We start from the raw sequence: 55,961 nt of genomic DNA, 5'->3' as shown, positions 1-55,961 counted from the left end.
CGGCATCATGATAGCCGACTACTACCTGCTGCGCCACCAGCAGCTTGATGTACCCGACCTGTACCGCCAGCAGGGCCGCTACACCTACCAGAAAGGCGTTAACTACCAAGCAATGCTGGCGCTGGCGCTGGGAATCCTGCCCAATATCCCGGGCTTTCTGCAGGCCGTGGGCGCGCTGCCCGCCGGTACCGTATGGCCCTGGCTGGCTGGTATCTATTACTACGCCTGGTTTGTGGGCTTTCTGCTGGCGGGCGGCCTGTATGTGCTGCTGATGCGGCCACAGTTCCGTTCCGCGCCAGCATCTTCGGTGGCGGCTGAGCTGGTGTGAAGATAGGAGTGATTATGCCACGGCAGTCAAAATAGCACCACGAATGCCGCTTGAGCCGGCTGGTTCGGGTCCGGTTGCCGACCTTTGCCGCATGCACACCCTTGAAGAGCTGCGGTCTGGTAAGCTGGCCGGCGCCACTCGCCTCGACCTTTCCGGCGGCCTCACCGAGTTTCCGGCCGAAATATTCGACCTGGCCGACTCGCTGGAAATCCTCAACCTGTCGGGCAACGCGCTGACTGTATTGCCTGACGACTTTGGCCGGCTGCGCAAGCTGCGCATCCTGTTTTGCTCCGATAATCAGTTCACGGAAGTACCGGCGGTGCTGGGGCAATGCCCGCAGCTGAGCATGGTTGGTTTCAAAGCCAACCAGATTCGCACGCTGCCGGGCGCGGCGCTGCCGCTCGCCCTGCGCTGGCTCATCCTCACCGATAACCAGCTGGAAGAACTGCCCGACGAGCTGGGCCACTGCGTGCACCTGCAGAAGCTGATGCTGGCCGGCAACCGCCTCACGCACTTGCCCGCGTCCATGGCCGCCTGCACCCGGCTGGAGCTGCTGCGCATTGCTGCTAACCGTTTCACCGAATTGCCCGCGTGGCTATTGCAGCTGCCGCGCCTGTCGTGGCTGGCCTACGCCGGCAACCCCTTCGGCGACGAAATAGAAGCCGCCGTGCTGGCCCGCCACCCCATCGGCTCTATCGACTGGGCGGAGCTGGAACTGCAGCAGCAACTGGGCGAAGGCGCGTCGGGCGTGATTTCCCGGGCCCGCTGGCACCGTGGCGCAGCACAGCCGGCCCGGGAGGTGGCCGTGAAGCTGTTCAAAGGGTCCATGACGAGCGACGGACTGCCGCACAGCGAAATGTCGGCCTGCATCAGCGCCGGCCGGCATCCTAATTTGATTGCCGTGGAAGGCAAAATCAAGGGCCATCCGGCTGGGGCCGAAGGGCTGGTGCTGGAGCTGATTGACCCCGAATTCGGCAACCTGGCCGGGCCGCCCAGCTTCGCTACCTGCACCCGCGACGTGTACGCACCCGGCACCACGTTCAGCCTGAAAGGCGTTCTGCGCATCGCCCACGGCATAGCCTCGGCCGTCGCGCACCTGCACGCCCAGGGCATTCTGCACGGCGACCTGTACGCCCACAACATCCTCTACACACCCGCAGGCGAGAGTCTGCTCGGCGACTTTGGGGCGGCCTGCTTTTTTACATCCGAAACCCTTGAGGGCGCCGCGCTGCAAAGGCTGGAAACCCGCGCCTTCGGCTGCCTGCTGGAAGAGTTGCTGGCCCACTGCGAAGCGCCAGCCGGGGCGGAAGCAGTGGTTGCGGCTATGCAAAACTTGCAGCAGCAATGCGTGCAGCCCGAGACAGCCGCACGGCCACTGCTGGCGGAAGTAGCGGCGCGGCTCGAAGTTATGCAGCGCCAGGCGGAGTAGAAACGTGCCGCCGCGCTCCGGGCACCGTGCCCGCGCCTACGATAAGGCCTGCGGGGCGGGAGAGGAGCCGGCGGGGCGCGAACGGTCCTCGGGCAGGGGCACGAATTCGGCGTTGTCGTTGGGGGGCAGGGCAATACGGCCCGCCTGCCAGTCGGCTTTGGCCTGCTCGATTCGCTCCCGCCGCGACGACACGAAGTTCCACCAGATAAACCGTTCCCCCAGCGGCTCACCGCCCAGCAGCATCAGCGTGGACGGCTCGTGTGCCACAATCACCGGGTCTTGGCCGGCCGTGAATACCAGCAGCTGGCCCGCCGGATACACGCGCCCGGCCACTTCCACGCTGCCTTTGGCTACGTAGGCGCCGCGCTCCGGATAGCCCTTCGGCAGGCCAAACCGGGCGCCGGCCTGCAACACCACGTGCAGGTAGAACAGGGGCGAATGGGTTTTTACGTCGTTGCGCAGCCCGAAAGCGTCGCCGGCAATCAGACGCATCCACACGCCCGCGTCGGTGAAGATGGGCAGCTGCTCGGGTTGGTAGTTGGCGAAGCTGGGCGCGCTTTCCTCGGCGGCTTCGGGCAGGGCCACCCAGGTTTGCAGCATCTCCAGCTGCCCGCCCACCAACGCATTCGGGTCCTCGAACCGCTCGGAATGCGCAATGCCACTGCCGGCCGTCATCCAGTTCACCTCACCCGGCCTGATAATCTGCTCCACGCCCAGACTGTCGCGGTGCGTGACCTGGCCGCCGAACAGGTAGCTGACCGTGCTGAGGCCAATGTGCGGGTGGGGCAGCACGTCCATGCTGGCGGTCTGCGCGGGCGCCACGTGCACCGGGCCGGCGTGGTCCATGAAGATGAACGGGCCCAGCATGCGGCGCAGCCGGTAGGGCAGAATCCGGCGCACTTCGAAGCCGGGACTAAGCGCGGCCTGGCGCGCTTCAATGACCATGTCGAGCATAAGACGAGGAGAAGAAGGGGTGGGTGTTGTCAAGCGTAAGGTAGCAACTGTAGCGGGCAGAAGCGCGGCCGTAGCCGGGTTGGCGGGCGTACTGACGAAGTTTTTGAGGGTCTGAGGTGGATGCGCGGGCGCCGGCTGCGTATGCTGGTGCTAGTTTGCCGTTCCGAAATCTACTCTTCTCCCCACATGCCCACTTCTTCTGCCCAGCCTTCCTCTTCTGATTTTACCGGTTTCGTGCGGGTGCGCGGCGCCCGGGAGCACAACCTCAAAAACGTCGATGTAGAAATTCCGCGCGATGCGCTGGTGGTGTTTACCGGCGTGTCGGGCTCCGGCAAGTCGTCGTTGGCGTTCGGCACGCTCTACGCCGAGGCCCAGCGCCGCTACCTGGAGTCGGTGTCGCCGTACGCGCGGCGGCTGTTTCACCAGATGGCCGTGCCCGAAGTGGACAGCATAGAAGGCTTGCCGCCGGCCGTAGCGTTGCAGCAGCAGCGCGGCACGCCCACCACCCGCTCGTCGGTGGGCTCGGTTACCACGCTGTCGAACCTGCTGCGCATGCTCTACTCGCGGGCCGGCGACTACCCGGCGGGCCAGCCCATTGTGTACGCCGAGGGCTTTTCGCCGAACACGCCCGAAGGTGCCTGCCCCACCTGCCACGGCCTGGGCCGCACCTACGAAGTCACGGAGCAAAGCATGGTGCCCGACCCCACGCTTACCATCCGGGAGCGGGCCATTGCGGCGTGGCCGCAGGCCTGGGGCGGCCAGAACCAGCGCGACATCCTCGTGACTATGGGCTTTGATGTGGACCGGCCCTGGCAGGAGCTACCCCAGAAAGACCGGGACTGGATTCTGTTCACGGAGGAGCAGCCCGTGGTGCCGGTGTACCCCGGCTACTCGCCCCAGGAAACCCAGCGCGCCCTTAAGCGCAAGGAGCCACCGAATTACATGGGCACCTTCACGGGCGTGAAGCGGCACGTGCTGCACACCTTCGCCACCACGCAAAGCCCGCTCATGAAAAAGCGTGCCTTGCAGTACATGATCAGCACTGAGTGCCCCACTTGCCACGGCAAGCGCCTGCGCCCTGAGTCGTTGGCCGTCACGTTTGCGGGCCTCGACATTGCCGATATGGCGCGGCTGCCGCTCAAGCGGGTAGCTGAGCTGTTGCGCCCCTTCGCCGACGGTACCGCCAAAGGCCTCCAACAGCACGACGCCGAGCACCCCGAGCAGGCCGAAGTAGCCCGCCGCATTGCCGCCGACCTGGTGGCGCGGCTGGCCGTGCTGCTGGACCTGGGGCTGGGATATCTGGCCCTAGAACGTAGCACGCCCACCTTATCGCCGGGCGAGCTGCAGCGGCTGCGGCTGGCCACGCAGCTGTATTCCAATCTGTTTGGGGTAGTATATGTGCTCGATGAACCGTCTGCCGGCCTGCATCCTTCCGACACTGAAGCCCTGCTGCAGGCGCTGGCGAGCCTCAAGAAAGCGGGCAACTCGCTGTTCGTAGTCGAGCACAACCTGGACGTGGTGCGGCAGGCCGACTGGCTGGTAGACGTGGGCCCGGCCGCCGGCGAGCAGGGCGGCGAAATCCTCTACAGCGGCGCCCCGGCCGGCTTGGCGAAAGTGGAAGCCTCCCAGACGCGGCGCTACCTGTTCAACGATACCAGCAAGCCCACTTCCCGCACGCCGCGCACGCCCACGGGCTGGCTGAAGCTGGCCGGCGTCACGCGCAACAACCTCGAAAACCTGGAAGTAGCGTTTCCGCTGGGCGTGCTCACCACCGTCACGGGCATATCGGGCTCCGGCAAGTCCAGCGTTGTGAGTCAGGTGCTGGTAGAGCTGGTAGCCGAGCATCTGGGCCAGGCCGTGGAAGCCGAAGAGGAGCCGGACGCTGACCCCTTGACGCAGGTCGCCCCAACTGAAACCGGTGGCCGAATTGTGGCCGGCATGGAAAATATCAAGCGGCTGGTGCGCGTGGATCAGAAGCCCATCGGGCGGACGCCGCGCTCCAACATGGCCACCTACACCGGCCTGTTTGACCACGTGCGCAAGCTGTTTGCCGCCACGCCCGCCGCCCGCCAGCGCCGCTATGATGCTGGTCGGTTTTCCTTCAACGTGGCCAAGGGCCGCTGCGAAAACTGCCAGGGCGAAGGGTTCGTGATGGTGGAGCTGCTGTTTCTGCCCAGCGTGTACGCGCCGTGCCCGGTCTGCCACGGCACCCGCTACAACGCCAAAACCCTGGAAGTCACCTACCAGGACAAGAACATTGCTGAGGTGCTGAGCCTGACCGTGGACGCGGCCTGGGAGTTCTTTGCCGAAGAGCCGGCCGTGCACCGGGCCCTGACGGTGCTGCGCGAAGTAGGGCTGGGCTACCTGCGCCTGGGCCAGCCCGCCACCGAGCTGAGCGGCGGCGAGGCCCAGCGCATCAAGCTGGCCACCGAGCTGCAGCGCATCGGCCGCGGGAACTCGCTTTACGTCCTCGACGAGCCCACCACCGGCCTGCATCCGTCCGATGTCGAGAAGCTGATGACGCAGCTGGAAGGCCTAGTGGAGGCCGGCAACACGGTCATCGTAGTAGAGCACGACATGCGTGTGGTAGCCGGCTCCGACTGGGTGCTGGACATGGGTCCCGGCGCCGGCGACGAAGGCGGCCAGGTAGTGGCGCAGGGGCCGCCTGCGGAAATAGCGAAAGTCAAAGCCAGCAAAACTGCCCCCTACTTGGCTCGGTTTCGGGGCTGAGGTACTGCGCTATGCGTGTTCCGGATAGGCCAGCTACCCGCCTTCGTGCGGTGAAACCGGCCATATTGTGCGTCCTTTGTTTGCTACACCTGTTTGATTCTGCTGCCTATGCCGGCTGATGCCCTCTCGCTTAGAACCGTCGATGTCACGCGCTACGTGACGCCCCTGCGCGAAGGCGGCTCCCTGCCCGCGCTGGTAGAAGCCGACGATGATTTCCTGTACGTGGTGAAGTTCCGGGGCGCCGGCCAGGGGCCCAAGGCCCTGATTGCCGAGCTGATTGTCGGCGAGCTGGCCCGGACTCTAAGGCTGCGCGTGCCGGAGCTGGTGTTCATTCAGCTCAACGAAGCCTTCGGCCGCACCGAGCCCGATGAGGAAATCCAGGATTTGCTGCGCGCCAGTACCGGCCTCAACTTGGCCCTGCATTACTTAGCCCGCGCCAGCACCTTCGACCCGCTCGTGACGACGGTAGAGGCGCGGCTGGCGTCGCAGGTGGTGTGGCTTGATGCCTTCACGCTGAACGTAGACCGCACTGCCCGCAACACTAACATGCTGCTCTGGCACAAAGAGTTGTGGCTGATCGACCACGGCGCCGCCCTCTACGTGCACCATACGGCCCCCGACTGGGCCGAGCAGCAGCGGCGGCCGTTTCCGCAGATAAAAGACCACGTACTGTTGCCCCAGGCTTCCGAGCTGGCCGACGTTGATGCTGACGCCCGCGCCTTACTTACGCCGGACGTTATTCAGGCCATTGTGGCGCTGGTGCCCGATGAGTGGCTACTGGAGCCCGACCGCACGCCTACCGAGCAGCGCGAGGCCTACGTGCGGTTCCTGACCAGCCGCTTAGCCGCCTCCGAAACCTTTGTTCAGGAAGCTAATACCGCCCGCCATGCACTTGTTTGAGTATGCCGTGCTGCGGGTAGTGCCGCGCGTGGAGCGGGAAGAATTCTGCAATGTGGGGGTAGTGCTCTACTGCCGCGACCAGGGGTTTCTGCAGTGCCGTTTCGGCCTCGATGAAGCCCGCCTGCGCGCCTTAGGTGGCCCCGACCTGGACCTGGAAGAGCTGCACGCGCGCCTGCAGGCCTTCGAGAGAATCTGCCAGGGCCGGCGTCAGGGCGGCCCCATTGGGCAGCTGGGCACGGCCGAGCGGTTCCGCTGGCTCACCGCCACCCGCAGCACCGTGGTCCAAACCTCCGCCGTCCACCCCGGCCTCTGCACCGATGCCGCCGAAACGCTGGCGCGTTTGTTCAGCCAACTCGTAGCGTAGACAGTAAGCCACTAGTATAAAAACGAACAGGGCTCCGGTACTACCGGAGCCCTGTTCGTTGAGCGGCGCTTGTGTGGCGTCCACTGCTTATTGCTTCATCACGCGCTGCGTCTTGTCGAGGCCCTGGCCTTTGACGCGCAGCACATAGATGCCGGGCGCGAGGTGCGAGGTGTAGCGGTTGAGCTGGGCTTGCAGCAGCGGGCCTGAGCCCTGCAGGCGCAGCATAGTCGCGCCTTGTGGCAGGCTTATTTCCAGCGAAACCGGGCCGGTGCTGGCCGCCAGCGCCGGCAGGCTGAAGGCGCGGGCGCCACCCTCCGGATTGGGGTACATGTAAAGCCGGGCCGAGGCTGCATTAGACGGGGCCAGACCCGCGAAGTTGATGCCGATAAGCACCGGGTCGTGGTCGGAGGAGCGGAAGGGGCTGGCCACGTCGGTGGCGGCGCCGGCTATATCGTACTGCAGAAACAGCGGCTCGCCGGAGTTGATGTTCCATTTATGCACGTCGATAAACCCGACCATGTTAGGCGTCACGATGCAGTGGTCGAGGGAGCCGGTGAGACCCTTGAACACGTAGGAGGCGCTGGTGGGCGGTGTTACGGTTACGAGGCCGGCGGCCCGCAGAATATCAATCGGGTCTTCTTCGTAGTTGGCGTTGTAGTCGCCGATGCACACGACGCGGCGCGTGCCGGCCGGCATCACCTTCTGGTTGATGAACTGCACCAAAGCGCGGGCCTGCTCGCGGCGGCGCTGGTTGGAGCCACCCTGCCCGTCGTTCTGGTCGGCGTTGAGGCCCGAGCCGCTGCCTTTCGACTTAAAGTGGTTCACAACCAGCCCCAGCGTGTCGCGGCGGGCCGAGCGGCGGGTAGTGAACAGCTGCGCCAGCGGAGGACGCTCAAACACGCCTGGCGTCAGGTCGAGCAGGGGCGAGCCGAGCGGCGCCACCGCAGCCGGCTTGTAGAGAATAGCGCACCGGATAACGTCGGTGTTGTTGGGCTGTTTGGTGCTGCCTCCGTCGTTGATGAACGCATACGTGCCCGCGCCCATCGCCTGGTTCAGGCCGTTCACGAGGTCCTGCAAGGCAGAAGTGGCGTCGTTGCCGTCGTTTTCCATCTCGCTGAGCCCAATAATGTCGGCGTTCATCCGCACCAGGCCCGCAATGATTTTGCTGCGCTGGCGGGCGAAGTCCTCCGCCGTTTTGGCGCCACGGGGAGTAGGGAAGCCGCCGCCCGCGCCGTCGCCGTTGAAGTAGTTGAGCACGTTGAAGCTGGCAATCTTCAGGTCGAGGCGCCCGAAGGTGGGCACCGCAGGACGCTTCACCTCAAAGGAAGGCGCATCCGGGCCGGACAGGGGCTGGATGCGCCACTTGTTGTAGGCGTAGCCCATGATGCCGCGCAGCCTGGGAATGGTGCTGCCCACGCGCACCGTGCGCAGCGAAGGGTCGATAAACGGAACGGGGGAGGGGTTGGAAGCCGCGCTGCCGTCATCGAGCAGCACCGACCGTTCGAGGTTGGCGGTTTGGTAGGCATTCACGGCGGCCACGTTGCTGGTGCCGGTGCTGGTGGTGCCGGTGGCGGGGTTGTCGTTGGGGTCGATGAACTGGGTGGGCTGGTAGAGTGTGCCGCCGGTGGTCAGGATCAGCTCCCCGCGCTGCTTGAGGCTGTAGACGTCGGCCACGGTGAGGGGCACCGGAAACTGCACCCGCATGCCCTCCAACCGCTCCAGGTCGGTGGAAGAATACTGGCCGGCGGGCAGCATGGCAAAGTCGGGGAGCTGGTTTCTGGGCCAGAGCACCTCCACTTTCGGGTCGGTGAGCACGGCCTGCCCGAACGAAGGCGCGGCCGCCGACTCCAGCACCGTGCCCGTGATGCGCACGTTGTCGCCGACGCTGACTTTGGCATCGGGCTGCACTACAAACAAGGCGTCGGAAGTGGCGGGGTTGCCGTCGGAGGCGGCAGTGCCTTCCTGCACGTAGAAACCACCGGGGCTGAGGCTCGGGTACACGGCCGTCACGATGGCCTCAATGGTATAGGTGCCGGCTGCGGCCGTGGCGCCGCGGCCCTGAATAGTCCCGATGCGGGTAGTGGCTGCTGCGGAGGCATCGGCCGGGGCCTGCGCCTGCACGGCGGAGGCCGCCGCGCCTTGCAAGAAGCTGACAAGCAGAAGGGAGGCGCAGCAGGAAGTAGTATTAGAAGCCATGTACGGCGAAGGCAAAGAACAGGGAGGTAGGAATGAATTATAAAAGTACTATTCGCCGCTGTAATAATTACATGAGGCCGTGGCAGTTTTATCTGAACCACCCGAAAAGCGAGGCAAATAAGCTCCACTGCCCGCCCAGTGCCGCCGCTGCAGATATATAGTGGGACAGAAGCCAGAATGCCGATTAAAAGGCGGAACTTGCTGGAACCAACCCGGCAACCGGAATCGGGCCCGCTCAGGCCGAAATTCCGGCCACCTGCCCCGCCCCTCGGTATCTGCCGCCCTGCTGGGGCGGAATTGAACTTAACCGCGCCACCGTCTCTTCAGGGAAGTGCTGGCCGCCCTCTGCCGGCGGCTGTTGCTGCCCGCCTGCATTGCGCATGCCCAGTACCGCACGGCGCCCCGGCTTTGCGCCTTCTCCCGGTTCCTTCCCCATGTCTTCCTTCTACCAGCCATCTGCTGAGCTGCTGCATGCCTTCGGCTTTGTGCGCTTTGCCTCGCCGCCCGGCCAGGCGCGCTACAGCCGCCCCAGCGCCTGCGGCCAGGAAACCATTGTGCTCTACGACGACGGCGAGCTGAGCCTGCTCGAAAACGTTAGCAGCCAACTGCTTTACAGCTTCCAGGGGCGGCTGGCTTCTGAGGCCGAGCTCCGGGTGCTGCTGCGCCAGGTCAACTGGCCGGCCGAAGTGCTGCTTTCCTCTTAACCCTCTTTTCCTTCCGACCATGACAGATTCTTACCTGCGGAGCCTCGGCTTTACCCCTGCCGACCAGGCCCCGCACGCTGCACGCCCTTCTTTCTCAGATGCCTGGCGCTACCGGCACGAGCACATGGCCCAGGACGGGACGCCGCTCTTTATCGAGCATGCGCTGGGCATTGATGGCTGCCGGCTGAGCGCCGTGGAAGCGCCGCTGGCCGCTGCCGACGTATTTGCCTCGGTGCCGCTACTGGATAAAGCGGCGCTGCAGACAGCAGTGGACTCGTTTTTTGCGGCCCACGGGGGGATGGGCAGCGCGACGCCGGTGTTTGTGCCGCATTCCTACCTGCCATACCGCCGGCAGCGCTAGTTCTCATCAACGGTATCCTTTATTCAGCTATCCATCCCATGGACAAAGACCTGCAACTCAGCCTGGCCAACAACGCAAAAGAATGGCTGGCGCTTTCGCTGTCTATTTCTTCGGCGGAAAAACTCTCCTTCGACAAAATTCACGACGGATTCTTCTCCACCTACGGCGCGCATTTTATGGCGCACGTCTACCGCGACACGTTTGAGCGGGTGCTGAACAACACGCCCGAAACAGAGCGCAACAAGCTTATTCTGGCCTTCCGCGACTCAATGGACAAGGCCATCGACGACCATTACGCCACCGGCCAGGAGTAGGAGCGCCGCCGGCCGCCCGCCCGTAGTCCGCTGGCGCCGGATGGCGAGAGGTGGCGGGGCCGGCGGGCACTCAGAATACCTTAGGCAAACGGCCTGCGTGTTACCTTAGCAAAACGCCGGGGTGGTCCGGTGGGGCTGGCGGCAGAAAATGCCAGCGCAATGACTTGCTATGGATATTCTGAAGCGCCATAACGTAACGATTTCCGGATCGGGAGACCGGGCTATGGTATTTGTGCACGGCTTTGGCTGCGACCAGCGCATGTGGCGGCTGGTGGCCCCGGCCTTCGAGGGCGACTACACAGTGGTGCTGCTGGATCTGGTGGGTGCCGGCAAATCGGACCTGACGGCTTACGACCCGGTGCGCTACAACAGCCTGCAGGCCCACGCCGACGATGTGCTGGCCGTGCTGCAGGCCCTGAATCTGCGCGGGGTGGTGCTGGTTGGGCATTCCGTAAGCGCCATGATTGGCCTGCTGGCCGCCAACCGGCAGCCCGAGCGGGTGGCCCGGCTGGTGCTGGTGGCGCCCTCGCCGCGCTACCTCAATGCGCCGGGCTACACCGGCGGCTTCGAGCCGGCCGATATTGACGAACTGCTCGAAGCCATGGACAACAACTACCTGGGCTGGTCGGGGACGATGGCACCCGTGATAATGGGCAACCCCGAGCGCCCCGAGCTGGCCGAAGAGCTGACCAACAGCTTCTGCGCTACCGACCCGACCATTGCGCGCCATTTTGCCCGGGTCACGTTCCTGTCGGACAACCGGGCCGACCTGCCGAAGCTGCGCACGCCGGCGCTGCTGCTGCAGTGCGCCCAGGATGTGCTGGCGCCGCTGGACGTGGGGCGCTACCTGCACGAGCAGCTGGCCGGCAGCGAGCTGGTGGTGGTAGACACCTCGGGGCACTGCCCGCACCTGAGCGCGCCGCAGGCTGTTATCGGAGCTATTAATCATTTTGTGGCTCCGCTGCGTACCACCCCATTATGAGCGAAGCGCACGAGGAGCCTCTACCGGAACTGGACCTGCGCCTGACGCAGGACAATCTGGAGCTGTTATACGACCGGGCACCCTGCGGCTACTGCTCGTGCCTGCCCGATGGCACGCTGGTAAAACTCAATCAGACGCTGCTGGACTGGCTGGGCTACCCGCGCCAGGAGCTGGTGGCGTACCGCTGTTTGCAGGAGCTGTTTACGATGGGCGGGCGCCTGCACTACGAAACCTATGCCGCGCCGCTGCTGCTGCTCCAGGACCAGGTGCGGGAGCTGAGCTACACCATGCGCTGCCAGAACGGCGCCACGCTGCCCGTGCTGATGAGCGCCGCGCTGGTGCGCGATGCCGACGGGCAGCCGCTGGTGATGCACGTGACCCTCTACGACATTACGGAGCGCCGCAAATACGAGCAGGAGCTGCTGCGCACCAAGGCTCTGGCTGAGGAGCAGCGTGAGCAACTGGCGCGCGCCAACGAGCAGCTGCTCAGCAAAAACGAGCAGCTCACCCGCATCAATTCCGACCTGGACAACTTCGTGTACACGGCTTCGCACGACCTCAAGCAGCCCATCGACAATATGGCGGGCCTGTTTGGGGAGCTGAAGCAGGCCGCCACCTTCCACGACCCGGACGCAGTGCACATGGTCACGATGTTTGACGAGGCGCTGCGGCAGATTCTGAGCACCATCCGGGGCCTGACGGAGGTGGTGCAGCAACAGCGGCAGCGGCAGCAGCAGCCGGAAGAAGAGGTGGCGCTGCTGCCGTTCGTGGAGGAAATTATCCGGGTGCTGCAGCCGATGTACAAGCCTCATGCCACGCCGTTCGTGCTCGATTTCAGTGCCGTGCCCACGCTGCGCATGGCCCGCTCCAGCCTCTACAGCATGCTGTCGAACCTGCTCAGCAACGCGCTGAAGTATGCCCAGCCGGGCCGGCCGCCCCGCATTCGGGTGAGTACGGCGCTGCAGGAAGGCCAGGTGGTGCTGAGCGTGCAGGACAACGGCCGCGGCCTCGATTTGAGCCGGCACGGCGGGGAGCTGTTTCAGCTGTTCCGGCGGTTTCACCCCGACGTGGTGGGTTCGGGCATGGGGCTGTATCTGGTGAATCGGCTGGTGCACCAGGCGGGGGGGCGCATGGAGGTAAGCAGTGTGGTCGGTGAGGGCACCACGTTCCGGATTTACCTGCCCCAGTAGCCACGGCGGCGCTTAGACGACCGGGCGCGGCGCCGGAACGTAGAAGGGCCGGCGGCCCGCCTTGCGCGCGTTGGCGACCTTTCTACGTCTCACTTTATCTGGCAGCGCTGCTATGTCGTCGTCGTCTTTTCTGGGGGAGTTTCTGCGTAATCCGGCCGTGGTGGGCTCGCTGGTGCCCAGCTCCGAAGAGCTGACCAGCGCCGTAATGGCGCCCATCGATTTTGCGCGGGCTTCCTGCATTGTAGAGTACGGGCCGGGCACGGGCGTCTTTACGGAGGTCCTGATGCAGCGCCGGCGGCCCGGCACTACGCTGGTACTGATAGAGGTGAACCGCAGCTTCTGCCAGTTGCTGCAGCAGCGCTACGCCGGCCACGCCGGGGTGCACATTCTGCACGGCTCGGCCGACAAAACCGCCGACAACCTGCGGCAGATTGAGACGGGCACGAAGGCGGCCACCGAGACGCTGCCGGAACTGCTGGCAGCGGCCACGACGCTGCTGGAAACGCGCCTGGACCCGTTTGTGAAGGCGCAGCAGCTGGCCCAGCCGGAGCTGGTGCTGCAATACGAGGCGGTGCGGCGGATTGTGAAGACGGCGGCGCGGCGGCTGCCGGAGTATCGGGGGGCGACGGTGCCGGGCAAGCCGGTACTGGTGTACGACCGGCGCGAGGCGGGCGTGGTGGCTCCGATGCTGGGCAACCGCAGCGGCCGGGGCCTGACGCTGCGCTACTACACGGCGGCTTCGGCGGCGGCGCTGCCGGAAAACGGGCAGGGGCTGGCGGTGAAGAACAAGGCGGAGGTGCATCTGCCGGACTATAGCAAGCTGGGCCCCGAGGATGCGCCGTATTTGCTGGTGGTGCAGGAGCAGCTGGATGGGGAAGGGCGCTGGGTAGTGCGGTAGCGCGGTTTTAGCGGTAATGAAAAAGGCCCCGGCGCGGTTGCGTCGGGGCCTTTTTTGGTGGGGGTGGCTATGCCTCCATGTTAGAGTTCGTCACGAGTTACGCTACGTTAAACTCGCGCTATATGGGCTGCACGGACGGTAGCGGTGCCGTAGAGGCGCAGAATGTTGGGCTTGCCCTCGAAGGCGCACCACATCAGGGTAATGCGGTTTACCTCCAGCAGGTGAGCGGCGGTTTCGTTGCCGCTACCGGTCAGGTTCAGCCAGGCCACGCGGTTGGCATCGAGCACGCGCAGGGTATCCTGGCCCTTGGGCGAGATGTTGACGCGCCCATCCGCAGCGGCCGTGCCCACGAAAAACACGTGCTGCTGCTCGATGAAGGTCTGTATTTCGGCGCTGATGGCGGGGTATTGCTTGCCCATTGGGAAGAGAAGTTAGCTGGGTAAGCAAGTAGGGTTGCTGAGTATTGATATAAAGTTGCTCTTCAATGATGGACTGAGATGCATAACCTCCGCTATATTATACAATATATTAATAATATAGCGGAGGTTATGTGTACATGTGGTATTATTTAAGATAGTTGTGAATATTTAAGCAGTAAACTGCATATTGCAGCCTTTGTTGTTCTTTATTTCATTGATTATTAGCAAATTATTTTTGTTTTTTTAATATTTTATTTTGTATTGTTGAAAAAATCATTGATAATATGGATTGCATCTGAAAACCCTTTAAAATCTTCTATATCATAACGCTCTTTGCAGATGTAGTTACAAAAAGCCCTTTTGTTAAAGTCACTAGCTATAGTTACTTGACCGTAATCTCCTGTTTTTTCTATTTTAGAATAAAATCTTCTGTCTGATGAGTCAAATAATGATTCGGGTAACAAGTTTTCTATTCCCTTTTTTGCTATCTTGTTATGATCGTTTTTTAGTAATGTTCTTATCCAAAGATTTTCTTCGTTTGAATTAGGTTTATTTGTGTCTGAGTCATATAGCAAGAGTACTCTTCGATTTTTTAAAAACTCAGGATTAGCTCGTAAAAATTCTCCCGCATTGTTGAGGCTTTTATCACCTGTGAAGAATTGTTGACCATTGCGTGTGCCACCAATCCACTCAATGTCAATGCTAGATAGGAGGTCGTCTCTCTTAAATAATTTAAGAGCGGTTTGTAAGTAATCAACATCTGTATCACCCTCTGTTAGTATGAGTGGTTTCGTTTCTTTATCTAAAGCCAATCGTATTTTTTTGCGCTCAATATCTTCATAAGTTTTTGTGTTTTGGTAATAATCAAATGAGCTTCTAAATTCACTAAATCTTTCGGCAGTTATAGGATTGCCTTCAGGCATATCTAGTAACATATACCCATTCGTATTGAATTTACTCTCAATTCCTAATACAAACAGGGGGGGCATGTGATGTTACTATAAATTGAACTTTAGGAAATATTTTAATTAAATTTGGGAGAACATTATACTGAAGATCTGCATGTATATGGGAGTCAATTTCATCTATCAATACAATGCCTTTTATATTGCTTAATGCTGTGCTCTTGGTATTGTCAGCTCTGTCAGCGTACCTAATTATAGTCATGAACATATTAAATAATAAAGCTTGGCCAGTAGATAAGTGATCTAAACTTGGTATTATAACTTCATTATTTTCTACTACACATATTCGTGAAAGGCCATTTGCTCTGGGTAATAGAGCGAGTCTGATATTAGATTTATTGAGAATTTGTTTTAAAAGGCTTTCTATATTAGATATGGCTCCTCTTCTTTGTATCAGTTCGCCTTGCTGACCTCTGAGTATAAAATTTATTTGTTGATTTACGTATTGTAAATCAAAATCAGCTCTTGAATCAAGAAATAAGTGTAATAGCCAACTTTGATTCTTAGATGCGGTTTCTGTGATTATAATAGGTTTGTGCTTTAATTTTTTTCTAAAATTCTTTCCTGTGTCAAAATCATTGATGTCTTCGACTACATCTGGGTTATACCAGTGAGGCCTCTCGGATCTGTTGTAAGGAAAGAAACAAATGCTATTATTTGTAAATATTTTTTCTGTTTTCTCTTCGATCTGTCCCTCTAATTCTTTAGAGCCATCAGACCAAGGTAGTGTTTTATTTAATATCAGCTGGCATTTTTCATTCCAATCAGGTGGTGCGCTACCAACTTGTTCTCTGTATATGATATTGTACTCAGAGTTAATTTCATTAATGTCTTTAAATTGCAATATTGAAAGTGAGTATTGAGATCCTAGCTTTGTGTTAGTGCCGCCTACCACTCTTAGGTAAGGTGAGTTAACACCTTGTCCTGGAACAATATCTTGAAATGCCGTTTTTGCTAGTTCTACTAATGCATCTGCTATGTATGAAAGTAAAACCGTTTTTCCTGAACCATTGCCGCCTACTATAACGATAGGTTTTGGATTGCCACGTTCATCAAAAGGTAATTCTATTTCTAGTTTTGAGATAGGGCCAGTATTTTCTAGCCAAATATTTTTTAGATACATGCTGCCTGAGGGTTAGTAGTTTAAAAACTAAATTTAGTGAAATTCTACTCTCGTTTAAGCACCTCCCGAATTCCACTCAGGCCGCCGGCAATGCTTTCCAGCTTATCCAGCATCTGCAGGAGCTGGCCGGCGCCGGAGTTGCGGAGGTTGTTAGGGGTATTCCCTGCCGTGGGGCAGCCGTATCGGAGGCTCAAGGAAAGCCGCCATGTGGTTGCCTGGGACATGGGCTAGGCATTCAGATACTGCCCAACTCCATAGATGGTGATGCCAGCGCCGATTCCTGCAAACACCCAGGTTAGCAGGGCTGAGCTATCGGAAACGATAATAAAGCATGTTGGGTCGCCAGGATCGAACCGAAGTTGAACAGCTTCGCCCTCGGTGAAGCTGGATGGATTGGTGCCTGTATCGTAGCGGGCAGTTATCCATTTCTGTTCTGGTGTGAGGAAGCGGATAACAGGATGATAGACGTCTCCTTCACGCTCTACCCGAATTACCACGCCTTCAGCAGTAACGCCATGTTTCTGAAGTCTGGCTCTTTGTTGGAGCTTGGCCAGGGCGAAAAACAGGAATCCCACGCCCAATGCCATTGTTTTGAGGAACTCCGTGTCAGTAGAATCGAGGTTGAACATATCTATTCGCCTAATGCTGCACTCCCCTGGCAAAGTTCTCCGGCTTCACCGGGGTCTGTAAGAGCGGGAAGGAAGTATGAAGGTATGGATTCCATCAGCAGCTTCCCTTACGGGAGCGGCCGGCGCTAGTGGAGTAGCGGCCTGATGACCAGGCCGGGCGTTGCGGCGGTGGCGTTGGCCGGGTGGTCTGGCGGGGGCTGGGTGAGGGGTATTGCTGGTTTGGGGTTTGGGCGGGAGGCGTGTGCGACGACCGGTCGGACGCCTGCGGCGTCGGACCGGGGACACATGGGGCTGGGTACCGATATTTGCGGCTATATGGCAACACTTGGTAATTCTGCGGTTCCTGGTTCTTCTCCTGCTTCGGCTGCGCCGGTGGCTGCTTTGCCGCCGGGCATCGGGCTGCTGCGGCTGAAATTCCGGCTGCTCGCGGCCCTCTCGACGGAGCTGGCGTTTGGGGCGGCGTGGCGGCTGTTTACGACCCCGCGCCGGCTGGCACCGAAGCAGTGGGAAGCCGAGGCGCTGGCCGGGGCCCGGCAGTTCTGGGTGGCGACGCCGCGCAGTCGGGTGGCGGCGTATGAGTGGAATCCGGAGGGCGCCCACACGGTGCTGCTGGTGCACGGCTGGGAGCACCGGGCCAGTTTCTGGGGCTATATGGCGCGGGGGCTGGCGGCGGCGGGGTTCCGGGTGGTGGCGCTGGACGGGCCGGCGCACGGGGCTTCGCCGGGCGAGCGGACCACGCTGCCGGGGTTCGGGGCGGCGGTGCAGGCGGTGGCCGATGCGGTGGGGCCGGTGCACGGGGTGGTGGCGCACTCGTTTGGGGGCGCAGCCACGGCGGGTATTCCGGTGCGGTTCAATCGGGAGGCCGATGGAACGCTGCCGCGGCTGGTGCTGCTGGCGGTGCCGGCCAGCACGACGGCGGTGGCGCAGCGCTTCGCGGAGCTGCTGCACCTGCCGGCGGCGGTGGTGGCGCGCATGAACCGCTACGTGCAGGAGCAGCACGGCCGCGACGCGGAAAGCTTCAGTTTGATTCATACGGGCCGCACGCTGCCGGTGGGCCGGGCGCTGCTCTTCCACGACCACGACGACGCGAGCATTCCGTTCGGGGAAGCCGAGGACATTGCGGCGAGCTGGCCGGGGCTGGAGTTCCGGCCGACGAGCGGGCTGGGGCACAACCGCATTCTGCGCGACGCGGGCGTGATTGGGGAGGTGGCGGCGTTTCTGGTGTAGGCGGCGGGCCGTTTACCGGCTGACTTCGAGCCAGCCTTTGTAGGTGCGGCCGGTTGGGGCGTGGCGCAGCAGGTAGTAGTAGGTGCCGGGCGCGGCGTTCTGGCCCCAGTCGTTGTGGTAGGAGCTGGTGGAGTAGACGCTGCGGCCCCAGCGGGAATAGATGGTCAGGGCCCAGCCGCTGCCCTGCAGGCCGGTAATGGCGAACCGCTCGTTTTGGGTGTCGCCGTTGGGGGTGATGATGTTGGGGATGGTGAGGCAGGCTTCGGTGCTGACGCGGCGCGTGGCGGTCTGGGTGCCGCAGCTGCCGGAAACAGTAAGCGAGTAGGTGCCGGCTTCGCGCACCAGCAGGGCGGTGCCGGTAGAGCCATCAGACCAGCGGTAGCTAAGGCCGGGAACGGTGGCGGCGGGGGCCAGCAGGCGGAGGGTGGCGCCTTCGCACATCGTGGTGTCGGGGCCGAGGGTGAAGGCGGGAACGGCTTCGGCGGCGCGTACGCGCAGGGTGGCCAGGCGGCTGCAGCCGCTGGCGAAAAAGGCGGTGAGGGAGTAGGTGCCGGGCTGTTGGGGGCTGATGGTGGGCGTGGTAGCGCCGGTGCTCCAGAGGTAGCGGGTGGCGCTGGGCGCGGCGGCGCTCAGGCTGAGGGGGCGGCCGGGGCACAGCAGCGAATCGCCGAGAATGGCCACCGTGGGCGCGAAATCCCGCACGGTGTAGCGGGCCGTGCTGGTGAAGCCGCCGCCGAAGCTGGCCGTGACGGTGTAGGTGCCGGGCTGGGTGGCTGTGATGGTGGGAGTAGTGGCGCCGGTACTCCAGGCGTAGCCGGTAGCGGCGGGCGTGGCGGCGGCCGTGAGCAGCACCTGCCCGCCATTGCACAGCAGCGAGTCGCCGAGGATGCGCACGGTGGGGGGGCCGCTGAGCCGCACGAGCCAGAAGTCGCTGCTGCCATTGGGGCCGACTACGGGATGGGTTTTGTCGCCGGAAACATCAGAGTAGGAAGTGCCGCCGAGGATGAAGCCGCCATCCGAGGTCTGGCGCAGGCTGTTGAGGGCGTCGGCGTTGTTGCCGCCGTAGGCCAGGTCCCAGCGTTTGGTGCCGGTGGCATCGAGCTGCACCAGCCAGTAGTCGCCGTTGGGGCTGCGGTTGGGCTGGGTCCGGTCGCCGGAGAGGCCGGAGTAGGAAATGCCGCCGAGGGCATAGCCGCCATCGGTGGTCTGGCGCAGGCTGCGCAGGTCGTCGGCGCTGATGCCGCCCAGCGTCCGGTTCCACTGCGGCGCGCCGGCGGCGCTGAGCTTCACCACCCAGTAGTCGTGCTGGCCCCGGCTGGGCTCCGACTTCTCACCGGAGACATCGGAAAAGGACAGGCCGCCCACGATGTAGCCGCCATCCGACGTCTGCTGCAGGCTACGGAGCTTGTCGTCGTCGGTGCCGCCGAGGGTCCGGTCCCAGAGCTTACGGCCGCCGGCATCGAGCTTCACCACCCAGAAGTCGGCGGAGCGAAACGGCGTGAGGGGGCCGCGGTTGGGCTCCGATTTGTCGCCGGTCGCGCCCGATTCGGAGAAGCCCCCCACGATGAAGCCGCCGTCGGTGGTTTGCTGCAGGCAGGTCAGCTCCTCGTTTTCCTGGCCGCCCAGCACTTGGTCCCATTGCTTGAGGCCGTTGGCATCGAGCTTCACGAGCCAATAGTCGGCGGTGGGGTAGGCGCCCGGCAGGCCGCGGTTGGGCTGGGTTTTGTCGCCGCTGATGCCGGAGGTGGAAGAGCCCCCCAGGATGTAGCCGCCGTCGGCGGTCTGCTGCAGGGCACTGAAGTAGTCGAGGCCAGTGCCGCCGAAGGTGTAATCCCACTGTTTGGTGCCGTTGGCCGAGAGCTTGATCAGCCAGTAGTCACTGGTCTGGGTGGGGCCCTGGTTGGGCTGGGTTTTGTCGCCGGAAGCTACGGACAACGACCAGCCGCCGAGGATGTAGCCGCCATCAGCAGTTTGCTCCAGTGCCAGCAGCTGGTCGGTGTTGCTGCCGCCGAAGGTATAGTCCCACTGCTTGGTGCCGGCTGCATCCAGCTTCACCACCCAATAGTCGGCGAAACCGCGGCTGGGCTGGGTTTTGTTGCCGCTGCCGGGGGAAGTGGAGAGGCCGCCGACGATGTAGCCGCCGTCGGTGGTCTGGCGCACGACGGCCAGGTCTTCATAGGCGGTGCCGCCGAGGGTAAGGTCCCAGAGCTTGGCCGGAATCTGCGCCTGGGCGGCTAGCGTGGAGAGGAGGAAGCCAAGGAATAGCCAGGCCCGCAACCCGGGCAGATAAGACCGTAACACCAGCGTGATAGTGAGGAGGATAAGGACGAAGCGGAAAAGCCGCCGCCAAAATTACGGCAGATAACGCAGGTTTCAGCGGCGGCGCTACACCGTTTCGTGGCCGGCGGCGGAAAGCTGGCGCAGCACCTCGCGCAGGCCTTCGGGCTCCTGCACAAGGCGGTGGATGTGGTGGAGGTAGTCGGCCTCGGCGCGGAGCTGACGCTTGAGCTGGCGGATTTCCTGCTCGCGCTTTTTGCCGGTGCTGCCGAAGAAGCCGTTGGCCCCGAATTTCAGCTCGTTGAGCTGCTGCTTGAGCTCCGTTTGCTGCTGGTGCAGGGCCTGGGTGTAGCGGGTCAGCACGGTGTCGTCGGCCTGGTCGGAGGGGGCGGCTTCGGAGAGGAGCTGGAGCAGGGTGTAGAGGTCGTTGGCTTCGTAGGCTTCGGTGATGCGCTGCATCAGGGCCGTTTTGTGCTGCTGAGCGGCCGGGTCGCGCTCCAGGTCGGGGTGGTGGGTGCGGGCCAGCTGGCGGTAGAGCGTTTTGGTGTTCGAGAGCAGGGCCTGCTGCTGTTCGCGGGCGTGCTGCTCGGCGGCGGCCTGGGCCTTTTCGGCTTTGGACTTGCGGCGGCTTTGGGCGTGGGCGGCGGCCCGCTCGTGCGGCGGCAGGCTGTCCGCCACGGGCGGCGAATCCGGGGTGGTGGGTTCGTCGTCCTCATCGACGCGGCGGCGCGGCGCGTATTTGCGCAGCATGTCGGCCGCATCTTCCCCGAATCGGTCCTGCAGCGCCCGCGCATTCCCCACGAGCAGTGCCGTAATCTGCTGTTCTTCGAGGCGGCTGAAGTAGCGCAGGAGCAGGGCCTCTTCCAGCGGCGCGAACAGGGCGCGGCGGGCCTGCACCACGGTTTCGGCGGCCGGGCCCACCTGCTGCCAGTAGCGCCGCCGGGCATCAGCCTGCTCGGCCTGGGTTTCGCGCAGGCGCTGCCGCAGGCCTTCCACCTGCTCCACGGCCGCCCGAAACGCCTGCTGCGCGGGCGTACCCGGCGCTTCGGCCGGGGCCGGAATGGGCAGGGAGTTGGCGGTGGGCAGGTCGGTAGCGGGGTTGTGCAGGTTCATGGGCGCAAAGGTAATTGGGGATTTAAGGTGAACCGTGATGAGGTGATGGGGAGATGAGGTGAATGGGCTGCCTGTTGTTATTCCGAGCGTAGCCGTAGCCAGGGGATATTCTGGTGTGGCAATCACCACCAAAACCTCAGCACACGAGATTCCCTGGCTACGGCTTCGCCCCCTGGCTTAATGCGCCACATGCTCGGAATGACGCACTTTTTACCTCTCACCTCTCACCCCATCACGGTTCACCTAAATCACCCAAACAGCTCATACGCCACCCGAAACGTGTTGCAGTGGGCGTCTACAATGTCGCGGAGCTGCTCGGAGTAGCCGCCGCCCATGCTCACGGCCACCGGCAGGCCAGCTGCGCGGCACAGGCTCAGTACGTACTCGTCGCGCTGGCGGCAGCCGGCTTGAGTGAGGGCCAGCTTGCCCAATTTGTCGGTGACCAGCACATCTACGCCGGCCTGGTAGAAGATAAAATCAGGTTGCACTTCGGACAAAAGCCGGGGCAGAGCTTCCATCAGAATCCGCAGATAAGTGGTGTCGTCGGTGCCCAGGTCCAGCGCAATATCCAGGTCCGACTGCTCTTTGCGCAGCGGGTAGTTGGCGCCGGCGTGCATGGAGAAGGTAAAAACGCGCGGCTCGTCCCGGAAAATGCGGGCCGTGCCGTCGCCCTGGTGCACATCCAGGTCTACCACCAGCACCTGCCGGGCTTGGCCGTGGTGGAGCAGGTAGGCGGCAGCCACGGCTATATCATTGAGCACGCAAAACCCTTCGCCCCGGTCCCGGAACGCATGGTGCGTGCCGCCGGCCAGGCTCAGACCAATACCATCCCGCAGCGCCCGGAGCGCCGACTGCACCGTGCCGGCCACGCTGCTCAGGGAGCGGCGCACCAGCTCCGGGCTTTGCGGCAGGCCCAGGCGGCGCACTTCGGCGGCTGAGAGCTGCAGGTCACGTACCCGGTGCCAGTAGTCGGGGGAGTGTACGCGCAGGATGTCTTCCTCGGCGGCCAGGCCCGGGTCGTAGAAGTCGTGGGCCGGGGCAATGCCCTGCCACAGCAGCTGCTCCCGGATCAGCTCATACTTGGCAATCGGGAAGCGGTGGCCGCTGGGCAGGCTAATGCTGTAGCGTTCGGAAGTGGCAAGGCAGGGCATAGGTTGTGCACATACGCGTGGAAGAGCCGCCGGATGGTGCTACCGGAAATTCCTGGCGAGCCAAGCGCGCAGTAAGTGGTTTCGTTGGTACGCTATTAGGGCGGATGTGAATTTCAGGGGGTAGGTTTATTTTATTTTTATCGGATCAGCTTTCTATTGAATTGATAGTAGTGTTGAAAAAAAATATTTCATTGATTTTTTAAAATAATTTGGTGGCGTAAAAAACTTCTGTCATATTTGTCACACCAAACACAATAACCCATGCTGCGCTACACCACTATTACCTTTATGCAAGTCGATTCGAAGCTGGGGGCTTCGGGTCCGGTTCGGTACAGCTAAAGTAGCAGCAGATTCCCTCTGATACTTCCGCAACCCGAACCCAGAAGGTTCGGGTTGTTTGTTTAACAGCCTTTTACATCCTTCGGCCATGCATCTGCCCGCAGATTGCTTTATGCTTCCCCTCCAGAATAAACGGCGCATCCGCCGCGAGTGGGATTGGTATGGCCGGGACTTTTTGTCGGAAGATTCACGCAGGTAAATTCCTCGTGTTGTATTCGTGAAAAGGCCTGGCTTCCTTCCAGAAGTCGGGCCTTTTTTACGCCCGTTGCTTGACTGAATTTTCTATTTAGTCTATGCGGAATGCTGATGCCTTTACTTTGCTGTTTTAATTAATTTAAAAGCTGCTGTTAATTATAAGATAAGCTGAAGTGTAAAGTAAAGCAGCGTCATTTCAACCATTAAATTTCCCGCCTATGCGTTTCAATCTACCCTTCCGCAAAGCCCAGCCCGCTACTACTACCAACCACGAAGGAGCGGCTGCCTTCGCCCTCACGCCTGCCCTGGAACTATACGCAGCAGTGGCCACTGCGGCCCTGTGTGAGCAATACTACGAGTCGGCGGAAACGCGGCTGGTGCGCCTGCGCGAGCTGGTGGCGCAGTGCGACCCGCAGTTTGTGGCCCGGCTGGCCGTGTATGCCCGGGAGCGGATGTATTTGCGCTCCGTGCCGCTGGTGCTGGCCGTGGAGCTGGCCCGCCTGCACCGCGGCGACAACATGGTGAGCCGCCTGGTAGCTCGTATTGTGCAGCGCCCCGACGAAATAACGGAGCTGCTGGCCTTTTACGCGCAGGCCAACCAGCGGGCGGGAATCAAAACGCTCAACCGCCTCTCCAAGCAGCTGCAAAAAGGCCTGGCTCTCAGCTTCAACCGGTTCGATGGCTACCAGCTGGCCAAATACGACCGGGCCGGGGCCGTGCGCCTGCGCGACGCGCTGTTTCTGGTGCACCCCGCGGCCAAAAGTCCGGAGCAGCAGGCCCTGTTCAACCAACTGGTGGCCGGCACTTTGCCCACGCCCTACACCTGGGAAACTGAGCTGTCGGCGCTGGGGCAGGTGCCCTACGCCACCCCAGCCGCGCGGGCCGCTGCCTTCCGCCAGAAATGGACCGAGCTGATTAGCAGCGGCAAGCTGGGCTACATGGCCTTGCTGCGCAACCTGCGCAATATCTTAGAGGCCGACGTGTCGGCAGAGACGATGGTGGAAGTGTGCGCCGCCCTGGCCGACCGGTTTGCGGTGGCGCGCAGCAAGCAGCTGCCGTTCCGCTTCCTGGCGGCCTACCGCGAGGTGAGGGCGCTGGAAGGCGGGCACGTGTCGGCGGTGCTGGCGGCTCTGGAAGATGCCATAGCGCACAGCGCGGCCAACCTGCGCGGCTTCGGCCCCGAAACCCGCGTGGTTATTGCCTGCGACGTGTCGGGCTCGATGCAGCAGCCGGTGTCATCGCGCAGCAAAGTGCTGCTCTACGATGTGGGCCTGGTGCTGGGTATGTTGCTGCAAAGCCGCTGCCAGCACGTGACGGCCGGCATGTTCGGCAACACATGGAAGCGCCTGAGCCTGCCCCGCGGCCCGGTGCTGCGCAACGTGGACGAGTTCTACCGCCGCGAAGGCGAGGTAGGCTACAGCACCAACGGCTACCTCGTGCTGGAGGACTTGCGCCGCCGCGGCGAAGTAGTAGACAAGGTGCTGCTGTTCACGGACTGCCAGCTGTGGAACTCGAACTTCAACGGCACCTCAGTGGCGAAGGAGTGGGCCGAGTACCGCCGAACGGTAGCGCCCCAGGCCCGCCTCTACCTCTTCGATTTGGCCGGCCACGGCACCACGCCCGTGGAAGTGCGCGCCGAACACGGCGTAGCCCTGATTGCCGGCTGGTCCGATAAGGTGTTTGACGTGCTGGCGGCCCTGGAAAACGGCGGCTCCGCCCTCACCGAAATAGACACCATTGACTTGTAAGTACGCCGCCCCGGAAGTGGCTTGAACGCCAGAAAAGCTGCCGCCACTTCCGGGCTACGGCCGGATAATCCAGTTGCCAGACACAATAAGCATGGTTTCAACAGCGTAAACAGATTTGGGAAGGCGGCTGACCACTTAACGGCAGCCGCCGGCCGGAACGGCGCGGCGCCGGGGCAGTATAGCTCCGGCCCACCGTTCCAAACCGGCTGAGCCACCGTTCGGGTGTCGTAGGCGGGCGTTACTTCGTGGTTGGTTTTCAGGCGTGGCTGTGGCCGCGCTACGGGTTCGAGTCCCGCGCCTGTGCTGCGGTATGGGCAGGAAAACATACGTCGGCCGCTTGTTGCCCCGAACCGGTGGTTTCAGCCGGATAATTTCACCCTGCCGGGTGCCGTCGGAAAGCATTCCTTCGGGTCAATCGTTCGAATCGATTCAGTCGGGCCTGCGGGCCTGGTTGTAGCTCAGTTGGTAGAGCAGAAAGGCTTCGGCCGCCGCTTTCCACCAGTTGCCCCGGCAGTTTTCTTGCGTAGTGCCCTTGTACGGGTGCCGTAGCCAGGCCATACGTCGCACTTTTAATGCCCGGGTCGCAGGTTCGAATCCTGCCGGTGGCTGCCTGCGGGCGGCGGCTGTAGCTCAGCCAGGTAGAGCAGGATATGGAGGCCGGGCGCTTGTTGCCCCGTACACACTAGGCACCTGGCCGGTGCCGTAGCGAAGCCATACTTCGTTCAGGTCGATGGGGTCGTGGGTTCGAGTCCTACCTGCCGCAGGGCAGTAGCTCAGTGGGTAGAGCACCTGTAGGCTTCGCGGCTTGTTGCCCGGCCAGGTTCTTTTTGGAGCGCAGAAAGTGGCGTAAGCACGCGCTGCGTTCAGTCTCTTCGCCGGATGCCGTAGGCCCGCGTTCCTTCGGCCTGTCCCGTCGTTGGCCCTTGGGGCCAGCCTGCGCGGGCCGCCTGTTGCTCCGGAGTGCAGAGAAATGTATCCATTTTATCAACCCAACTGCCGCGGCTTAGCTCCGGCACTTACATCTTTCCTTTTCCATGCAAGACCGAGCCCCTGTCACCGTCGCAATTCACTAACTGACAAGTAAGAATACCATTTTTATGGCCTCACAACTACGGGGCAACGACCTTCGCCAACTTGGATTTCCGGAGGGTCGTGCCATTGGCTTGGCGCTGGCTCAGCTGCAGCGCAGGCACCTTAAAAAACTCTCACAAACCGACCAGCTCACGCTGCTCAAAGAACTGCTGAGCAACCCCGCCAGCTTCCTCACGCACCTCGACTGGAGCCACACTGCCGCCGCGCTGCTGCCCGCGCCCAGCCGGCACATTGCCCTGGCCGCCCGCAAGGACTACGCCGTGTTTGGCCCCGAATACATCGAGCAAGGCGCCATCCATCAGATGGAAACGGCCATGAAACTGCCCGTCACGATGGCCGGCGCCCTCATGCCCGATGCGCACCAGGGCTACGGCCTGCCCATCGGGGGCGTGCTGGCCACCGACAATGCCGTGATTCCCTACGCCGTGGGCGTGGACATCGGCTGCCGGATGGCGCTGTCGGTGTTTGCGCTGCCGCCCAAGCATCTGGAGCAGCGGGTGCAGGAGCTGCGCAAGCTGCTGCTCGAGCACACCCGCTTCGGCAACAAGCAAGGCTTTGTGCGCGGCCAGAAGCTAGACCACGCCGTGCTGGAACGCGACGAATTCCGCGACATCGGGTTTCTGCGCAACAAGCAGGCCACGGCTGCCGAGCAGATTGGCACTTCCGGCGGCGGCAACCACTTCGTGGAGTGGGGCGTCGTCGACATCACCGACCCAACCAACGAGCTGGGCGTGCCGGTAGGCCAGTATCTGGGCCTGCTTTCGCACTCCGGCTCGCGGGGGCTGGGTGCCAGCGTGGCCAACCACTACACCAGGCTCGCCAAAGACGTGTGCCAGTTGCCCGCCGAAGCGCAGCACCTGGCCTGGCTTTCACTGGAAAGTGAAGCGGGGCAGGAGTATTGGGCCGCCATGAACCTGGCCGGTGACTATGCCTCAGCCTGCCACCACCAGATTCATCTGCGGCTGGCCAAAGCCCTCGGGGAGCGGCCGCTGGCGAAAGTGGAAAACCACCACAACTTCGCCTGGAAAGAAACCCTGGCCGACGGCCGCGAGGCTATTGTGCACCGCAAGGGCGCTACGCCGGCCGGCCAGGGCGTGCTGGGCGTTATTCCCGGCTCGATGACGGCCCCCGGCTTTATTGTGCGGGGCCGGGGCGAAGCAGCTTCGTTGTCGTCGGCTTCGCACGGGGCGGGCCGCGCCATGTCCCGGACCCGCGCCAAGCAGGAGCTGGGCGAAGCCGACGTGCGCCGCTACCTGCAGCAGCACGGCATCGAGTTGATTGGCGGTGGCGTAGATGAAGCGCCGCAGGCGTACAAGGACATCCGGGCCGTAATGGCCAGCCAGACCGGGCTGGTGGATGTGCTCGGCTCCTTCACGCCCCGCATCGTGCGCATGGAAGGCGGCGCCTGATCTTTCCTGCCGAAAAACAAAAAAGGCCCGAACGTGAGTTCGGGCCTTTTTTGCGGAAGACTCTAGCGGCGCCGGTGGCGCAGCTCGCTTAAAATACGGGAGTGGCTGCTTGGCGAAGAAGCCATTTTTTGCCTTTGGCCGGGGCCGTGCGGGAATTGCCGGCTATGCCTGAAGAAGCAGTGAGCAGGCCGCCGGCCAGCAGCAGAATGGCTACCGCAGTAGCCGATAGTGAGGAAGTGTGGGCATGAGGTTCCATACGAATGTGGGTTCGTGGTAAGAGAAAAACTCAATGGAACCTGAAGCAGGTGTGAGCCGCAGGTGTAAGCGTGAAAGCGGAGCGGTGCTGGCACGAGCCCGGCCGTGCCTGTGTTGCGGCAGCGCACTGCCGGGCTCGTGCTGTACTTACGCAAGATTATTGGCTATTGGATGCAGTGCTCGTCCCGCTTGAGGGCTGGATGGGTGGATATTGGCTGAAAATCAAGGGGATATTTTACGCACAACGCCCGCCTCCGAACTGGCGGAGGCGGGCAGAGGGCAACACGGTGGCAGAACGGTAGCTAGCGGCGCTTGCGCTGGTCGCGAAGCTTTTTCAGGCCGAAGCCTACGCCGGCAGCCAGCAGCAGCGAAGCGCCGCCATCAATGGGCACAGCGGTGGGTTGTTGCGGATCGGGCTGGGGGCCGCCGGAGCCGGGGCCCTGCGCAACAGCCAGCGTGAACCCGCCGGCCAGCAAAAAAACGCCGGTAGCGGCAACGGTTAGTCGGAGGGCGGAAGCAATGGAATTCATAGACACAAAGTGCTGAGAGCGTGTTTGGAAATTTGCGAAAACGCCGTTTCTGTCATGCTGAGCTTGTCGAAGCATCTCTACCGCTTGGTTGAAAAGCCTCATACGAAGCGGTAGAGATGCTTCGGCAAGCTCAGCATGACGTTCTTTTATAATTCCCAAACACGCTCTGAAATAAGCTGAAAACAGGAGAAAGGTTACCCGCCGCCGGTTCCCGGATGCCCGTAAGGCACCCGGGCCGACAGGCGTGGCCGTTATTCAAGTACGAGACGCTTGCTGATGCTGCCTTCGCTCGTTTGCAGGCGCAAAGTATACACACCCTGCGAAACACCAGTCAGAGACACATTCCGGACTGCGGCGCTGCCGGCGGGCAGCGTAGTCCGCAGCACCGTCTGGCCCAGCGAGTTCAGCAGCTGCACTTCCGTAGCCTGGCGGGTAAGTGCCGCTGGCAGGCTGATGGAAACCGCACCGCGCGCAGGGTTGGGGAACACCGATACCTGCTGGCTCAGGGCCGCCGAAGCATTGCCCAGAATCCGTTGCTGCGTCAGCAGGAGCGAGAAGCGCCCGGTGGCGGTGCCGGCCGCGAGCTGGAAGGTATACTCCGGCTGAGTGGCCAAGTCTACTATGGTGTTGGTTTGCGCGTCGCGCAGGTAGGCAAACGTGCCGGCCGGCAGATTCTGCAGCTCCACGGCCCGCAGCGTGTGGCTGCCCGCCTGCGTGGCCGCTACGTGCAGTGCAATGGTGCGGTCGGCGGCAGAAAGGACTGGCAGCGCGTTGATGGAAAGATGCGTGGCGGCATTCAGCTCAGAAGCCAGCACCGGCGTGCTGCCGGCCTGCAGCTTGTAGGCATCCATTGCTGGATCGAAGCCGGCCGTAGCGTTCTGGTCGAAGTACACCACGGTTTCGTCGGCCGCACCGGCACCCGCCCGCAGGTCGAGGCGCACGAGGGGCGCGTTGAGGGCCGTGCCGCGCTGGAATACGGGGCTGGCATACGAAGTCAGGCGGGCGGCGTTAGCGAAAGCCACCTGGCCGTTGCCACTGCCCGGCGTGCTTACCCGGGTAAAGAAGCCCTGCCCCGAGCCGATTACGGCAGTGCCGCCGTTGGTGCCGGCGCCATTCGCCACGTAGCTGGAATACGTTCCGGCATACGGGCCGGTGGAGCGGTACACGTACACGGCGGCGTCTACGTTGGTACGGCCCACCAAATCCCAGTTAATGGGCGAAGGGTAGGGGTTGCCGAGCAGTTGCCAGCCCGATTCGGTCTGGGTGCCGCGCGACAGGCCGCTGGCCGTGATGGGCCCGTTGTTGAGCTCACCCACAAAATTCACGGTCTGCGAAGCCGGAATGTTTACGGTGTAGCCGCAGCCAACCGTCAGGGCGTCGGTGGTAGAGCCGGGCGAGAAGAAGCCTTTGTCGAAGTCCTGCGGAGCGGGGTTGCCGCTGGTGTTTACGCGGGCTTGGTCGTAGCCGAATACGGTGGGGAACGGCGTAACGGTGCCGGGCACCGGGGCCGTGTTGTAGGCCGGGTTGACGACCGGCGAATAGCCGCTGGTAGCCAGGTCAGCTACGGTGGAGCCAGCTACCGGCGCCGAGTAGTGGCGGTAGCCGCTGCCCCCGTTGAGGCCACCATCAATGTAGCGCTGTACAGCCGTGTTGCCGGTTACTACGCCGCCGTTGTTTACCACGTGGGCGGTGCCGGCGGCGTTGGAAAGCAGCGTCAGGTTGCCATTGGAAGCGAGGTTGCCGTTGAGCAGCAGCACGCGCTGCACCTGCACCGGGCTGGTCGCCGTCAGGCCGGCCGGGCCAGCCGTCAGGTTGTTGATGAAGGTAGTGCCGGTGCCGCCAATGGTTTGAGCTGCCGCGCCGGTGAAGGCCAGCGTGCCGGTGCCGCTACCCAGCGTGGTGCCGCCGTTGTTGGTGAAGTTGCCGCTCACGGTGAGCGTGCCACCGTTGGCCGTGGTCAGGGTAGCGCCCGAAGCCAGCGTCACGTTGTTGGCCTGCTGGCCGTTGCTCACCACCGGGTCGTTGGCTACGTCCGGAATGGTCACGTTGTCGGTGGCCGTAGGTACCTGGGCAGGGCTCCAGTTGCCGGCCGTGCCCCAGTCGGTGCTTACGGCGCCGGTCCAGGTCAGGCCCGCCGGAATAACCGGACCGGGCGTGAGGAAGGCCGCCAGACCGGTCAGGTTCGAGCCCGAGCCGATGCGGCCTACCAGGCTGGCGCTGCCCGCCGTCAGGTCTACGGTATAGAGGTTGTCAGTGGTGGTGCCCGCAGCTGCAGCCGACAGGAAGGCGGCGTTGCCGGGTGTAGCCACGTTGGTCAGGTCACTGTAGATGTCGAAGTCGGAGCCCAACGCCGTGTTCAGGGTCACGCTCAGGCTGCCCTGGTCTACGTAGGTGCCGGCATTGGCATTGGTGGAGCGCAACAGCACGCTACGGGTCTGGTCGATGCCGTAGAGCATGGTGCCGGTGTTGGCGTTGTTGTCGTTGTTGGTGTAGGCCGCGCCGGTCAGCACGGGCGCACCGCTGGGGTTGCTCAGGTTTGTGTCAATGGTCACGGCGCCCGTCACGGGGCTCACGCGCAGGTTGGCCTGGTTCGTGCCCGACGTCACGCGGATAAGGTCCACCGTGGGGTTGAAGTCGAAGCCGATATTGGCTGTCGTGGCGCCCAGGGCCATGGCGGTCAGGCTGCCCGTGGCAGTCAGCGCGCCGGTGGTCAGGTTCACTGTGTAGAGCTGGCCTTGCTGGGTTGCGGCGTTATAGCCCAGGGCGTACAGCTCGCCCGTGGCCGGGCGGAAATCAGCACCGGCCAGCACCTGCGAGCCGTCGGCCGGCAGTCCGGTGATGTTGACTGCCGTGCGGATAACCGAGGGGTTGCCTGAGTCGAACGATACCAGATTGCCGCCGGCCACGCCGTAGAGCAGGCGGCCGCTCAGGGCAGCCGACGCATCGGCGCCGCTCAGCAGCGCCGACACGTCGCGCACCGGAACGCCCAGCCCAATAGCACCAGTCAGCGTCGGATTGCCCGAGCCCAGGTCCATCGAATACAGGTTGCTGGTGGCCTGGCCGCCGGGGTTGGCGGTTAGGAAAGCCCGGTTTACGGAGGTGCTGCGGTCAAAGTAAATATCCAGGTCAACCAAGGCATTGCTGCTGCTCAGCGTGAGGCCCGTATTGTTGCCTACCGTGTTGAGCGTGCCCGAATTAGGCGGATTCTGGATGGCCAGAATGCTCAGCGCCTCATCAATGTCATACAGGGTAGTGCTGGTGCTGCCGGGGTAGCTGTTGGTGTAGCCCACCGCCCCGATGCGGGGCGTGGCCGCAGCATTCGGGTCGGTGGCGGCATACGTGAGCAGCCCGTCGGTGGCCGCCAGGGCCCCGTTGTTGGGGTTGAGGCGGTAGTCGGCCCGGTTGGTGCTTACCACCCGGATGCGGTCCACCGTGGGGTTGAAATCGAAGCCAATGTTGTCGGTGGGGCCGCCCAGCTCCAGCCGGATGGCGGCAGCTATGGCCGTGGCTACCCCCGTGGCGGGCTCGATGACGTACAGCTGGGAGTTGGCACCGGCCGTGGTGGCATCATAGCCCAGGCCGATGAGCTGCCCGGTGTTGGGCCGGAAGTCGGTGCCAACCAGCGTTTGCCCGGCCGCAATGCCCGAAATGGCCACCGAGGTGTTGATGAAGCCCGGCGTACCTGAGTAGAAGCTGATCAGGCTATTGCCGGTCGTTACGCCATAAAGCAGCTGCCCGCTGGGTGCCGGAGCCGTACGGTTGATGCGCACCGCAATATCGGTGATGCCCACGCCCGTACCGTTGATGACCCCGGCAAGTGTGGTGGTGCCGTTGGCAAGGTTGAGGCGGTAGAGTAAGGAAACAAAGTTGCCGCCTCCATCTATTTGGTTTACATTTAGATACGCCTGCTGGTCGTTAACACCGGTCTGGAATATATCCAGGTCGGTGCTGGCGCCGGGCGCGTTGATGGGCGTGGCATTGCCGCCCGCCTGCGGATTGAGGGTCGCAACGGTCGCCAGGGAGCCGCCGTTGGGGTTGTCGGAGCGTAGCAGCAGGCTGCGCTGCTCGTCGATGTAGTAGAGCGTAGTGGTAGCCGTCCCGATAAACGAGTTGGTGTAGCCGGCCGCACCCACGGCAGGATTTTGCCCGGCGTTGGCATCAGTAGCCACAAAAGCCAGGTCGGTATCGGTGGCTGCCAGCGCGCCGTTGTTGGGGTTGAGGCGGTAGTTGCGCTCATTGGTGCCGGTCACCCGAATGCGGTCCACGGTGGGGTTGAAGTCGAAGGCAATGCGCTCCGAGCTGCCACCCAGCTCCAGCCGAATAGCGGCCGCCCCCACGGGAGTGGCTACGGCCGTAGTCTGATTGATGACATAAAGGCGGGTATTGGCGCCGGCAGTGCTGGCATCGTAGCCCATGGCAAACAGCTCGCCGGTAGCCGGCCGGAAATCCAGGCCTACCAGCGTCTGCCCGGCCGTAACACCGGTAATGGCTACCCGGGTCTGCGAGTTGAAAGGACTGGCCAGGTTCACCGAAGTCAGGTCGGAGCCGGAAAGCCCGAATACCACCTGTGCATTGGCCTGGGTAGTAGCTACGCCGAGCAGCAGCGTGCTGCCTACCGCCAAGCCCAGCAGGCGGCGGTTGAAAGGCGGGAACGGGGAACGTACGGGTTTTTTCATTGCGTGGAATGAAATGGAGAAAATAGGTAGAAGGAGTCGGAAATTGTATTATGTCGTTTCGCGACAGGCACTCATTTTATATCCCTACGCATTGTTCCTGTTCCACGGATTGGGCAAATGCATTAAAAATATATTAAAAATTATATTTGTGTATAATTCTGACAACCGGGTAACCTGCTCCGTTTCGCTGCGTTGAGGGCAGATTTCGTGAATTTTGGGACCGGAGCCGCTATGCAAGACCCTTGCTATATAGAGCAGGTGGGCTGCGGGAATAGCACCCAAGAGCCCGCTAAGGTGTTTTGTACAATTTGCCCAGGTTGCTACGCCAGAGGAGGGCCGCGCCGGGGGTAGCCTGAGGCAAACTAGAAGCAGGGTAGACGACCTGCTTTATGATGTTACTGTTGAGGTAATGTGTTGTTTTTCAACATGGTACATAAACTATTGGGCTTCCGGGACCGTAGAAGGCTGCATGCCAGTCCGGCAGCACTCACCTACCAACCCAACCAACCATGAAATCGACTAAACGAATGTTCGCTCTTGGCCTCTCAGCCTTTGTTTTTAGCGCCGCCGCTCTTTCGGCCTGCACTTCTACCAGCACCGATACTCCCTCTACCTCAGACGGCACTACCAGCGGCACCACCAGCGGCTATAGCACCTCCGGCAGCACCACCTCCGGCACTACCAGCGGTAGCACTACTATGAGCACTTCGGGTAGCACCACCGGCACTACCTCCGGCACCACTGACGGAACCACTACTGGTACCACCACCTCCGGCACTACCACTACGGGCACCACTACCACTGGCACCACCAGCGGCAGCACCACCCGCTGATAGACCGCCCATTATTTACGCTATTGGCCTTATAGAAGGGCCCCGGCCAGTTGGCTGGGGCCTTTTCTGTGTAAGCCGAGAAACCTGCGTCGGCTAGGACGGCAGCGCAAGGAGGCTTCGGGCAGAACTTTATTGGCAATCTTGGCAAACCGCTACAGTATGCAGACCGGCTCCGTAACTTCGCCGCAAGAATCTGCTGCTGCTATGAGTCATTCTGCTTCTGTGCCACGTTGGCTGCTTTTCCTTGCGTTGCTGGGCGTGGCCGGCTGCCACGAAAAAAAACCTCCAGCGCCTGCTGCCGAGCCGGCCACGTACACCGTTGGCGTGCTGGCCGGCACGAACAGCAGCGGAGGCCTGGCCGATGGGCCTGCTGCTTCCGCCGCTTTCAACAACCCGGTTGGGTTGGCCGCCGATGCGCAGGGTACTATCTACGTAGCCGATTTTCTTAACCACCGCATTCGGAAAGTAACAGCGGCCGGCAACGTGACAACCCTGGCCGGGAGCGGGGCAGTAGGACGGCAAAACGGTGGCTACGTCGATGGCCCCGGCAGCACAGCGCGGTTCAATAACCCAACCGGAATAGCCGTAGATGTGCTGGGCACTGCATACGTGACCGACGGAGCGAACTACTGCATCCGCAAGATCAGTCCGGCGGGCGTTGTCTCTACGCTGGCCGGGAGCGGCGTGCGGGGCTTTGCGGACGGTGATGCCGCAACCGCACAGTTCGACCTGCCCAACGGCATTGCAGTAGACCGGCAAGGTGTTGTGTACGTGGCCGATGGAGCCAACTACCGCATTCGGAAAATCAGCCCGGCCGGCCAGGTGAGCACGCTGGCCGGCTCAGGCGTGGCCGGCTACGCAGATGGGACTGGGGCGGCCGCTCAGTTTCAGTACGTAGCCGGACTGGCGCTGGATGGGCAGGGAAATCTATTCGTCGCTGACCTGCAGAACCACCGGATTCGCAAAGTCAGCCCGGCCGGAGTAGTAACTACTGTGGCGGGCAGCGGCACCAGCGGCTACGCCGACGGAGCCGCCGCGGCCGCCCAGTTCAAGGCCCCGGCCTGGGTGGCAGTGGACGCAGACGGTACGCTTTTCGTAACCGACGGCGAGAACCACCGCATCCGCAAAATCAGTACCGATGGCCAGGTCAGCACTATTGCCGGCACCGGTGACATGGGCTTCGCAAATGGGCCTGGCCTGAGTGCTCAGTTCATTCTGCCGTATGGCCTCACCATCGATGCGCAGAGCACGCTCTACCTGACCCAGCAGGTAGGCTCCTACATCCGCAAAATAGCGCGCGACTAAGTCCTCCAGCCACAAGCCAACTCGTCTGAGCGTGCTATTATGAAGACAAACCGTATTCCTTTCCGGGCGCTGGCTGCTTTGCTGCTGGCCAGTGGGGCCCGCCCGGCCAGCGCCCAGACGCCCGTCAATCCTACCCAGCCCTGGGGCAGCTGGCTTATCGGCACTGTGCAGCTGCCCGGCAACGAGGAGCACCGCTGGGGCGGTTTCGCGGAGGCGCAGGCTCGTACCAATGCCGTTTTCCGGCAGTATTTCTACAACGAGCTGAAGACAGGGGTAAGCTTCGACATCGACCGCAATTTTACGGTGCTGCTGGGTGGCGGCCGCTACGCTACCACCGACTACCGCGACCGGGCTGCCGGCCCGCTGAACGTGGAGCGGCGCCTGTGGCAGCAGGTAGTTCTTACGCAGTATTCGAGCCGTCTGAAGCTGGAGCACCGCTACCGCGTGGAGCAGCGCTGGTTTCGGTTTCGCAACGACAGCACCGATTTCCGGCAGCGGCTGCGCTACCGCATCAACGCGTTTTATCCTCTGAACCGAAAAACCATTGGCCCGGGTACGCTATTTCTCTCGGCCTACGACGAAATTTTCCTCAATCCCAAGGGGCCGGTGTTTGAGCGGAACCGGCTGTACCTGGGCGGTGGCTACCAGGTAAACACCCACCTGACGCTGCAAGTGGGGCTGGTACATCAGGCCAACTACAACCTGCCCACTTTCCGGCAGGGCCAGTTCATCCCGCAGATTACCTCCGCCAAACGCAACGTAGTAATAGCGGTGGCCTACCGGCTGGCGCGCAAAAGTGCTACTGCATCCGAGCAGCTGCCTTCCCAGCAGGACTAACCGGCCACAAGCAGGCGGGGGGCAGCTGGCTTATGCGGCTAGGCTACCACTTCTACCGTGTCGCCTAGCCGGAACACGCCGCCCTGCACAATGCGGGCGGTGAGGCCGCCGTGGCCGCGCATGGCATTGTAGCCGCCTGGGCCCAGCTCTTCCTCCATGCGGGAGCAGGGGTGGCACTCGCCCGTAATTTCCAGAATTACCTGCTCGCCAATGCGTATCTGCCGGTCTTTGAGCGCCAGCAGGTTCAGGCCGCTGATAGCCACGTTGCGGCGCAGGCGCCCCGGATCCAGGGGCGTAGGCAAGCCCAGGAAGCCCGCTACAGCCGTCAGGTGTTCGTGCTGCATGAGGGTAATCTGACGCTTGCCGCCCGGTTTCGGCCGGGCATGGTCGCCGGCCAGGTGGCGGTCCGTTTCGGCGGTTGCTTCCGGTACCGCCAGCAGCGGCTCCCGGCGCGCCGGGCGCAGGCCAATCCACTCTACCCGGCCGGTCTGCGGCAATGTGCCAAGCAGCCGGGCAATAGTAGATTTGTCGTCGCCGAAGAAAGGAAAAGGCATAGAAGAGGGGGAGAGGGGGCATCTGAAATGCTACTACTGCCCGGGCCGGCAGATAGTTGCGGGCTACCAAGTTGCCTTCCAAAATCAGTCGGCCCGCAGTGGCGCATCGTTGTGGTCCCGTGGAGGCTGTTTCGCCGGATCAGATTCTTGGTAGTTCCGGCCGCCGGCTATGCGAATAGAAATGGGCAACGTGCTAACCTCAGGCCGCCTTTTGGCGTATGGGATGCAGGGTGCCGGCCTACCTGTCCCGGCCACTTTCCACCGACTTTTTTTGCTCCCACTCACTATGGCTAAAGCTCCTGCCAAGAAACCCGCTGCTACCTCCGGTGCCGCTGCTACTCCCGCTAAATCTGCTACCCGGACCTCTACCGCATCTGCTGCGGCTGGCTCTGCTGCACCCAGTGTTCAGCCTGTCCTCAACCAGCAGTTCAATGCGCCTACGCCACTGCAGAAGTACGGCACCGTTTCGCAGCGCCTGCCCATCGGGCTCGATGAGAAAACCCGTCAGCAGAGCGTGAACAACCTCAACCAACTGCTGGCCGATACCATTACCCTGCGCGACCTATACAAAAAACACCACTGGCAGGTTGTAGGGCCTACTTTCTATCAGCTGCATCTGCTCTACGACAAGCACTATGAAGAGCAAAGCGCACTGGTTGACACCATTGCCGAGCGGATTCAGATTCTGGGTGGCGTGGCTGTGGCCATGGCGCACGATGTAGCCGAACTGACCAGCATCCCGCGTCCGCCCCGCGACCGGGAAGAGGCCCCGATTCAGGTTGGCCGTCTGCTGGAAGCCCACCAGATTATTCTGAAGAACGCCCATAAGTTCGCTAAAGAAGCCGACGAGTCCGGCGACGACGGCACCAACGACCTGGCCGTGAGCGACGTGATGCGCCTTAATGAGCTGCAGGTGTGGTTTGTGTCGGAACACGTGGTAGACACGCCACTGGCCCGTACAGAGTAGTATGGCTGCATAGACTAGTCCCCTATAAAAAAGGGCCGTGCTGTACAGCACGGCCCTTTTTTGTGTAGCTAAGTCAGCTTAATGGGGTGTATGGCGGGCTGCCTGCTTGCTTACATGGTTTTCCTCGGCCTCCTCTACGCTGTGCGTGCGGCCCAGGTCGTGGTCCAGCGCGGCTTTTTCCGCCAGAATATCAAAGTAGCGGTGTAGTACATGGATTTCTGCCTCTGAGAAATCCTGCGCATTGATGAGGCGGTTGCTGGCGCCCTTATGCGCGGCAATCAGTTCGTTGAGCTTGAGGTGCAGTACCAGAGGATCCTTGTTTTGCGCGCGCTGAATCAGAAAAACCATCAGAAACGTGACGATAGTGGTGCCGGTATTGATAACAAGCTGCCAGGTTTCGGAATAGTGAAACATCGGGCCCGTTACGGCCCAGGCCAGCACCGTCCCAAGCGCAGTGCAAAACGCCAGCGTAGAGCCCGACCAAGCCGTGACCCGCTCAGCAAAGCGGGCAAACAGGTTAGAGCGGGCAGAATCAGTGGGCAGAAACGGCGTCATAAGGCAGCAGGAAGGGGTGAAGGCAGTACAGCCAACTCTTTTGCCTGAAATATATTGGGCGTATTCTGAACGGCAGATGAGGAGATTGGTAGCTGAGTCTGAGCGCACAACAGCGAACAGCCTCGGAAGAAGCCGCAAAATGCCGCAAAAAATACCTGGTGGGGCTTGCACCGCCCAAACCTAGTGCCTACTTTTGCCCTCACTTTACCACCTCAGTAAGGCCGAAAGGTTCGCCTTTCGTTAGTGAAACAGGAGTGCTTGCCGTCTCTGCGCACGTGGTGAAACTGGTAGACACGCCATCTTGAGGGGGTGGTGCCTTCGGGTGTGGGAGTTCGAATCTCCCCGCGCGCACTCTCAACAAAAGACCCGCTTCAGTCTGACTGGAGCGGGTCTTTTTTATTTTAACAGCCTGTTGCCGCTGGTAGGTGTTAGCCTACTCGCTCGAACGGATTGGCGGGCGCTACCAGTATTACCTTCTCACGCTCAACCAGCACCTGGCCGGGCAGTGCGCCTTTGGGCTTGCGTACAAACTTCTTGGGCGTGACCGTGACCGGGCAGAGCGAGTCGTTCTGGCGGCGCGAATACCAGGCCGCCAGCTGTGCCGCCCGCTCTATCACGGGTTCCGGCACCGGCTGCCCGGCCCGGTGCCGCACCACCACGTGCGAGCCGCTTACGTCCTTGGCGTGCAGCCACAAATCGTCTTTGTGGGCGTAGCGTTGCGTGAGCAGGTCGTTGTTCTGGGCATTGCGGCCCACCAGAATCGTGAAGCCGCTGTCCTCGAATATTTTGAACGGCAGCTCCTGCACGGTTTTGGCTTTGGTTTCGGGTTCCAGCTGGTGCTGCTTGCGCCACTGGCGCAGCGTTTTCAGCTCGGCGGGCAAGGCGGCCAGCTCTTCCAGCCGCTCTAGGCACCAGAATGCCTCAGCTTCGCGCCGTTCGGCCCGCTCGGAAAGCTGCCGCGTTTCAATCTGCTGGTTCTTGGCCTTGCGGTACAGGTTCTGGGCTGTGCGCTGGGGCGTTTCGGTGGGCTTGAGCTTGATGAGGCGCGGCTGGTTGTCCTGGTAGAAATCTACCACTTCCACCTGCGTGGCGCCAGCCGGAATCTGGCTCAGGTGGGCCATAATCAGGTCGGCGGTTTGGCGGTAGCCGGCGGTATGCTCCAGCGCGTGCAGGCGGGTGCGGGCCATGGCGGCGCTGGTGGTGGCCTCGTCTGTGCGGCGCTCCAGCAACTGGCGCACCTGCCGCATTTCCGATTCGTAGGCCCGGCGGCTGAGCGCCAGCGGCACAAAGAGGCGCAGAGCGGCTATCGGCTCCGGCGGCAAGGTACGCTCCACCTCGCCCAGCGGCAGCAGGCTCAGGCGGGTGCGGCCTTCCAGCGTGATGATGTAGAGTTTCGTAGGGTTTTCCAGCCGGCTGATAAGCTCCTGTACCTGTTGCTCCCGTTCATCGGGCGTAGCTAGGTCGTAGCCGTGGGCGCGCAGGTAGCGGGCAGGCAGGTCGGAGAGGGCAGGGTAGCGCTTAAGTGGATTAAGGGCGCTTTCAGGCGTTGCGGTGTCGGGCAGCGTGGGCGTATCAGACTGCGGTGCTGCTACCGGCCGGATATCGGCGTCGGGCGTATAGCGCTGATGGAATAGCTCGGCCGGGTCGTCATTAGTCGGGCGGAAAATGGCGTTCGGGCGCGAGCTGTACAGCTTAAACAGGAGCGTAGCGCCACTCTGGAAGCGGAATTGCAGCACCCTGTCCTGGGGCAGCGCGGCTACCTGCTGCACCTGCTGACCCAGCAAACCCGGCAGCAGGTCCACAGAATTGGCGCGGGCGCGGTGGAAGGTCTCGGGCAGCGCCAGCGCCGGAAAGGCCGCGGAAAGCTGTGCTTTCAGCCAGAACTCCGCCGTACCGTTGGTCAGTCCTATCACCAGCTCATCTTTCTCCTGCGAAAAGCACGTGGCCACCCGGTAGCCTTGTAGCTGCTGCGTGAGGGCGGGGGCCAGCAGGCGCAGGAAGTAGTAGTTGGTGTGCATGGAGTGAAAAGCAGAACTACCTGAGCCCAAAAGTTACGGGTAGCGTAATCGTATCTTGAGTAGCGGCCGGAGTGAATCGGAGTTGCCCGAATTTTCTCTCGGCTTCCTGTACCAGCAATAGGAGAGATTCGGGCGAGTACAAAGTAGCATCAGAAATTTCCTGCTTCAAGAGTTTCGGCTTCTTCACAATTCCATCGGGCCTGACAATCAAGCGAAACTCGAAATGCGCAGTTGCCAAGGTTCCACGGGCAAGCGCGTAGTCGGTATGCTCCAGAAAGTCATTAGGTATAACAAGTCGTCGTTGTAGCCACTCAACAGCTTGGCGTCTTTGTGTTATACTGGTTACTGAATCCGATGTAGTCCAGAAGCGTGGCAAGGAAGCAGGGGAGAAAGACGGCTTTCCAGCCACCATTAGCGGCATACCAGGGCTGGTATGTATGCCCGTACCGGCTTGCTGGGCCATTGCTGGTAGAGCAACCGCGCTCAGAGCTGTAGCTACGATAGTCCGAAAACCCATATGCCAACCAGCCTATGTTGAGTAATGCTACCCCACCTCCAGCCGCAACCCGTCATACGCCAGCCGGATAAAGTCGGGCAGGGTGGCTTCTACGTCGCGGTGGCGGCCCAGCAGGTGGCTGATGTGAGTGAGGTAGGCGCGCCGTGGGGCCAGCTCTTCCAGCACGGCCACCGCTTCCGACAGTGAGAAGTGCGAAATGTGTTTTTCGTGGCGCAGTGCATTGAGCACTACCACATCGGAGCCGCGCATCTGGTCCAGCGCGGCCGAGGAAAGGTGGTTGGCATCCGTCACGTAGCTGAAATTGCCGACGCGGAAGCCCAGCACCGGCAGCTTGTAGTGCAGCGCCCGGATCGGCTGGAACGGGACGCCCTGCACGTCAAACGGTGCAGTGTCGCTGAGAATGGGTACCGTTTGCACCTGCGGCACGCCGGGGTACTTGTGCTCGGCAAAAATGTAGGCGTACTCGCGCTTCAGCTGCTCCAGCACCCGCGGCTCGGCGTACACGGGCATGTCCTGCTGCTGCTTGAAATTATAGGCCCGGATGTCGTCCATGCCGGCCGTGTGGTCTTTGTGCTCGTGCGTAAAGACCAGCGCATCCAAATGGTCAACCCGCTCGCGCAGTACCTGCTGCCGGAAGTCGGGCCCCGAGTCGATGATGATGCTTTTGCCCTGCGTCTGCACGTGCACCGACACCCGCAGACGTTTGTCGCGGTAGTCGAGCGAGCGGCAGACCGCGCAGTGGCACCCAATCACGGGCACGCCCTGCGACGTGCCCGTGCCAAGGAAGGTAACAGTCATTAATGTGCTGATTGGTGGATATGCTGATGTGCTGATGAAGGTATACTATTGAGTTTCTTCAAGCAGCACATCAGCACATTATGGCATCATCACATTACCCAACGTACTGCTTTACCACGCGGACCAGCGCATCAAAGTCGAGGGGCTTGGGCAGGTAGTCCGTCACGCCGGCTTCGCGGAACTGCTCCATCGAGTAGTTGTTGGCATTACCGGTGATGGCAATAATCGGAATCTGGGAAATCCGCTCGTCTTTGTGGGCCCGGATTTCGCGGGTGCACTCCATGCCATCCTTCACCGGAATGTTGATGTCCATCAGTACGCAGTCAATCGGCTGGCTTTCCACCTGCTTAATGACTTCGCCGCCATTCTTGGCCGAAACAATGCGGTATTTCTGCAGCTCGAGAATCTTCTTGGTCAGGTTCAGGATGACAGAACTGTCTTCGGCAATCAATATTGTTTTCGCGTCGCTCATGGGAGAGAAAGAAGAAGGAGATGTTGGGAGGGCGAATGGGCAAGCTAAAGCTACAGCGAGCTAGGACACTCAGGCATCACTGGTTACGGCAGGATATATCGATTTGAATTGTGCGAAATAACGCAACAAATTCTGGAAATTCTTCTCTACGTTTTCGGATAGACCCTGTTTCAGTTCATGCTCCAGCAATTGGGCACACTCGGCCATTTCAGTGAGGCCCAAAGTGAAGCCAGTGCCCTTTAGCTGGTGCAAATGTGGTAAAATCTGCTCGTACTGCCCGCTTCGCACCAGAGTTTCGGCCTCGTCCAGTAGCTGGCCGGCTTCAGTTTCGAAGTCTTCGTAGAGCTGGGCCGCAAATTCGCCGCCGCCCAGCTGGCGAAGCTGCTCCAGCACCTCAGCGTCAATAACCAGTTGAGGCAATGAATCTTCTGAAAGGCTGGCAGCGGCAGGAGCTACCGGCGCCGCCGGCAAAGCCGGGGTAGCGGGCCGGGCAGCCTCCAGCGGGCCGGCCAGCACCCAGCGCCGCAGCACGGCGTGCAGATCCTGGCTTTTCACCGGCTTCGACACGTAGTCGTCCATGCCCTCATTCACGAACCGCTCGGCGTCTTCCTTCATCGAATAAGCCGTCATGGCTACGATGGGCGGGGTGGTTTTGCCCATCCGGCGCCGAATTTCGTGCATGGCCGTGAGGCCATCCATTTCGGGCATCTGAATGTCCATGAAAATCAAGTCGAAGCTGGCGTTGGGCGCCGTAGCCTTGCTGATGGCTTCGAACCCGTTGTCGGCCATCACAATGTCGCAGCCCAGCTTATCGAGTAGGCGGCTGGCCACTTTCTGGTTGATGGGGTTGTCATCGACGAGCAGCACGCGCGGAGCCACCTCAAAGCGGCTGATGTCGGAGGCCCGCTCGCGGGAAGCGAGGCGCTCCTGCACAATTTCCTCTTCGTTGTAGGCCGCCCGGCAGCGCAGCGTAAACCAGAAGGTGCTGCCGTCGCCCTCGTTCGAGAATACCCCGATTTCGCCGCCCAGCAGCTCGGCCAGCTGCTTGCTGATGGCCAGGCCCAGGCCCGTGCCGCCAAACGACTTGGTAGGCGTGGTGTCGAGCTGAGTGAAATTGGTGAACAGCAGCTTGGCGTTGGCTTCAGAAATGCCGATGCCCGAGTCCTGCACGGCCACCCGCAGCGTGTAGGCGTCGCCCTCGCGCCGGGTGGTAGACACCACAATGCTGACCGTACCCTGCGCCGTAAACTTGATGGCGTTGGAGGTCAGGTTGCTGAGCACCTGCAGCAACCGGTTTTCATCGGTGATGATGAAGCGCGGCGTATTGGGCGCAATGTGGTAGGTGAAAGTGAGGTTTTTCTGCTGGGCGCGGTTGGCAAACAGCGAGTGAATCTTGTCGAGGGTGTAGTGCAGGTCCATGCCCTCCTCGTTGAGTTGGAGCTTGCCGGCCTGAATCTTCGACAGATCCAGAATGTCGTTGAGGATAGCCAGCAGTGCGTCCGACGACTTGCGCAGCGTGTCCACGTACTCTTCCTGCTCCTCCGACGACACCGTCTGGTGCAGCAGGTCAATCATACCGATGATGCCGTTCATGGGCGTGCGCAGCTCGTGGCTCATATTGGCCAGGAACAGCGTTTTGGCCTCCAGCGCCGTTTCGGCGGCGTCTTTGGCGCGGCGCAAATCGTCCTGCATCTGCTTGAGGCCCGTAATGTCGCGCCCGATGCCTTCCGTGCCGTAGCCGCCCTCCACCGAGCGCGCATTCACGAGCACGCTCACGGAATGGCCCTCGCTGTGGCGCATGGCAATTTCGAAGTTGCGGGCCTCTCCGTACTGCTGCACGCTCCTGATCAGGGAGTCGCGCTCAGTGGGATACACGTAGTAGTCGCCGATGTATTTGCCCGTCACTTCCTCCGGAGTGTAGCCCAGCATTTCCTCTACCGAGGGGCTGACCAGCGTAATTACGCCGCTGCCGTCGGTGCGGTAGTACACGTCCTGAAACGACTCGAAGATGGCCCGGAACTTCTCTTCCTGCGCCGCCAGCTCCAGCTGCCCGCGCTTTTTCTCGGTGATGTCGTGGGCAATGCCCGAAATTTCCTCAAACGAGCCATCGTCGAGGTAGATGGGGTTGAGGAAGATTTCGCGCCACGAGTCCAGGCCCCGGGAGTCGCGCAGGCGCACTTCAAAGCGCTGCGGGTGCCCCTGAAACGCCTTGCGGTAGTTTTCCACGAACAGCTCCCGGGCCTCTTCCTCCATCATGGCCAGGTCGGCCTGGAACAGGTTTACGTTGGGCGTAGGGTACACGCCGTTGCGGCGCAGGAAGTAGGCCGCATAGTTGCGGTTGAAGCTGGTGAGGCGGGAGTGCGTATCGACGCTCCACATCAGGTGCGAGCCGCTCTCGAAGATGGCGTTCAGGCGGGCGTTCTGCTTCTGAATCTGCACCTCGTTGCGCTTGCGCTCAATGGCCAGCGCCACCTGGTTGGAGATGAAGTGCAGAATCTCCAGGTCGGTGGGCGCGTAGGCGTCGGCCTTGTAGTAGTCCTGCACAGCAATTACGCCGATGATCCGCTCCCCGATGCTCAGCGGCGAGCAGAGCATCACCTCCGGCATCAGCCCATAAGCCGTGATGGTGCCGCTGCTGATCAGCTCCTGCAGTTCCTGGCGCAGCATGTACTGCGGCCGCCCGGTGCGGATAATGTACTCCGACATGCCCGACGAAAACGGCCGCGACACGGCGCCCACTTCGCCCTGCGTGTTCTGGTCCACGAAATACGCGAACTGCAGCTGCGTGCGGGCCTCGTCGCAGAGGGCAATGTAGAAGTTGTTGGTTTCGATGATCTTGCTCAGCTCCCGGTGAATAGCCCCGTAGAGCGAGTGCAGATCCTTGGAGCTGATGGCCAGATTGGCGATGCTGTAGTACACTTTCTGCAGCCGCTCGGCCTTGATCCGGTCGGTGATGTCGTGCAGAATGGCGCGGGTGCTTACCGGCTCATCGTCCTGCCAGGAGCAGGAAATGGAGCCGATGAGGTGAACGGGCTTGCCGGTTTTGGTCAGGAACACGGTTTCCAGCTTGTTCACCTTCTCGCCCTTGTACAGGTTGCGCAGCTGGTAGAGCAGCTTGGCCTTGTAGTAGGGGTGCACCACGTCGGAGAGGGTCAGGTGGGGCAGGTCTTCGTCTTCGTAGCCCAGCTTCTCCTTCCAGGCCTTGTTCACGAACAGCAGCCGGTTGTCGATGCTCAGGTTCTGAATCAGGTCGTGGGCATTGTCGAGGAAGTCCTGGAGGCGGTTGCGATTATCGGTGAGGGCGCGGGCAGCCACGTGGCGCTCCGTAAAGTCGCGCCCCACCACAAAAACGCCCGTAACCTGGCCGGTGGGCGAATACGTGAATTCGGCGTGCCAGTAGACCATGCGGGCCTGCCCGCTCTTGGTGAGCAGGGCCAGCTCGTAGAAATCGTGCAGCCGCTCTTCCCGAATGCTGGCCAGATATGCCTGGCGGCGCGTTTCGCGCTCTGCCACGGGAGTAAGCAGCTCGTGGTACTGCCGGCCAATTACTTCCTCCCGGGTGTACTCCGTGAATTCGAGAAAGAAGTCGTTGACGTCCTGAATAACGCCTTCCCGGTCGGTGCGCACATAGCTGAGCGTGGTGCGGGAGAGCAGGTCGCCGAGGCGCTCCTGGGTGCTGTCGAGGATGTTCTGCTGGGTCTGTAGCGCCTGCGCCTGCGCACTCTGGGTGGCATCGCGCAGAATAAGCTGCACCCGCACCACCCCCTCGGGCAGCGCAAGGCGGTGCAGCGTAGCCCAGACGGTAAGCGGGCGCTGATCGGGGTAGCGCCCGTACCACCAGCGCGAAACGGCTTCGCCCGTTCGGGCTGTGTGCTGCACTGCCTCCCGCAGCAGGGCTTCGCTCTGCCATTGCTCCTGCGGCGGGGCGGCCAGCGGGCCCGGTGCGGCCAGAGCCATCAGGCCGGTGGCGCGCAGCTCGGCACAGGTAGCGCCCAGCAGGCGCTGCGCGGTCTGGTTGCAGTCAACAAGGAAGCCCTGTTCGTCATACAGCAGCAAAGCATCGTAGGCTTCCTCAAAGAGGGCACGATACAGGTCTGTCGGCGGGGCCTGGGCGGAAGTGGCCGGCGGGGCAGCGGGTCGCGACATCAGAAAAGACAGTGGCCGGCGCGGTAGAGCAGGTGGAAAGTATCTGCCGCCCGGGCTAGGTTTAACCGTTAAATTTGTCAAAAATATCCCAAACCCCCGCGCTTTTCGTGCCTGCCCTTCCGGAACAGGTGCCCGCGGACTGCCGTATGCCCGCACCGCGCCTGCTCTTCACCGTCACCACCGATCTGAACTACGACCAACGCATGCAGCGCATCTGCGCCTCGTTGGCCGCGGCCGGCTACGACGTGCTGCTGGTGGGGCGGGAGTGGGCCCGCTCGCTGCCGCTCACGCCGCAGCCTTATGCCCAGCATCGGCTGCGCTGCCGGTTTCAGCGGGGCAAGCTGTTTTATCTGGAGTTCAACCTGCGCCTGCTGCTGTATGTGCTGGGGCAGCACGCCGCCGCCTGGTGCGCCATCGACCTGGACACGGCGCTGCCTGTGTGGCTGCGGGCCCGGCTGGGCGGCCAGCCTTTTGTGTACGACGCGCACGAGCTGTTTACGGAGGTGCCGGAAGTGGTAGCGCGGCCGGCCGTGCAGCGCCTGTGGCGCCGCGTCGAGCAGTTTATTGTGCCCCGGGCCCAGCTCGCCTACACGGTAGGGCCGGCGCTGGGGCAGATATTCGAAGCCCGCTACGGCCGCCCGTTCGCCGTGATTCGCAACATCAGCCGGCTGGCAGAGGAGGAATTGCCGCCCGCGCCGGCGGCTGCTCCGCCCACGGGCTACATTCTCTACCAGGGCGCGCTGAACGCCGGGCGGGGGCTGGAGCAGCTGCTCGACGCCATGCCGCAGGTAGCGGGCCGGCTGGTTATCTGCGGCGAAGGCGACCTGTCGGAGCCGTTGCGGCGGCAGGCGGCGCGGCTGGGTCTGCTGGAATCCGGGCAGGTAGAGTTCCGGGGGTTTGTGCTGCCGCAGGAACTGCGCGAAGTGACGCGCCACGCGTCCCTGGGCCTGAACCTGCTCGAAAATACGGGTCTGAGCTATTATTACTCGCTGGCCAACAAGTTCTTCGATTACCTGCACGCCGGCATTCCGCAGGTGGTGGTTGATTTTCCGGAGTACCGCGCCCTCAACGACCAATACGCCGTAGCCGAGCTGGTGCCCGACCTGCAACCCACAACCCTGGCCACGGCCCTCAACCGCCTGTTGCGCGACGAGCCCGCCCGCTACCAGCACCTGGCCGAAAACTGCCGCCGCGCCCGCCCCGAGCTGAGCTGGCAACGCGAGGAGCAGCGGCTGCTGGCCTTATACGCCACGTTGGTTGGCCCTCCGAATTCTGTTTCCGCATGAGCATCCTCTCTGACCTGATAACTTCCCTCGGGCCCACACTAAGCACCGGCCGGCCCACGCTGCTGGTAGTGGCCGGGCCCACCGCCGTGGGCAAAACGGCGCTGTGCGTACAGCTGGCCCAGCATTTCCAGACCGAAATTGTGTCGGCCGACTCGCGGCAGTTTTTCCGGGAGATGAGCATCGGGACGGCCAAGCCTACACCTGAGGAAATGCAGGGCGTGCCGCACCACTTCATCAACTCGCACAGCATCACGCAGGACTACAATGCCGGCCGCTTCGAGGCCGACTGCCTGCAGCTGCTCGACACGCTTTTTCAGCGGCATCAGGTGGTTATTCTTACGGGTGGCTCGGGCCTCTACCTGCAGGCCGTAACCGATGGCCTCGATGAACTGCCTCCCGCCGACCCCGCCATTCGGGTGCAGCTGCAGCAGGAACTGGCCGAGCTGGGGCTGGAACACCTGGTCGCTGAGCTGGCCCGTCTCGACCCCGTGGCGCATGCCCGCATCGACCGGCAAAACCACCAGCGGGTGCTGCGGGCCGTGGAGGTGTGCCGCGCCACGGGCCAGCCGTTCAGCAGCTTCCATACCGGCCGCACCGCCGCCGAGCGGCCGTTTCGTATCCTGAAACTGGCCCTCAGCCGCGAGCGGGAAGAACTCTACACGCGCATCAACCAGCGGGTAGACCAGATGCTGGAAGCAGGCTTGCTGGCCGAAGTGAAGGCCCTGCTGCCATACCGCCACCACAACGCGCTGCAAACGGTGGGCTACCAGGAAATATTCGGCTACCTCGATGGGCTCTACGACTGGCCCGAGGCGGAGCGCCTGCTCAAGCGCAACACCCGCCACTACGCCAAGCGCCAACTCACCTGGCTCCGCCGCGACGCGGAGTACCGGTGGGTTTCAATGAGCGAATGAGTAAGTGAGTGAATCTGCAACCGCCAACTGGCTGGCTGTCAGATTCACTCACTCATTGAAAAACTATACGCTCAGGATTTCTACCATGCGCATAAAGCTCTGGTTGATAAGCTTTTTCTTGTTGATAGTGTCGCTGAAGGGAGTATAGACCAGCTTGCGGTCTACGATGCCGGCCATGACGTTGTGCATGCCGTTGAGCAGGCCTTCCACGGCCGCAATGCCAATCTGGGAAGCCAGCAGCCGGTCGGCGGCCGAGGGGGCGCCGCCGCGCTGAATGTGCCCGATAATGGTCACGCGGGTATCGAGCTGCGGAATGGCTTCTTTCACGCGCTGGGCCACGGTGTGGGCGTTGCCTTCTTCCTCGCCCTCAGCCACTACCACAATAAAGGAGGTTTTGGAGCGCCGCCAGCTGCTTTTCAGCGACTCAACCACGGCTTCCGTCGACATCTGGGTTTCCGGAATCATCACAATTTCGGCGCCGCCGCCAATGGCGCAGGGCATGGCAATGTAGCCGGAGTCGCGGCCCATCACCTCCACAAAAAAGCACCGGTCGTGCGAGTCGGCCGTATCCCGGATTTTGTCGATGGCCTCCAGCGCCGTGTTCACGGCCGTATCGTAGCCGATGGTATAGTCGGTGCCGTACAGGTCGTTGTCGATGGTGCCGGGCGCGCCGACGGTCGGAATGCCAAACTCTTCCTCAAACAGCGAGGCGCCCGTGAACGTGCCGTTGCCACCAATAGCGACTAGGCCTTCAATGCCGTTGTTCACCAGTTGGTCGAAGGCCTGCTGGCGGCCTTCCCGGGTTTGGAATTTCTGACTACGGGCCGATTTCAGGATGGTGCCGCCCTTCTGAATGGTGTTGGCCACCGAAGCCGAATCAAGCCGTACAAACTCGCCTTTGATCATGCCGCTGTAGCCGCGCATGATTCCGTATACTTCAATGCCGTGGTAAACGGCCGTGCGCACCACCGCGCGGACGCAGGCATTCATGCCGGGCGCGTCGCCGCCGCTAGTGAAAACTGCTATGCGTTTCATCATACTACTTCTCAAAAGTCATTCCTGTACTCACCCGGAGCCCGGAACAGGCAAAGGTGGCAAATCAATGGCGAAAAGCCGTCCTATTTCTGCCGGGCCCCGAAATTTTGGCCGGCCGGGCCGGCTGTTTTTTTAGCCCTTACGTAAGCAGGCGTGTTGGAAACCAGTGCCCGGACGAGTAACTTCCCCATTCGGCCCCGCGCCGAATAACTTACCTGTTCTCTTCCGCTCCCTACTCAGCTCCCACCTATGTTTGGCTTTTTTGAAAACGAGCAGACCCGCAAAATTAAAGGGCATATCCAGAATCTGGCGGCCCTGGCCAAAGCCGATGGGCACCTGGACGAGCGGGAAATGAGCTTTATTGTAGCAGTAGGGAAGAAGAACGGTATTCGGGCCGACGAAATCCGCACTATCGTGGCCGGCAGCAGCAACCACCGCGTGGTCGTGCCCGACAACGATTCGGAGCGGTTCGACCAGATTTTTGATATGGTGGATATGATGCTGGCCGACGGCATCGTGGACGACAGCGAAATGACGTTCTGCACCGTAATGGCCGAAAAGCTGGGCTTCCGCAAAGATGTGGTGAGCCTGCTGGTCAAGAAAATCTCGCAGGGCGTGAAGGATGGTATGGACCGCGAAGACATCAAGACCGAAACCCAGGCCTTGCTGTAACTTGCAGCTACAGGCTCCATTACACAAACCGGCCCCCGCCCGATACCTATTTCCAGGTCAGGCGGGGGCCGGTTTATAGTTTCTACCTCTTGCTAGTGAAGTGAGTCGATGGCTCGCAGCAGAGCGGCGCAGGCTTCGTCGATTTCGGCGTCGGTGATGATGAGGGGTGGGGCCAGCCGCAGGGAATTGTCGCAGAATAGGAACCAGTCGGTGAGGATGCCTTCGTGCGCCAGGGCGTGGTCGATGATGGGCTTGAGCACCTCGAACGAGTCGAACTCGACGGCCATGAGCAGGCCGCAGCCGCGCACGTCCCGGATGGCGGGGTGCACCAGCTGCTGCCGGAACCGCGCCGCTTTTTCGGCCACACCGGCCAGCAGGTTTTCCTGCTGAATGGTGTGGAGCGTAGCCAGCGAAGCCGCGCACGACACCGGATGCCCGCCAAACGTGGTGCAATGGCCCAGAATGGGGTTGGTCTTGAAGCCGGCCATGATTTCCTGCGACGAAATGAAGGCCCCGATGGGCATGCCGCCGCCCATGCCCTTGGCACACAGTAGGATATCGGGCGCTATGCCGAACTGCTCGAAGGCCCAGAAGGTGCCGGTGCGCCCAAAGCCGCACTGGATTTCGTCGAGAATGAGCAGGGCGCCCACCTCGGTGCAGCGCTGGCGCAGGGCGGGCAGGTAGCCCGGCTCGGGCACGCGTACCCCGGCCTCGCCCTGCACCGTTTCGATGACAACGGCGGCGGTGTGCTCGTTGATCAGGGCCAGGTCTTCCAGATGGTTGTAGCGGATGTGGCGGACGTCGGGGAGCAGAGGGCGGTAGCTGTTCTTGAACCCTTCGGAGCCGGTGATGCTGAGGGCGCCCTGCGTGGAGCCGTGGTAGGCGTTCAGGCAGCTCACGAAGCCGGTGCGGCCGGTGTGGCGCTTGGCCAGCTTCAGGGCCCCTTCCACGGCTTCGGCGCCGGAGTTGGTGAAGTACACGCTGTCGAGGTGGGCGGGCAGGGTTTCGTGCAGGGCCTGCGCCAATTGGGCCGGCGGGGCCTGCACCAACTCGCCATATACCATGAGGTGCAGGTACTTATCGACCTGGTTTTTGATGGCTTCCACCACGCGCGGGTGGCGGTGCCCGACGTTGCTCACGCCGATACCGGAAATCAAATCGAGGTAGCGGCGGCCATCGGGCGCGTACATATATACACCTTCGGCCCGCTCAATTTCGAGCAGCAGCGGGAAGTCGGAGGTTTGGGCCTGGTGGCGCAGGAAAAGCTGGCGGGGGGTAAGCATACTACTCTAGCAACAGAATGAAGCCCCAAAGGTACGGCTCACCGGCCGCCGCACCCGCGCCTGGGCGCCGCGTTGCTGGCCGACAAGGGCATTGGGCAACTCTGAAAATCCAAGAACCCGATTACAGAGTACAAAAAAGGCTGCCGAGGCAGCCTTTTTCTGAGTAGCGGGAAGTGTACCCGGCGGGCTGGTACCTGTTTCCTCTATACGGGCGCTACGTGTGCCGGTCCGCTGGGTGGTCGAACGGTTCTGTCGGCGACCCGGCAGCCCACGAAAAAGCGGGCGGACGGGGGCATACCAGGCTTCACTGCCAGATTGCCGTTACGGGCACTCCTCAGTTAGCCGGGCTGCCGCTGGTGCGAGGTCCAACGCCGGGGCGGCCGCCGCGCCGGTCGGTTACGCGCTTGAGCACTTCCTTGGTGAATTGCCGCTCCGCCATGAACAGCTTGCCGACCTGCCGGATAGTAAGCACCTTCTGAAACTTCTCGAAGTACTCTTTCTCCAGACTCACTTCCTGCTGGCGCAGTGCCAGGGCCTGCGAAAGACTCTCTCGGATCTGCTGGTCCGACTGAGCCTCGGGGTCGTCGGTGCGGAGCTGGCGCATGCGGCGGTTTACGTCGCGGCGCTTGGCCGTGAATTCGTTGTAGACGGGCCAGAAGCGCTGCGCCTGGTCGGGGGTAAGGGCCAGCTTTTCGGTGATGTAGGCAATTTTGGCGGTTTCGAGCTGGTTCAGGCGGCCCTGACGGGCGTTGTCGGCCTGGGCCCGGGCGCCGGCAGGCACACTGGCCAGCAGGCAGAGCATCAGTAGGTTGCGAAGCAGGGATTTCATAGGTAAAAGCAGAAAAGACAGCTACAGGTAGAATTCTTCGGTGGGCTGGGCGTCCAGCGCTTCCTGCAGCTCGTCGGGGGAGGCGTACAGGTCGGAATCTGGCAGCGCCTGCCCGGCGTCGGGTAGCTCGGCCAGGTCAGAAAGGCTTACGCGCTGCTCACTGGCCAGCAGATACTGCACCATCTCGCTTTGCGGTACGGCCGCCAGCGTGAAGTCGGTACCGGTTGCCGGCCGGAGCGTGGGCTGGCTCAGCAGAAACGCCCCCGCGAAGCCGCCCAGCACCACGGTAGTCGCCAGCGCCGTGCGCACCGGGGCCGCCAGCCGGGCCAGCCACCCAAACGCAAAAGCAGGCCGCTCTTCAGCAATATCGCCCTGTACGCGCTGCATCACGCGCATGGGCAGCTGGTCGAAGTAGCCGGCCGGGGGCGGGGCCAGGGGCTGCGGCCGGCGCGGGTGCTCATCCAGACGAAACGGGGTTTTCATAGCCATTAGAAGGGGCAGAAGTCGGAAAGTTTAATTGGCCGGGGCGTCGTTGTTGAGGTATTGCTCGATTTTTTTGGCCGCGTGGTGGTAGGAGGCCTTTAGCGCGCCCACACTCGTGCCCGTAACCTCGGCCATCTGCTCGTAGGGCATTTCGTCGTAGTAGCGCAGGTTGAACACCAGCCGCTGCTTGTCGGGCAGGCGCAGAATGGCTTGTTGCAGGCGCCGCTCAATATCGTCGCCGGCCAGGGCGGGGTCGGCTTCCACTTTGGCCGCCAGCTCGGCCGCCACATCGTGGAGGGGCAGAAAGAACTTGCGCCGCTTGCTTTGCAGAAAGCTCAGGCACTCGTTGGTGGCAATGCGGTAAATCCAGGTGTAGAGCGAGGCATCCTGCCGGAAGTTGCCGAGGTGCTTCCACACCTTTACAAACACGTCCTGCGTGAGGTCGTCGGCATCGTCGTGGTCGATGACCATCTTGCGCACGTGCCAGTACACCTTCTGCTGGTACTTGCGCACGAGCTGGTTGAAGGCCACGTTGCGGGAAACCGGGTCAGCGAATTTGAGGAGGATGTCCTGGTCTTCCAAGCAGAAAAAACGGGTTAGAAACGGCGGAAGGCGGCGGGCTGTGGCCGGTTAGAGGCGGCCGGTGGCAGGAGGTTTAATGCGCATAAAGAAAAATGCGGGCGGGCCAGTACATTTAAGCTGTCATCGTAGAAGGCGTTTGGAAATTATCCTGCTTCGGCAAGCTCAGCAGGACGGAAAAGAGGTTTTTACCAAAGCTCCGCATGTTCGCTATGAAGGTAAAAGTGGTAGCTGCTGTGGCGGCGCTGGTTGTTGGAAGCACTGTTCCGCCGGAAAGTGAGCAATACCGGAAGCAGGTGCTGGCCGACAATGCCCTGCGGCCTGCCGAGCAGCTCAGCCGCTACCACCGATACGACTTCTCCCCGCTCTGGTTGAAAACCCCCAACGAGAACGTGCTGGGCTTTATCGGCCAGGGGTATCAGCGCCTGCGCATCAAGCTGCTCACGGCTTGCCCCGACCCGCAGCAGCCGGGGCGCTACCTGGTGGCCGGCAAATCGAAGGTAAACGAGACGCCGCTGCCGTTTGAGGGCACCTTCCGGCTGCTGCACGTGCGGGAAGCGGCGGCGCTGCCCGCCGGCCTGGATGGGGCGCCCGTGCCGGCCGTGAAGGCGGGAATTCTGCTGGCCGAATATGAGCTGAAGGAGCCGGCCGGCCAACGGAATGCGGGCGTGTTCAGGGGCGTGCTGCGTACCAACTGGTATCTGGACCGCCACGGCAAGATGCACTATGACGACCTGCGCAAGCACGCCGGTGCCTTCTCCAACAACCAGGCCGTTGGCACCTGGCAGTCCTACAAAACCCGCCGCACAAAGCCCTGCAACTGGGGCGACTATCGGATTCCGGCTGCCGGCGACCTGGACCAGGGCGCGGGCGAGTTCAGTCCGTCCGACAACTACGTGGCCAACGGCTGGCAGTCGTACGGGCAGGCCTGGGTGGAAAATGATGCCGCAGCCCGGCAGAAGGAGCGGGCGCAGTGGTGGAAATAAGCCGCGCTACTTCGTGCTGAAGGCCACGCCCACCGTCAGGTTGGTGTTGTCGTTGGGCTTGCCTTCCAGCACGCGGCTCTCAAACGTGTAGGTGTAGTTGGCCGTGATGGTGAAGCGCGGCGTGAAGCGCAACGCCAGCGTGCTGAGCTGGTTGACGCGGTAATCGGCGAAGCCACTCAGGTTAGGCAGATAGAAGGTGGTCGAATTCAGCGAAAACACCCCGTACGAATACACCAGCTTCAGCCGCAACGAGCTGCGCGACACGGTGCGGTCCGAGCCGTCCTGAAAGTAAGTGGCCTCCCGGATAAACAGGTTGCTCAACGACACTTCGCGCCCCAGCGAGTCGGAGTAGAAGGCCCAGCCCGGCCCCAGGCCCAGCTGCACCCGCCCCGTGATGCCGCGCAGGTTGCTCCGCTCGTAGCCCCCGATGCCGTAGGCCCGGAAATGGCCTTTCCAGTAGTAGGGCGTGGCATTGAACAGAAACTCCCGCTCCTTGAGCAGCTTTTCCTGCTTGCCGTACGAGAAGCTGCCATTCACCGGCGCCCCGAAGTGCTTGCCCCGCAGAAACGTGACGTTGTGGGTAGTCGTGAGCAGGGTGCGGTTTACGCCGCCCGAGGTGTACTGGCCCGTCAGCTGCCCAGCGTAACGGATGATGGTGGTATCGGGGCGCTGGGCGTGGGCAGGGCGGGCAAACAACAGGTAGAGGAGAAGAAGGAAATACGGAAAGCGCATGCGGAAGGAGGAAGCCGGGTTCCTCAAGATATGTGCAAGTATAAGCGCTGGTGCCCGATGCCGTCGGGTTCAGGATAGCAAATCAGAAATAGAGAAACGCTATTTTTAGGCCTCCACTCCTCTCTTTTCCGCCATGAGCAGCATGATTCAGTTCGTTGCCAACCACGACGATTTGTCGACCGACAAAGGATTTCAGTTTAAATTCTACTGCGACAAATGCCGCAACGGCCACATGTCGCGCTTTCACCCCAACGCCATCGGCATTGCCGGGGAATTGATGCGGGCGGCGGGCAGCCTGTTTGGCGGCAGCTTCTCCAGCGCCGGCAGCGCCGCCTACCACGTGCAGCGCGCCATCGGCGGCAAAGCCCACGATGCGGCGCTGGAAAAGGCCGTGCAGGAAGGCAAGGCCCACTTTAAACAGTGCACCCGCTGCGGCCATTGGGTGTGCCCCGATGTGTGCTGGAACCACCAGGCCAGCCTCTGCGAAAGCTGCGCCCCCGATGAGCACGAAGAGCTGGCTGCCCAGCAGCGCCAGGCGGCCAGCGAGCAAATCCGCACCAAAACGCGCGAGCAGGACTATACCAAGGGCCTGGATTTCCTCAACACCGGCGGCCTGGTGCAGTGCCAGAGCTGCCAGGCCAAGCTGGCGAACGGCCAGAAGTTCTGCCCCAGCTGCGGCACGCCCAACGCCACCGCCCAGGCCAAAGACAAGTTCTGCGGCGACTGTGGCGCCACCGTGAAGCCCGAGCAGCGGTTCTGTGCCGAGTGCGGGGGAAAGCAATAGATGCCCAACGTGCAGCCGTTTATTAGTCGGCAATAAAAATCAAGATGTGACATTAAATTTTGCTTCAGCTGTAACAAACTGCAATAGTAATTGCTAATGCAGTTTGTTACAGCTGCTCTTGTATTGCATTATACAGATTGGTAGAAATGGAATTGCCTACAGATATATTAAAAATTAACAGGCAAAGGGTTGTTGCTGCTTTTCCTGGCTACTTGCAGCAGGACGCGGAAGAAGTAGCAGATTTTTTGCTGGATTGGAATTTCGAATTGCATCCAAGTCTGAATCAAGAAGTGCTTCTGCTGGGGCAGAAGCTAACTATTCCTGGGCGGGTGTATTCAGAGTTACCAACAGAGGAAGCAATAACTACCTTGTCTTCAAGTCAGCAGGTAATCCTCAACTGCCTCTTCTTGCGTCACCACGACGGGTTCGTACGACAAAAATGCTTAGAGCAACTTGTAGATATAGATGAATATTTTATTGCTCCGTTTGTAGTGCACCTGTTGGGTGAATACGTAATTGAAATTCTGTTTGTAGTCAATAGACCTAATTCGGAAAAGGTGGCTAAGTTAATCCGCGAGGAGCAGCCGTAGATTTGGGCATGGATTACCGTGCCTTACGCGAGCGGCCCCGGCAGTTTCTGGCCCTGACCAGCCTGCACGTGGCCGAGTTTGACGACTTGCTCACCGCCTTCGCGCCGGCCTGGGAGCGGCACCACCGCTGGCATACGCTGGCGGGGAAGCGGCGGCAGTTTCCGGCTCACCGCGAACGGCCGACGGCGGTGCTGGCGGGCAGCGATGTGAAGCTGTTTTTTCTGCTCACCTACCTGAAAAGCAATGCCCTGCAAGAACACCAGGCGGCCAGTTTTGGCGTTTCGCAGG

50 protein-coding genes and 1 tRNA gene (1 of these 51 running past the window's edge) are annotated in these 55,961 nt (G+C 61.7%); 26 read left to right on the top strand and 25 right to left on the bottom strand.

Annotated elements, in window-relative coordinates; translation table 11 throughout:
* Positions 1 to 328: the 3' portion of a cytosine permease gene (locus BUE15_RS09880; RefSeq protein ID WP_244535932.1), read on the top strand. It extends 32 nt beyond the left edge of the window; the window shows 328 of its 360 coding nt (coding positions 33-360); its start codon lies off the left edge, out of view; the stop codon is at positions 326 to 328.
* A gap of 91 nt (positions 329 to 419) precedes the next feature.
* Positions 420 to 1,757, top strand: coding sequence for a leucine-rich repeat-containing protein kinase family protein (locus BUE15_RS09875; protein WP_073283941.1), 1,338 nt, complete (start codon positions 420 to 422; stop codon positions 1,755 to 1,757).
* Between the two features lie 36 nt (positions 1,758 to 1,793).
* Here the strand turns inward: BUE15_RS09875 and BUE15_RS09870 are convergent, their stop codons facing one another.
* A complete protein-coding gene (locus BUE15_RS09870; RefSeq protein WP_073283938.1) occupies positions 1,794 to 2,711 on the bottom strand; it encodes a pirin family protein in 918 nt (305 codons plus the stop codon).
* Between the two features lie 186 nt (positions 2,712 to 2,897).
* On the opposite strand from BUE15_RS09870, the gene uvrA reads away from it, so the two are divergent.
* The 3 genes from uvrA to BUE15_RS09855 all read left to right on the top strand — a co-directional run bounded on the left by uvrA (position 2,898) and on the right by BUE15_RS09855 (position 6,705).
* Positions 2,898 to 5,441: an excinuclease ABC subunit UvrA gene (uvrA, locus tag BUE15_RS09865; protein ID WP_073283935.1), complete on the top strand. Its 2,544-nt coding sequence runs from the start codon at positions 2,898 to 2,900 to the stop codon at positions 5,439 to 5,441.
* Between the two features lie 108 nt (positions 5,442 to 5,549).
* On the top strand, positions 5,550 to 6,341 hold the full coding sequence (locus BUE15_RS09860) for a HipA family kinase (RefSeq protein ID WP_073284174.1): 792 nt from the start codon (positions 5,550 to 5,552) through the stop codon (positions 6,339 to 6,341).
* The gene (locus BUE15_RS09855) at positions 6,328 to 6,705 is read left to right on the top strand and encodes a DUF3037 domain-containing protein (protein ID WP_073283932.1); all 378 of its coding nucleotides are present in this window, start codon (positions 6,328 to 6,330) and stop codon (positions 6,703 to 6,705) included. The genes BUE15_RS09860 and BUE15_RS09855 overlap by 14 nt, the downstream gene beginning before the upstream one ends.
* A gap of 87 nt (positions 6,706 to 6,792) precedes the next feature.
* On the opposite strand, the gene BUE15_RS09850 is transcribed toward BUE15_RS09855, so the two are convergent.
* Complete coding sequence (locus BUE15_RS09850) at positions 6,793 to 8,901, bottom strand: ExeM/NucH family extracellular endonuclease (RefSeq protein ID WP_139252205.1); 2,109 nt, start codon at positions 8,899 to 8,901, stop codon at positions 6,793 to 6,795.
* A gap of 434 nt (positions 8,902 to 9,335) precedes the next feature.
* On the opposite strand from BUE15_RS09850, the gene BUE15_RS09845 reads away from it, so the two are divergent.
* From BUE15_RS09845 to BUE15_RS09820, 6 genes are all read left to right on the top strand, one after another.
* A complete protein-coding gene (locus tag BUE15_RS09845) occupies positions 9,336 to 9,605 on the top strand; it encodes a hypothetical protein (protein WP_073283926.1) in 270 nt (89 codons plus the stop codon).
* Between the two features lie 19 nt (positions 9,606 to 9,624).
* Positions 9,625 to 9,966: a hypothetical protein gene (locus tag BUE15_RS09840; RefSeq protein ID WP_073283923.1), complete on the top strand. Its 342-nt coding sequence runs from the start codon at positions 9,625 to 9,627 to the stop codon at positions 9,964 to 9,966.
* Between the two features lie 38 nt (positions 9,967 to 10,004).
* On the top strand, positions 10,005 to 10,280 hold the full coding sequence (locus tag BUE15_RS09835) for a hypothetical protein (RefSeq protein WP_073283919.1): 276 nt from the start codon (positions 10,005 to 10,007) through the stop codon (positions 10,278 to 10,280).
* Between the two features lie 169 nt (positions 10,281 to 10,449).
* Positions 10,450 to 11,262: an alpha/beta fold hydrolase gene (locus tag BUE15_RS09830; RefSeq protein WP_073283916.1), complete on the top strand. Its 813-nt coding sequence runs from the start codon at positions 10,450 to 10,452 to the stop codon at positions 11,260 to 11,262.
* Positions 11,259 to 12,452, top strand: a complete 1,194-nt coding sequence (locus BUE15_RS09825) for a PAS domain-containing sensor histidine kinase (RefSeq protein ID WP_073283913.1) — start codon at positions 11,259 to 11,261, stop codon at positions 12,450 to 12,452. The genes BUE15_RS09830 and BUE15_RS09825 overlap by 4 nt, the downstream gene beginning before the upstream one ends.
* Positions 12,453 to 12,564: 112 nt before the next feature.
* A complete protein-coding gene (locus tag BUE15_RS09820; protein ID WP_073283910.1) occupies positions 12,565 to 13,350 on the top strand; it encodes a class I SAM-dependent methyltransferase in 786 nt (261 codons plus the stop codon).
* A gap of 107 nt (positions 13,351 to 13,457) precedes the next feature.
* Here the strand turns inward: BUE15_RS09820 and BUE15_RS09815 are convergent, their stop codons facing one another.
* From BUE15_RS09815 to BUE15_RS09800, 5 genes are all read right to left on the bottom strand, one after another.
* Entirely contained in the window at positions 13,458 to 13,769 is a 312-nt protein-coding gene (locus tag BUE15_RS09815) for a pyridoxamine 5'-phosphate oxidase family protein (protein ID WP_084548953.1), read from the bottom strand.
* A 251-nt stretch (positions 13,770 to 14,020) separates the two neighbouring features.
* Complete coding sequence (locus tag BUE15_RS21530; protein ID WP_139252204.1) at positions 14,021 to 14,758, bottom strand: hypothetical protein; 738 nt, start codon at positions 14,756 to 14,758, stop codon at positions 14,021 to 14,023.
* Positions 14,730 to 15,857, bottom strand: a complete 1,128-nt coding sequence (locus tag BUE15_RS09810) for an AAA family ATPase (RefSeq protein ID WP_073283908.1) — start codon at positions 15,855 to 15,857, stop codon at positions 14,730 to 14,732. Before BUE15_RS09810 ends, BUE15_RS21530 begins: the two co-directional genes overlap by 29 nt.
* 44 nt (positions 15,858 to 15,901) lie before the next feature.
* Positions 15,902 to 16,051: a hypothetical protein gene (locus BUE15_RS21930; protein ID WP_170865230.1), complete on the bottom strand. Its 150-nt coding sequence runs from the start codon at positions 16,049 to 16,051 to the stop codon at positions 15,902 to 15,904.
* 33 nt (positions 16,052 to 16,084) lie between these two features.
* Entirely contained in the window at positions 16,085 to 16,486 is a 402-nt protein-coding gene (locus BUE15_RS09800; protein WP_073283903.1) for a DUF3592 domain-containing protein, read from the bottom strand.
* 315 nt (positions 16,487 to 16,801) lie between these two features.
* Between BUE15_RS09800 and BUE15_RS09795 the strand changes: the two genes are divergently transcribed.
* The gene (locus BUE15_RS09795; RefSeq protein WP_170865229.1) at positions 16,802 to 17,713 is read left to right on the top strand and encodes an alpha/beta hydrolase; all 912 of its coding nucleotides are present in this window, start codon (positions 16,802 to 16,804) and stop codon (positions 17,711 to 17,713) included.
* A gap of 12 nt (positions 17,714 to 17,725) precedes the next feature.
* Here the strand turns inward: BUE15_RS09795 and BUE15_RS09790 are convergent, their stop codons facing one another.
* The 3 genes from BUE15_RS09790 to BUE15_RS09780 form a co-directional block, all read right to left on the bottom strand.
* Positions 17,726 to 20,014: a T9SS type B sorting domain-containing protein gene (locus BUE15_RS09790; RefSeq protein ID WP_139252203.1), complete on the bottom strand. Its 2,289-nt coding sequence runs from the start codon at positions 20,012 to 20,014 to the stop codon at positions 17,726 to 17,728.
* An 84-nt stretch (positions 20,015 to 20,098) separates the two neighbouring features.
* Entirely contained in the window at positions 20,099 to 21,103 is a 1,005-nt protein-coding gene (locus BUE15_RS09785) for a J domain-containing protein (protein ID WP_073283895.1), read from the bottom strand.
* Between the two features lie 248 nt (positions 21,104 to 21,351).
* On the bottom strand, positions 21,352 to 22,254 hold the full coding sequence (locus BUE15_RS09780; RefSeq protein WP_073283892.1) for a histone deacetylase family protein: 903 nt from the start codon (positions 22,252 to 22,254) through the stop codon (positions 21,352 to 21,354).
* Positions 22,255 to 23,006: 752 nt separating this feature from the next.
* On the opposite strand from BUE15_RS09780, the gene BUE15_RS09775 reads away from it, so the two are divergent.
* Positions 23,007 to 24,536 (top strand): TROVE domain-containing protein, encoded by a 1,530-nt coding sequence (locus BUE15_RS09775; protein ID WP_073283890.1) that lies wholly within the window; start codon positions 23,007 to 23,009, stop codon positions 24,534 to 24,536.
* A gap of 1,097 nt (positions 24,537 to 25,633) precedes the next feature.
* Entirely contained in the window at positions 25,634 to 27,037 is a 1,404-nt protein-coding gene (locus BUE15_RS09770) for an RtcB family protein (RefSeq protein ID WP_073283888.1), read from the top strand.
* An 88-nt stretch (positions 27,038 to 27,125) separates the two neighbouring features.
* On the opposite strand, the gene BUE15_RS21925 is transcribed toward BUE15_RS09770, so the two are convergent.
* From BUE15_RS21925 to BUE15_RS09760, 3 genes are all read right to left on the bottom strand, one after another.
* Positions 27,126 to 27,293, bottom strand: a complete 168-nt coding sequence (locus BUE15_RS21925; protein WP_170865228.1) for a hypothetical protein — start codon at positions 27,291 to 27,293, stop codon at positions 27,126 to 27,128.
* A gap of 301 nt (positions 27,294 to 27,594) precedes the next feature.
* Entirely contained in the window at positions 27,595 to 27,822 is a 228-nt protein-coding gene (locus BUE15_RS09765) for a PID-CTERM protein-sorting domain-containing protein (protein WP_073283885.1), read from the bottom strand.
* Positions 27,823 to 28,073: 251 nt separating this feature from the next.
* Positions 28,074 to 32,498: a DUF4394 domain-containing protein gene (locus BUE15_RS09760; RefSeq protein WP_073283882.1), complete on the bottom strand. Its 4,425-nt coding sequence runs from the start codon at positions 32,496 to 32,498 to the stop codon at positions 28,074 to 28,076.
* Positions 32,499 to 33,007: 509 nt separating this feature from the next.
* Here BUE15_RS09760 and BUE15_RS09755 point away from each other — a divergent pair.
* From BUE15_RS09755 to BUE15_RS09745, 3 genes are all read left to right on the top strand, one after another.
* Positions 33,008 to 33,331, top strand: coding sequence for a hypothetical protein (locus BUE15_RS09755; RefSeq protein ID WP_211617626.1), 324 nt, complete (start codon positions 33,008 to 33,010; stop codon positions 33,329 to 33,331).
* Between the two features lie 204 nt (positions 33,332 to 33,535).
* A complete protein-coding gene (locus tag BUE15_RS09750; RefSeq protein WP_084548967.1) occupies positions 33,536 to 34,636 on the top strand; it encodes an NHL repeat-containing protein in 1,101 nt (366 codons plus the stop codon).
* Positions 34,637 to 34,675: 39 nt separating this feature from the next.
* Positions 34,676 to 35,473, top strand: coding sequence for a DUF2490 domain-containing protein (locus tag BUE15_RS09745; protein WP_073283879.1), 798 nt, complete (start codon positions 34,676 to 34,678; stop codon positions 35,471 to 35,473).
* A gap of 38 nt (positions 35,474 to 35,511) precedes the next feature.
* Here the strand turns inward: BUE15_RS09745 and BUE15_RS09740 are convergent, their stop codons facing one another.
* Positions 35,512 to 36,027 (bottom strand): MOSC domain-containing protein, encoded by a 516-nt coding sequence (locus BUE15_RS09740; protein WP_073283876.1) that lies wholly within the window; start codon positions 36,025 to 36,027, stop codon positions 35,512 to 35,514.
* Positions 36,028 to 36,313: 286 nt separating this feature from the next.
* On the opposite strand from BUE15_RS09740, the gene BUE15_RS09735 reads away from it, so the two are divergent.
* The gene (locus tag BUE15_RS09735) at positions 36,314 to 36,994 is read left to right on the top strand and encodes a Dps family protein (protein ID WP_084548951.1); all 681 of its coding nucleotides are present in this window, start codon (positions 36,314 to 36,316) and stop codon (positions 36,992 to 36,994) included.
* Between the two features lie 78 nt (positions 36,995 to 37,072).
* Here BUE15_RS09735 and BUE15_RS09730 read toward each other — a convergent pair whose 3' ends face one another.
* A complete protein-coding gene (locus BUE15_RS09730; RefSeq protein ID WP_073283874.1) occupies positions 37,073 to 37,549 on the bottom strand; it encodes a low affinity iron permease family protein in 477 nt (158 codons plus the stop codon).
* A 269-nt stretch (positions 37,550 to 37,818) separates the two neighbouring features.
* On the opposite strand from BUE15_RS09730, the gene BUE15_RS09725 reads away from it, so the two are divergent.
* Positions 37,819 to 37,900 (top strand) — tRNA-Leu (locus tag BUE15_RS09725).
* A 77-nt stretch (positions 37,901 to 37,977) separates the two neighbouring features.
* Here BUE15_RS09725 and BUE15_RS09720 read toward each other — a convergent pair.
* The 4 genes from BUE15_RS09720 to BUE15_RS09700 all read right to left on the bottom strand — a co-directional run bounded on the left by BUE15_RS09720 (position 37,978) and on the right by BUE15_RS09700 (position 45,500).
* On the bottom strand, positions 37,978 to 39,567 hold the full coding sequence (locus BUE15_RS09720) for an NFACT RNA binding domain-containing protein (protein WP_073283872.1): 1,590 nt from the start codon (positions 39,565 to 39,567) through the stop codon (positions 37,978 to 37,980).
* 544 nt (positions 39,568 to 40,111) lie between these two features.
* Positions 40,112 to 40,882, bottom strand: a complete 771-nt coding sequence (locus BUE15_RS09710) for an MBL fold metallo-hydrolase (RefSeq protein WP_073283867.1) — start codon at positions 40,880 to 40,882, stop codon at positions 40,112 to 40,114.
* 94 nt (positions 40,883 to 40,976) lie between these two features.
* Positions 40,977 to 41,354, bottom strand: coding sequence for a response regulator (locus tag BUE15_RS09705; protein WP_073283865.1), 378 nt, complete (start codon positions 41,352 to 41,354; stop codon positions 40,977 to 40,979).
* Positions 41,355 to 41,423: 69 nt separating this feature from the next.
* The gene (locus BUE15_RS09700; protein ID WP_073283861.1) at positions 41,424 to 45,500 is read right to left on the bottom strand and encodes a PAS domain S-box protein; all 4,077 of its coding nucleotides are present in this window, start codon (positions 45,498 to 45,500) and stop codon (positions 41,424 to 41,426) included.
* Between the two features lie 146 nt (positions 45,501 to 45,646).
* Between BUE15_RS09700 and BUE15_RS09695 the strand changes: the two genes are divergently transcribed.
* Both BUE15_RS09695 and miaA read left to right on the top strand, forming a co-directional pair.
* On the top strand, positions 45,647 to 46,786 hold the full coding sequence (locus BUE15_RS09695; RefSeq protein WP_084548950.1) for a glycosyltransferase: 1,140 nt from the start codon (positions 45,647 to 45,649) through the stop codon (positions 46,784 to 46,786).
* Positions 46,783 to 47,700, top strand: coding sequence for a tRNA (adenosine(37)-N6)-dimethylallyltransferase MiaA (gene miaA / locus BUE15_RS09690; protein ID WP_073283859.1), 918 nt, complete (start codon positions 46,783 to 46,785; stop codon positions 47,698 to 47,700). The genes BUE15_RS09695 and miaA overlap by 4 nt, the downstream gene beginning before the upstream one ends.
* A 63-nt stretch (positions 47,701 to 47,763) precedes the next feature.
* On the opposite strand, the gene pfkA is transcribed toward miaA, so the two are convergent.
* Positions 47,764 to 48,735, bottom strand: coding sequence for a 6-phosphofructokinase (gene pfkA / locus BUE15_RS09685; protein WP_073284163.1), 972 nt, complete (start codon positions 48,733 to 48,735; stop codon positions 47,764 to 47,766).
* Between the two features lie 249 nt (positions 48,736 to 48,984).
* On the opposite strand from pfkA, the gene BUE15_RS09680 reads away from it, so the two are divergent.
* Positions 48,985 to 49,407, top strand: coding sequence for a tellurite resistance TerB family protein (locus BUE15_RS09680; RefSeq protein WP_073283856.1), 423 nt, complete (start codon positions 48,985 to 48,987; stop codon positions 49,405 to 49,407).
* A 92-nt stretch (positions 49,408 to 49,499) separates the two neighbouring features.
* Here BUE15_RS09680 and BUE15_RS09675 read toward each other — a convergent pair whose 3' ends face one another.
* The 4 genes from BUE15_RS09675 to BUE15_RS09660 all read right to left on the bottom strand — a co-directional run bounded on the left by BUE15_RS09675 (position 49,500) and on the right by BUE15_RS09660 (position 52,584).
* The gene (locus BUE15_RS09675) at positions 49,500 to 50,690 is read right to left on the bottom strand and encodes an aspartate aminotransferase family protein (RefSeq protein ID WP_073283853.1); all 1,191 of its coding nucleotides are present in this window, start codon (positions 50,688 to 50,690) and stop codon (positions 49,500 to 49,502) included.
* A gap of 334 nt (positions 50,691 to 51,024) precedes the next feature.
* Positions 51,025 to 51,519 carry a Spy/CpxP family protein refolding chaperone gene (locus tag BUE15_RS09670; RefSeq protein WP_073283850.1) on the bottom strand — a complete coding sequence of 165 codons (495 nt, stop codon included), beginning with the start codon at positions 51,517 to 51,519 and terminating at the stop codon, positions 51,025 to 51,027.
* 21 nt (positions 51,520 to 51,540) lie between these two features.
* Complete coding sequence (locus BUE15_RS09665; RefSeq protein WP_139252202.1) at positions 51,541 to 52,002, bottom strand: hypothetical protein; 462 nt, start codon at positions 52,000 to 52,002, stop codon at positions 51,541 to 51,543.
* Positions 52,003 to 52,032: 30 nt separating this feature from the next.
* Positions 52,033 to 52,584: an RNA polymerase sigma factor gene (locus BUE15_RS09660; protein ID WP_073283844.1), complete on the bottom strand. Its 552-nt coding sequence runs from the start codon at positions 52,582 to 52,584 to the stop codon at positions 52,033 to 52,035.
* 200 nt (positions 52,585 to 52,784) lie between these two features.
* Here BUE15_RS09660 and BUE15_RS09655 point away from each other — a divergent pair, with 200 nt between their 5' ends.
* A complete protein-coding gene (locus BUE15_RS09655; protein ID WP_073283841.1) occupies positions 52,785 to 53,567 on the top strand; it encodes a hypothetical protein in 783 nt (260 codons plus the stop codon).
* 6 nt (positions 53,568 to 53,573) lie between these two features.
* Here BUE15_RS09655 and BUE15_RS09650 read toward each other — a convergent pair whose 3' ends face one another.
* Positions 53,574 to 54,299 carry a DUF481 domain-containing protein gene (locus tag BUE15_RS09650; RefSeq protein WP_073283839.1) on the bottom strand — a complete coding sequence of 242 codons (726 nt, stop codon included), beginning with the start codon at positions 54,297 to 54,299 and terminating at the stop codon, positions 53,574 to 53,576.
* Between the two features lie 142 nt (positions 54,300 to 54,441).
* Between BUE15_RS09650 and BUE15_RS09645 the strand changes: the two genes are divergently transcribed.
* The 3 genes from BUE15_RS09645 to BUE15_RS09635 all read left to right on the top strand — a co-directional run.
* Positions 54,442 to 55,083 (top strand): zinc ribbon domain-containing protein, encoded by a 642-nt coding sequence (locus tag BUE15_RS09645; protein WP_211617624.1) that lies wholly within the window; start codon positions 54,442 to 54,444, stop codon positions 55,081 to 55,083.
* A gap of 146 nt (positions 55,084 to 55,229) precedes the next feature.
* The gene (locus BUE15_RS09640) at positions 55,230 to 55,673 is read left to right on the top strand and encodes a hypothetical protein (protein WP_073283824.1); all 444 of its coding nucleotides are present in this window, start codon (positions 55,230 to 55,232) and stop codon (positions 55,671 to 55,673) included.
* An 8-nt stretch (positions 55,674 to 55,681) separates the two neighbouring features.
* A partial coding sequence (locus BUE15_RS09635; protein ID WP_211617622.1) for a hypothetical protein occupies positions 55,682 to 55,961 on the top strand: 280 nt, incomplete at its 3' end.

Source organism: Hymenobacter psychrotolerans DSM 18569, from assembly GCF_900142395.1.
Lineage (GTDB): Bacteria > Bacteroidota > Bacteroidia > Cytophagales > Hymenobacteraceae > Hymenobacter > Hymenobacter psychrotolerans.
This window is presented reverse-complemented; position numbering and strand designations above follow the sequence as displayed.

Excerpts from the sequence above, each read along its gene's own strand:
- BUE15_RS09875 (WP_073283941.1), top strand. The coding sequence starts at position 420 with ATGCACACCCTTGAAGAGCTGCGGTCTGGTAAGCTGGCCGGCGCCACT.
- BUE15_RS09775 (WP_073283890.1), top strand. The coding sequence starts at position 23,007 with ATGCGTTTCAATCTACCCTTCCGCAAAGCCCAGCCCGCTACTACTACC.
- BUE15_RS09700 (WP_073283861.1), bottom strand. The coding sequence starts at position 45,500 with ATGTCGCGACCCGCTGCCCCGCCGGCCACTTCCGCCCAGGCCCCGCCG.
- BUE15_RS09840 (WP_073283923.1), top strand. The coding sequence starts at position 9,625 with ATGACAGATTCTTACCTGCGGAGCCTCGGCTTTACCCCTGCCGACCAG.
- BUE15_RS09705 (WP_073283865.1), bottom strand. The coding sequence starts at position 41,354 with ATGAGCGACGCGAAAACAATATTGATTGCCGAAGACAGTTCTGTCATC.
- BUE15_RS09710 (WP_073283867.1), bottom strand. The coding sequence starts at position 40,882 with ATGACTGTTACCTTCCTTGGCACGGGCACGTCGCAGGGCGTGCCCGTG.
- BUE15_RS09720 (WP_073283872.1), bottom strand. The coding sequence starts at position 39,567 with ATGCACACCAACTACTACTTCCTGCGCCTGCTGGCCCCCGCCCTCACG.
- BUE15_RS09855 (WP_073283932.1), top strand. The coding sequence starts at position 6,328 with ATGCACTTGTTTGAGTATGCCGTGCTGCGGGTAGTGCCGCGCGTGGAG.
- BUE15_RS09765 (WP_073283885.1), bottom strand. The coding sequence starts at position 27,822 with ATGAATTCCATTGCTTCCGCCCTCCGACTAACCGTTGCCGCTACCGGC.
- BUE15_RS09780 (WP_073283892.1), bottom strand. The coding sequence starts at position 22,254 with ATGCCCTGCCTTGCCACTTCCGAACGCTACAGCATTAGCCTGCCCAGC.
- BUE15_RS09770 (WP_073283888.1), top strand. The coding sequence starts at position 25,634 with ATGGCCTCACAACTACGGGGCAACGACCTTCGCCAACTTGGATTTCCG.
- BUE15_RS09655 (WP_073283841.1), top strand. The coding sequence starts at position 52,785 with ATGTTCGCTATGAAGGTAAAAGTGGTAGCTGCTGTGGCGGCGCTGGTT.
- BUE15_RS09835 (WP_073283919.1), top strand. The coding sequence starts at position 10,005 with ATGGACAAAGACCTGCAACTCAGCCTGGCCAACAACGCAAAAGAATGG.
- BUE15_RS09640 (WP_073283824.1), top strand. The coding sequence starts at position 55,230 with ATGGAATTGCCTACAGATATATTAAAAATTAACAGGCAAAGGGTTGTT.
- BUE15_RS09845 (WP_073283926.1), top strand. The coding sequence starts at position 9,336 with ATGTCTTCCTTCTACCAGCCATCTGCTGAGCTGCTGCATGCCTTCGGC.
- BUE15_RS09830 (WP_073283916.1), top strand. The coding sequence starts at position 10,450 with ATGGATATTCTGAAGCGCCATAACGTAACGATTTCCGGATCGGGAGAC.
- BUE15_RS09730 (WP_073283874.1), bottom strand. The coding sequence starts at position 37,549 with ATGACGCCGTTTCTGCCCACTGATTCTGCCCGCTCTAACCTGTTTGCC.
- BUE15_RS09680 (WP_073283856.1), top strand. The coding sequence starts at position 48,985 with ATGTTTGGCTTTTTTGAAAACGAGCAGACCCGCAAAATTAAAGGGCAT.
- BUE15_RS09760 (WP_073283882.1), bottom strand. The coding sequence starts at position 32,498 with ATGAAAAAACCCGTACGTTCCCCGTTCCCGCCTTTCAACCGCCGCCTG.
- BUE15_RS09825 (WP_073283913.1), top strand. The coding sequence starts at position 11,259 with ATGAGCGAAGCGCACGAGGAGCCTCTACCGGAACTGGACCTGCGCCTG.
- BUE15_RS09795 (WP_170865229.1), top strand. The coding sequence starts at position 16,802 with ATGGCAACACTTGGTAATTCTGCGGTTCCTGGTTCTTCTCCTGCTTCG.
- BUE15_RS09745 (WP_073283879.1), top strand. The coding sequence starts at position 34,676 with ATGAAGACAAACCGTATTCCTTTCCGGGCGCTGGCTGCTTTGCTGCTG.
- BUE15_RS09645 (WP_211617624.1), top strand. The coding sequence starts at position 54,442 with ATGATTCAGTTCGTTGCCAACCACGACGATTTGTCGACCGACAAAGGA.
- BUE15_RS09785 (WP_073283895.1), bottom strand. The coding sequence starts at position 21,103 with ATGAACCTGCACAACCCCGCTACCGACCTGCCCACCGCCAACTCCCTG.
- BUE15_RS09755 (WP_211617626.1), top strand. The coding sequence starts at position 33,008 with ATGAAATCGACTAAACGAATGTTCGCTCTTGGCCTCTCAGCCTTTGTT.
- BUE15_RS09820 (WP_073283910.1), top strand. The coding sequence starts at position 12,565 with ATGTCGTCGTCGTCTTTTCTGGGGGAGTTTCTGCGTAATCCGGCCGTG.
- BUE15_RS09665 (WP_139252202.1), bottom strand. The coding sequence starts at position 52,002 with ATGAAAACCCCGTTTCGTCTGGATGAGCACCCGCGCCGGCCGCAGCCC.
- BUE15_RS09675 (WP_073283853.1), bottom strand. The coding sequence starts at position 50,690 with ATGCTTACCCCCCGCCAGCTTTTCCTGCGCCACCAGGCCCAAACCTCC.
- BUE15_RS21530 (WP_139252204.1), bottom strand. The coding sequence starts at position 14,758 with ATGCCCCCCCTGTTTGTATTAGGAATTGAGAGTAAATTCAATACGAAT.
- BUE15_RS09750 (WP_084548967.1), top strand. The coding sequence starts at position 33,536 with ATGAGTCATTCTGCTTCTGTGCCACGTTGGCTGCTTTTCCTTGCGTTG.
- BUE15_RS09800 (WP_073283903.1), bottom strand. The coding sequence starts at position 16,486 with ATGTTCAACCTCGATTCTACTGACACGGAGTTCCTCAAAACAATGGCA.
- BUE15_RS09740 (WP_073283876.1), bottom strand. The coding sequence starts at position 36,027 with ATGCCTTTTCCTTTCTTCGGCGACGACAAATCTACTATTGCCCGGCTG.
- BUE15_RS09815 (WP_084548953.1), bottom strand. The coding sequence starts at position 13,769 with ATGGGCAAGCAATACCCCGCCATCAGCGCCGAAATACAGACCTTCATC.
- BUE15_RS09695 (WP_084548950.1), top strand. The coding sequence starts at position 45,647 with ATGCCCGCACCGCGCCTGCTCTTCACCGTCACCACCGATCTGAACTAC.
- uvrA (WP_073283935.1), top strand. The coding sequence starts at position 2,898 with ATGCCCACTTCTTCTGCCCAGCCTTCCTCTTCTGATTTTACCGGTTTC.
- BUE15_RS09670 (WP_073283850.1), bottom strand. The coding sequence starts at position 51,519 with ATGAAATCCCTGCTTCGCAACCTACTGATGCTCTGCCTGCTGGCCAGT.
- BUE15_RS09735 (WP_084548951.1), top strand. The coding sequence starts at position 36,314 with ATGGCTAAAGCTCCTGCCAAGAAACCCGCTGCTACCTCCGGTGCCGCT.
- BUE15_RS21925 (WP_170865228.1), bottom strand. The coding sequence starts at position 27,293 with ATGGAACCTCATGCCCACACTTCCTCACTATCGGCTACTGCGGTAGCC.
- BUE15_RS09810 (WP_073283908.1), bottom strand. The coding sequence starts at position 15,857 with ATGTATCTAAAAAATATTTGGCTAGAAAATACTGGCCCTATCTCAAAA.
- BUE15_RS09870 (WP_073283938.1), bottom strand. The coding sequence starts at position 2,711 with ATGCTCGACATGGTCATTGAAGCGCGCCAGGCCGCGCTTAGTCCCGGC.
- BUE15_RS09860 (WP_073284174.1), top strand. The coding sequence starts at position 5,550 with ATGCCGGCTGATGCCCTCTCGCTTAGAACCGTCGATGTCACGCGCTAC.
- BUE15_RS09650 (WP_073283839.1), bottom strand. The coding sequence starts at position 54,299 with ATGCGCTTTCCGTATTTCCTTCTTCTCCTCTACCTGTTGTTTGCCCGC.
- BUE15_RS09850 (WP_139252205.1), bottom strand. The coding sequence starts at position 8,901 with ATGGCTTCTAATACTACTTCCTGCTGCGCCTCCCTTCTGCTTGTCAGC.
- miaA (WP_073283859.1), top strand. The coding sequence starts at position 46,783 with ATGAGCATCCTCTCTGACCTGATAACTTCCCTCGGGCCCACACTAAGC.
- pfkA (WP_073284163.1), bottom strand. The coding sequence starts at position 48,735 with ATGAAACGCATAGCAGTTTTCACTAGCGGCGGCGACGCGCCCGGCATG.